Source organism: Ignavibacteriota bacterium (genome assembly GCA_016212665.1).
In the GTDB taxonomy this organism is placed as follows: Bacteria; Bacteroidota; Ignavibacteria; order UBA10030; family SZUA-254; genus FW602-bin19.
This window is the reverse complement of sequence record JACREZ010000026.1, coordinates 1-57,671: the sequence shown is the minus strand read 5'-3', so window position 1 is coordinate 57,671 and position 57,671 is coordinate 1. Positions and strand designations below refer to the sequence as shown.

General features: G+C 41.6%; 48 protein-coding genes (1 of these 48 running past the window's edge). 18 read left to right on the top strand and 30 right to left on the bottom strand.

The features are described from left to right. Window positions 1-1,198: the 5' end (the start) of an efflux RND transporter permease subunit gene (locus HY960_09310; GenBank protein MBI5215940.1), read on the bottom strand. It extends 1,922 nt beyond the left edge of the window; the window shows 1,198 of its 3,120 coding nt (coding positions 1-1,198); the start codon lies at window positions 1,196-1,198; the stop codon falls past the left edge of the window. Window positions 1,199-1,223: 25 nt separating this feature from the next. Continuing rightward, window positions 1,224-2,291, bottom strand: a complete 1,068-nt coding sequence (locus HY960_09305; GenBank protein ID MBI5215939.1) for an efflux RND transporter periplasmic adaptor subunit — start codon at window positions 2,289-2,291, stop codon at window positions 1,224-1,226. 307 nt (window positions 2,292-2,598) lie between these two features. On the opposite strand from HY960_09305, the gene HY960_09300 reads away from it, so the two are divergent. After that, window positions 2,599-5,997: a T9SS type A sorting domain-containing protein gene (locus HY960_09300; protein MBI5215938.1), complete on the top strand. Its 3,399-nt coding sequence runs from the start codon at window positions 2,599-2,601 to the stop codon at window positions 5,995-5,997. 336 nt (window positions 5,998-6,333) lie between these two features. Here HY960_09300 and HY960_09295 read toward each other — a convergent pair whose 3' ends face one another. From HY960_09295 to secD, 9 genes are all read right to left on the bottom strand, one after another. Beyond that, window positions 6,334-8,400 (bottom strand): peptidase M49, encoded by a 2,067-nt coding sequence (locus HY960_09295; protein MBI5215937.1) that lies wholly within the window; start codon window positions 8,398-8,400, stop codon window positions 6,334-6,336. Window positions 8,401-8,537: 137 nt separating this feature from the next. Next, window positions 8,538-11,105 carry a von Willebrand factor type A domain-containing protein gene (locus tag HY960_09290; GenBank protein ID MBI5215936.1) on the bottom strand — a complete coding sequence of 856 codons (2,568 nt, stop codon included), beginning with the start codon at window positions 11,103-11,105 and terminating at the stop codon, window positions 8,538-8,540. After that, window positions 11,102-11,635 carry an RNA polymerase sigma factor gene (locus tag HY960_09285; protein MBI5215935.1) on the bottom strand — a complete coding sequence of 178 codons (534 nt, stop codon included), beginning with the start codon at window positions 11,633-11,635 and terminating at the stop codon, window positions 11,102-11,104. The genes HY960_09290 and HY960_09285 overlap by 4 nt, the downstream gene beginning before the upstream one ends. 235 nt (window positions 11,636-11,870) lie before the next feature. Then, window positions 11,871-12,077, bottom strand: coding sequence for a CPXCG motif-containing cysteine-rich protein (locus HY960_09280; GenBank protein ID MBI5215934.1), 207 nt, complete (start codon window positions 12,075-12,077; stop codon window positions 11,871-11,873). Between the two features lie 90 nt (window positions 12,078-12,167). Next, window positions 12,168-13,379: a HAMP domain-containing histidine kinase gene (locus tag HY960_09275; GenBank protein MBI5215933.1), complete on the bottom strand. Its 1,212-nt coding sequence runs from the start codon at window positions 13,377-13,379 to the stop codon at window positions 12,168-12,170. A gap of 85 nt (window positions 13,380-13,464) precedes the next feature. After that, complete coding sequence (locus HY960_09270; protein ID MBI5215932.1) at window positions 13,465-14,739, bottom strand: adenylosuccinate synthase; 1,275 nt, start codon at window positions 14,737-14,739, stop codon at window positions 13,465-13,467. A gap of 204 nt (window positions 14,740-14,943) precedes the next feature. Next, window positions 14,944-15,285, bottom strand: coding sequence for an STAS domain-containing protein (locus HY960_09265; GenBank protein MBI5215931.1), 342 nt, complete (start codon window positions 15,283-15,285; stop codon window positions 14,944-14,946). Beyond that, on the bottom strand, window positions 15,266-16,228 hold the full coding sequence (gene secF, locus HY960_09260; protein ID MBI5215930.1) for a protein translocase subunit SecF: 963 nt from the start codon (window positions 16,226-16,228) through the stop codon (window positions 15,266-15,268). Before secF ends, HY960_09265 begins: the two co-directional genes overlap by 20 nt. Window positions 16,229-16,249: 21 nt before the next feature. Next, window positions 16,250-18,190, bottom strand: coding sequence for a protein translocase subunit SecD (secD, locus tag HY960_09255; GenBank protein ID MBI5215929.1), 1,941 nt, complete (start codon window positions 18,188-18,190; stop codon window positions 16,250-16,252). A 265-nt stretch (window positions 18,191-18,455) separates the two neighbouring features. On the opposite strand from secD, the gene HY960_09250 reads away from it, so the two are divergent. Together HY960_09250 and HY960_09245 are read left to right on the top strand one after the other, a co-directional pair. Next, window positions 18,456-20,231, top strand: a complete 1,776-nt coding sequence (locus HY960_09250) for a family 10 glycosylhydrolase (protein ID MBI5215928.1) — start codon at window positions 18,456-18,458, stop codon at window positions 20,229-20,231. 113 nt (window positions 20,232-20,344) lie between these two features. Next, on the top strand, window positions 20,345-20,965 hold the full coding sequence (locus HY960_09245; GenBank protein ID MBI5215927.1) for a hypothetical protein: 621 nt from the start codon (window positions 20,345-20,347) through the stop codon (window positions 20,963-20,965). Between the two features lie 107 nt (window positions 20,966-21,072). Here HY960_09245 and HY960_09240 read toward each other — a convergent pair whose 3' ends face one another. The 4 genes from HY960_09240 to HY960_09225 all read right to left on the bottom strand — a co-directional run bounded on the left by HY960_09240 (window position 21,073) and on the right by HY960_09225 (window position 24,948). Next, the gene (locus tag HY960_09240) at window positions 21,073-22,353 is read right to left on the bottom strand and encodes a TRAP transporter large permease subunit (GenBank protein ID MBI5215926.1); all 1,281 of its coding nucleotides are present in this window, start codon (window positions 22,351-22,353) and stop codon (window positions 21,073-21,075) included. Then, entirely contained in the window at window positions 22,353-22,880 is a 528-nt protein-coding gene (locus tag HY960_09235) for a TRAP transporter small permease (protein MBI5215925.1), read from the bottom strand. The genes HY960_09240 and HY960_09235 overlap by 1 nt, the downstream gene beginning before the upstream one ends. After that, window positions 22,877-23,881: a TRAP transporter substrate-binding protein DctP gene (gene dctP, locus HY960_09230; GenBank protein MBI5215924.1), complete on the bottom strand. Its 1,005-nt coding sequence runs from the start codon at window positions 23,879-23,881 to the stop codon at window positions 22,877-22,879. The genes HY960_09235 and dctP overlap by 4 nt, the downstream gene beginning before the upstream one ends. Window positions 23,882-24,048: 167 nt before the next feature. Next, window positions 24,049-24,948, bottom strand: a complete 900-nt coding sequence (locus tag HY960_09225; protein ID MBI5215923.1) for a hypothetical protein — start codon at window positions 24,946-24,948, stop codon at window positions 24,049-24,051. Window positions 24,949-25,306: 358 nt separating this feature from the next. On the opposite strand from HY960_09225, the gene HY960_09220 reads away from it, so the two are divergent. Next, on the top strand, window positions 25,307-27,214 hold the full coding sequence (locus HY960_09220; GenBank protein MBI5215922.1) for a hypothetical protein: 1,908 nt from the start codon (window positions 25,307-25,309) through the stop codon (window positions 27,212-27,214). 11 nt (window positions 27,215-27,225) lie between these two features. Here the strand turns inward: HY960_09220 and HY960_09215 are convergent, their stop codons facing one another. The 15 genes from HY960_09215 to HY960_09145 all read right to left on the bottom strand — a co-directional run bounded on the left by HY960_09215 (window position 27,226) and on the right by HY960_09145 (window position 41,208). Beyond that, window positions 27,226-27,996, bottom strand: a complete 771-nt coding sequence (locus tag HY960_09215) for a hypothetical protein (GenBank protein ID MBI5215921.1) — start codon at window positions 27,994-27,996, stop codon at window positions 27,226-27,228. Between the two features lie 71 nt (window positions 27,997-28,067). Then, on the bottom strand, window positions 28,068-28,649 hold the full coding sequence (locus HY960_09210; GenBank protein MBI5215920.1) for a hypothetical protein: 582 nt from the start codon (window positions 28,647-28,649) through the stop codon (window positions 28,068-28,070). A 111-nt stretch (window positions 28,650-28,760) separates the two neighbouring features. Continuing rightward, window positions 28,761-29,351 (bottom strand): Ig-like domain-containing protein, encoded by a 591-nt coding sequence (locus HY960_09205; GenBank protein MBI5215919.1) that lies wholly within the window; start codon window positions 29,349-29,351, stop codon window positions 28,761-28,763. A gap of 109 nt (window positions 29,352-29,460) precedes the next feature. Further along, window positions 29,461-29,904: a cupredoxin domain-containing protein gene (locus tag HY960_09200; protein ID MBI5215918.1), complete on the bottom strand. Its 444-nt coding sequence runs from the start codon at window positions 29,902-29,904 to the stop codon at window positions 29,461-29,463. A gap of 71 nt (window positions 29,905-29,975) precedes the next feature. Continuing rightward, on the bottom strand, window positions 29,976-30,713 hold the full coding sequence (locus HY960_09195) for a hypothetical protein (GenBank protein ID MBI5215917.1): 738 nt from the start codon (window positions 30,711-30,713) through the stop codon (window positions 29,976-29,978). A gap of 43 nt (window positions 30,714-30,756) precedes the next feature. Beyond that, the gene (locus HY960_09190) at window positions 30,757-31,248 is read right to left on the bottom strand and encodes a hypothetical protein (protein MBI5215916.1); all 492 of its coding nucleotides are present in this window, start codon (window positions 31,246-31,248) and stop codon (window positions 30,757-30,759) included. Window positions 31,249-31,340: 92 nt separating this feature from the next. Continuing rightward, window positions 31,341-31,703, bottom strand: a complete 363-nt coding sequence (locus HY960_09185; GenBank protein ID MBI5215915.1) for a hypothetical protein — start codon at window positions 31,701-31,703, stop codon at window positions 31,341-31,343. Next, window positions 31,700-32,494, bottom strand: coding sequence for a methyltransferase domain-containing protein (locus HY960_09180; GenBank protein MBI5215914.1), 795 nt, complete (start codon window positions 32,492-32,494; stop codon window positions 31,700-31,702). Before HY960_09180 ends, HY960_09185 begins: the two co-directional genes overlap by 4 nt. Before the next feature lie 260 nt (window positions 32,495-32,754). Next, window positions 32,755-33,201, bottom strand: coding sequence for a cupredoxin domain-containing protein (locus tag HY960_09175; GenBank protein MBI5215913.1), 447 nt, complete (start codon window positions 33,199-33,201; stop codon window positions 32,755-32,757). Window positions 33,202-33,259: 58 nt separating this feature from the next. Further along, complete coding sequence (locus tag HY960_09170) at window positions 33,260-33,913, bottom strand: class I SAM-dependent methyltransferase (protein ID MBI5215912.1); 654 nt, start codon at window positions 33,911-33,913, stop codon at window positions 33,260-33,262. A gap of 1 nt (window position 33,914) precedes the next feature. Continuing rightward, complete coding sequence (locus HY960_09165) at window positions 33,915-34,403, bottom strand: hypothetical protein (GenBank protein MBI5215911.1); 489 nt, start codon at window positions 34,401-34,403, stop codon at window positions 33,915-33,917. Window positions 34,404-34,468: 65 nt separating this feature from the next. Further along, complete coding sequence (locus HY960_09160) at window positions 34,469-37,810, bottom strand: efflux RND transporter permease subunit (protein MBI5215910.1); 3,342 nt, start codon at window positions 37,808-37,810, stop codon at window positions 34,469-34,471. Between the two features lie 11 nt (window positions 37,811-37,821). Next, window positions 37,822-39,408 carry an efflux RND transporter periplasmic adaptor subunit gene (locus HY960_09155; GenBank protein MBI5215909.1) on the bottom strand — a complete coding sequence of 529 codons (1,587 nt, stop codon included), beginning with the start codon at window positions 39,406-39,408 and terminating at the stop codon, window positions 37,822-37,824. Further along, a complete protein-coding gene (locus HY960_09150) occupies window positions 39,405-40,700 on the bottom strand; it encodes a TolC family protein (protein MBI5215908.1) in 1,296 nt (431 codons plus the stop codon). Before HY960_09150 ends, HY960_09155 begins: the two co-directional genes overlap by 4 nt. A 118-nt stretch (window positions 40,701-40,818) precedes the next feature. Then, window positions 40,819-41,208, bottom strand: coding sequence for a hypothetical protein (locus tag HY960_09145; protein ID MBI5215907.1), 390 nt, complete (start codon window positions 41,206-41,208; stop codon window positions 40,819-40,821). 309 nt (window positions 41,209-41,517) lie between these two features. Between HY960_09145 and HY960_09140 the strand changes: the two genes are divergently transcribed. The 14 genes from HY960_09140 (at window position 41,518) to HY960_09075 (ending at window position 57,561) form a co-directional block, all read left to right on the top strand. Beyond that, window positions 41,518-42,162: an outer membrane beta-barrel protein gene (locus HY960_09140; protein ID MBI5215906.1), complete on the top strand. Its 645-nt coding sequence runs from the start codon at window positions 41,518-41,520 to the stop codon at window positions 42,160-42,162. An 81-nt stretch (window positions 42,163-42,243) separates the two neighbouring features. Then, window positions 42,244-46,881: a PAS domain S-box protein gene (locus tag HY960_09135; protein ID MBI5215905.1), complete on the top strand. Its 4,638-nt coding sequence runs from the start codon at window positions 42,244-42,246 to the stop codon at window positions 46,879-46,881. A gap of 27 nt (window positions 46,882-46,908) precedes the next feature. Beyond that, window positions 46,909-47,580, top strand: coding sequence for a response regulator (locus HY960_09130; protein ID MBI5215904.1), 672 nt, complete (start codon window positions 46,909-46,911; stop codon window positions 47,578-47,580). Window positions 47,581-47,652: 72 nt separating this feature from the next. Beyond that, on the top strand, window positions 47,653-48,948 hold the full coding sequence (gene asnS / locus HY960_09125) for an asparagine--tRNA ligase (protein MBI5215903.1): 1,296 nt from the start codon (window positions 47,653-47,655) through the stop codon (window positions 48,946-48,948). A 100-nt stretch (window positions 48,949-49,048) separates the two neighbouring features. Next, the gene (locus HY960_09120) at window positions 49,049-49,294 is read left to right on the top strand and encodes a UPF0175 family protein (protein MBI5215902.1); all 246 of its coding nucleotides are present in this window, start codon (window positions 49,049-49,051) and stop codon (window positions 49,292-49,294) included. Further along, a complete protein-coding gene (locus HY960_09115; protein MBI5215901.1) occupies window positions 49,291-50,112 on the top strand; it encodes a hypothetical protein in 822 nt (273 codons plus the stop codon). The genes HY960_09120 and HY960_09115 overlap by 4 nt, the downstream gene beginning before the upstream one ends. Window positions 50,113-50,122: 10 nt before the next feature. Then, window positions 50,123-51,034 carry an ATP-binding cassette domain-containing protein gene (locus HY960_09110; protein MBI5215900.1) on the top strand — a complete coding sequence of 304 codons (912 nt, stop codon included), beginning with the start codon at window positions 50,123-50,125 and terminating at the stop codon, window positions 51,032-51,034. Next, a complete protein-coding gene (locus tag HY960_09105; GenBank protein ID MBI5215899.1) occupies window positions 51,031-52,275 on the top strand; it encodes an ABC transporter permease in 1,245 nt (414 codons plus the stop codon). Before HY960_09110 ends, HY960_09105 begins: the two co-directional genes overlap by 4 nt. Window positions 52,276-52,428: 153 nt before the next feature. Continuing rightward, window positions 52,429-52,884, top strand: coding sequence for a PIN domain-containing protein (locus HY960_09100; protein ID MBI5215898.1), 456 nt, complete (start codon window positions 52,429-52,431; stop codon window positions 52,882-52,884). Further along, window positions 52,877-53,041: a hypothetical protein gene (locus HY960_09095; GenBank protein MBI5215897.1), complete on the top strand. Its 165-nt coding sequence runs from the start codon at window positions 52,877-52,879 to the stop codon at window positions 53,039-53,041. Before HY960_09100 ends, HY960_09095 begins: the two co-directional genes overlap by 8 nt. Before the next feature lie 97 nt (window positions 53,042-53,138). Then, on the top strand, window positions 53,139-53,651 hold the full coding sequence (locus tag HY960_09090; GenBank protein ID MBI5215896.1) for an NADH-quinone oxidoreductase subunit J: 513 nt from the start codon (window positions 53,139-53,141) through the stop codon (window positions 53,649-53,651). A gap of 5 nt (window positions 53,652-53,656) precedes the next feature. Next, complete coding sequence (nuoK, locus tag HY960_09085) at window positions 53,657-53,965, top strand: NADH-quinone oxidoreductase subunit NuoK (GenBank protein MBI5215895.1); 309 nt, start codon at window positions 53,657-53,659, stop codon at window positions 53,963-53,965. Window positions 53,966-54,047: 82 nt separating this feature from the next. Continuing rightward, complete coding sequence (gene nuoL, locus HY960_09080) at window positions 54,048-56,003, top strand: NADH-quinone oxidoreductase subunit L (GenBank protein MBI5215894.1); 1,956 nt, start codon at window positions 54,048-54,050, stop codon at window positions 56,001-56,003. 1 nt (window position 56,004) lies between these two features. Beyond that, window positions 56,005-57,561, top strand: coding sequence for an NADH-quinone oxidoreductase subunit M (locus tag HY960_09075; protein ID MBI5215893.1), 1,557 nt, complete (start codon window positions 56,005-56,007; stop codon window positions 57,559-57,561). The last annotated feature ends 110 nt before the right edge of the window (window positions 57,562-57,671 follow it).

Sequence of the window (57,671 nt, the reverse complement as noted above, 5' to 3'; positions counted from 1 at the left end):
CCACGACCATCCCGATAGCAAGTACAATTCCAAGCAACGTCAATACGTTGATGGAGAAATCAACCAAGTACATAATGAAGAATGTTCCGATGAGAGAAATCGGAATGGCAAAGACAGGGATGAGCGTCGTTCTCCAATCACGAAGAAAGAGGAAGATAATAAGGACGACGAGTGAGAACGCAGTAATGATTGTTTCTTTCACTTCTTCGATGGATGCACGGATGTAACGGGTTGTATCGAACGCTGTGTTGAGTTCAATATCTTCCGGCAATTCTTTTTTGATTTGTTCGATGCGGCGATAAAATTCATCGGCGATGGCGATATGATTTGAGCCGGGTTGCGGAACAACAGCGATGGCAACACGAGGACCGTTCAATCCTTTTGAGACAGTTCGCTCGTTTTCAGGACCGAGTTCAGCAAATCCAATATCTCGCAAACGAATGATTTGTCCGTCCTGTTCACGAATAATGAGATTGTTAAACTCATCAACTGTTTGAAGTCGGCTTAACGTTCGTACGCTCAGTTCGACATCGTTTCCTTCGATGCGTCCGGCAGGCAATTCAAGATTTTCTGCATTCAACGCGCTTCGGACATCGAGTGCGGTAATTTGGTACGCCGCAAGTTTTGCAGGGTTCATCCAAAGACGCATTGCGTAGCGCTTTTCTCCGAAGATACGAACCTCACTGACGCCATTAATAGTCTGTAATCGTTCTTTGAAAATCCTGTCAGCGATGTTGCTCAGTTCTAACAAGTTTCGCGTTCCACTGCTGATGTTCATGATAACTATCGGAGAAGCATCGGCATCAGCTTTTGCAACGACGGGCGGGTCGGCATCCGGCGGAAGGTTCCCGACTGCGCCTGCGACTTTATCTCGCACATCGTTTGCGGCAGTTTCTAAATTTACTTCTAACTCGAATTCAATCGTGATGGAACTTCTTCCATCGCGGCTTGTGGAATTGATGGAACGAATTCCCGGCACACTACTGATGGCATCTTCAAGCCGTTCAGTAATCTGCGATTCAATCACGTCCGCGTTCGCACCGGGATAACTCGTGTTGACATTGATGATGGCAGGGTCAACATTCGGATACTCACGCACTCCGAGATAGGTGAAGCCGATGATTCCAAACAAAAGAATGACAACCGACAAAACGATTGTCATTACTGGTCGTTTAATGCAAATGGAGGAGAGACTCACGTTCAGTTTCCTTTTTCAATACGAGTTACTTTTGGAGAGGACGGACATCCATCCCTGAACGTAGTTGTAAGAGCGCGGAGGTGATGATGGTATCCCCCGCTTGTAATCCTTGTACTACTTCCACGCGTTCATCGCCCCGGTTTCCGAGTTCGATTACTCTCTCGATTGCTTTGCCATTTTCACACACAAACACTTTGTGGCGTTTGAGCTCAGGAATCACAGCATACGACGGAATAGTTAAACTCTCCTTCGCTTGTAATTGAACCTCCACGTTTGCAAATCCGCCGGGGACTAAATCTCCATCGCTGTTCGGGCTGGCGGCACGAATGCGAAGTGTACGCGTTGCCGGGTCAATCTTTGGTGCGATTGCATAGACGGAGCCGGAAAACTTTTTCGTTGTTCCTTGAACGGTAAAAAATATTTTATCTCCATTCTTGATTTCCGAAGAATATTTTTCCGGGAACGTGAAATCAATTTTTACCGTACTGTAATCCTGCAACGTCGTTATGATTGTTGTCGGAGAGAGATAACTTCCTTCACTCACATATCTCAATCCGATATTGCCATCGAACGGAGCAAAGATTTCGGTTTTATCAAGTTGCGCTTTGACTAATTGAACTTCTGCCTTGACTACGTTTAACTCGTTAATGGTCCCATCAAACTCTTGTTGACTCAGTAAGTTCTTTTCAAAGAGTTGATGTTGACGCTCTTGCTGTTGTTCGGCTAATTTCAACCGGGATTGTGCAGAAAGAAGTCGTGCCTGCAATTCATCGTCATTGATTTTAATGAGGACATCTCCTTTGTTGACTTTGGTTCCTTCTGTAAACAATATCTTTTCAATTTTGCCCGATATTTCACTCCGTATTTCTACTTCTTCGTTTGAAAGAATTGTTCCGACCGTTTGCACCCGCTCACTGAATGATTCCGGCTGAACAACGACAAATTCAACTGAGATTTGCTGTGCAGGTTTATTGTTGCGGGAATCAGAAGCATTCGCGATTTCATTCGATGAATCGGATATGAAATATTTCCAAGCGACGAGAGCGATGAATATTCCTGCGATGATAATGAGGTTTCGGGTTGTTGAAGTCATAACTGAAATGAATAAATGAGAACTAATTTCTCTTACGGAAAAACAAAACGAGAATTGACCGTGAATGATTGTCTGAAAAGCACGGGATGAAATTAGCCAAAGAAGGAGTGAAATACAAATGTATTGACAGTCTAATTTTATTCTGAAAATTGTAAACTATCCGCTTAAAAATAAAAATACATTGATGCTTTTCATTACAAAGATTTGTCTTTCGTAGAAGATATTCTTACAATTGCACACTATTCATGTTTGTTCCTCACAGAACAAACCGTTCAAACAAGATTAATGTTAACTTATTGAGGTAATAATGAAGCGAGTGCATAGTAATGTTGTCATTATCATGATTTTTGTTCTTAGTGTTTGGGGAAGTGGAGAAATAAAAAGTAAGTCCACATCTTCTCGCAAAAAGGATGTTTCACAGGTAGCCGGAACTCCTCGTGCGACATTAGTCAACATCAACAACATTTCTATGTGGGTTGGCGATGACGGGCGAATGGAACGAAGACCACAGGATGATAATTCCGGTGTTACGTTTCCAAGAGGAACTGCCACGGCGGTGTATGCCGGTGGATTAGTATGGGCAGGAAAGGTCAGCGATAGTAGTAGTGTGATTCTACGAGTAGGAGGTCAGACTTATAATTATGGAACGGTTCCGGGGAGAATAGTTTCCAAAGGTGTTGCTGAATCTCCAAGTGACTCGACTGTGCGAATATATCGAGTCCGACGAGATTGGAATACTGCTGATTTATCAAAAGACGCTGCAGAGCTATATGATGTTAAGTATGATTCTGTAACTCAAGCAATGATTGATGGAGTTCGTGAACAGTACAAAAAAGATTGGCTTGAATGGCCCTGGCAAAAAGGAGCGCCATATTACGACAGGAATTATAACGGAGTATATGACCCTGAAACATCAGCTGTTTACAACTCATCGAAGGATGAACCCGGATGTGCAAATGCTGATCAGGTAGTTTGGTTTGTTGCCAATGATTTGAGGGCATCGGCAACTTCAGGGCTCTACGGCTCACCTCCGATAGGTATTGAAATGCAAGTTACCTGCTGGGCTTATAACCGGACTGACCAATTGGCAAATGTCATCTTTCAACGATACAGATTGATATATAAAGGAACGGCGACAACACCCTCCAATGCAAAAATAGATTCAATGTATCTTGCAAAGTGGTCCGACCCCGATTTGGGAAATTATGGTGATGATTACGCCGGATGTAATGTGCCATTATCATTAGGATACGTTTATAATGCGCAAGCATCTGATAATGAATATCAGAAATTTGGTCTTCCCCCTCCAGCTATAGGGTATGATTTGTTACAGGGTCCTATTGTTCCATATAGCGGGCTAACTGCTCGGTTTGATTTCGGCTACCGTCAGGGATTTACAAATTTACCTATGACTTCATTTGCATATTTTGCTGCTGGTGGATATGATTCCGACCCAACACTCGGTCAATATGCCGGTACACTTCAGTGGTGGAATTTAATTAGAGGATTCAGACCGCGCCCGATTACACCGGAAGAACCTCACATTGATCCGACAACCAATCAGCCGACAAAATATACACTTTCCGGTGACCCAATTACGTTACGCGGATGGATAGATGGTAGAAGAGATTCTCCGAGTGACCGTCGAATTGTTCTCGCATCAGGACCATTTACGATGGCTCTCGGTGATACACAGGAAGTAGTTGTTGCTCTCATTGGCGGTAAAGGATTCGACCACCTCAACAGCGTTTCTGTTTTGAAGTCGAATGATGAAGCAGTTCAATACTTTTATGATTTCATGTTTTCAACTCCCTTTTCTACTATCCCGACTGCATCAGCACGAACGGTTTTCAGTCTCGGTCAACCAACGATAGTAAAAGTTCAAGCGAATGTTGATACGACTTCAGTACAATCGGTTGGAGTAATTATAAAACAATACAATGGTTTTTATGTTGCATCAGGCCAGTTGTATGATGATGGTTTACACGATGATGAAAATGCTGGCGACCATATCTATGGAAATTCGATTCTCGTGAATCAACAAGAAGAAGGATTGTATATGAATTTAAACGTTTCATATAATGATAATTCAAGCTACACATGGCAACATGTTGCTGATGATATTACTACAGCCGGACCATTGACAGTTGCAGCAGGTAATATTGTCTCTGATAATATCAATGGCGATGGTGTAGCAAATCCGGGTGAAAATATCCGGTATCTATTAACATTTCAAAATGCATCCTCAGTAAATTTAAGTAACCTTCGAGTTAGTCCATCGTGGGAACCAAGGTATAGAATACTGACAGTTCCTGAAGTCGAAAATAATTCAAGTTATTCGATGGTTTACAATTTGAACGATGATTCATCATATTTCATTTTAAATGTTCCGCCGGATTATGATAGTTCGATGTTGAGCATGGATGTTATTATTCGGGATGATAAGCGAAATGTATGGAGACAAACTTTTAGCTTTCCTGTGCAGGATATACCGTTCAGAATTTTTTCATCTCCGCAAGTCCACACACAAGGGACGGGTGCATGGGCATTCGATGTAAGAGTTGTAAATCCTTCTGATGTTAAAGACCATGAATATCTAATTTCCATTGTTGACTCAATTGATACACTCTCCAATCAAGGATTTAATCTGACTGATATTTCTGAGGGGAGGGACTTACTCCTGAATCAACCGTTTCCTGATGATATTGGGCATGGTACTCCTGCTATTGATGGATTTAAATTGTTCAGGGGAAAAAATTGGGGAAGGAAAGGAGGACTGAGTCACGATTCAACCAGATGGATTTCGGACTTCCCACAGTGGATTCAGGGCTCAGGGCATTTCCTTGGACCTTATGCAGTTTTTAATTTTGGTGTTGCACCTGGATTTAGTGTTAGTTCTTATATTGCAAGAATTAATTCTGTTTTCGATACAACTAATAATTACATAGTTGAAGTGAAATTCGATTCTACTCAAAAACAGAAAGCATACCGCCTACGACAGGCAGGAACTGGAAGAGGATTTATTATTCAACCAGAAACCTCATTTACGGAGGTTCCATTTTCAGTTTGGGACCATCGTGTCCATTTCGGCAAACGTCAATTGACTATGGCATGGTTTGATTTTAGAAATGATGGTTTATGGCAACATTTCGAACCTATTTTCATTTATGACGAAGAATATGATTCAACCGGAACGAATCAATTTTCGATGCCACCCAACGCGATCGAAGAAGAATTGACTGTCGGCTCGAAAGCAACAATTATGTACATACTTTCGTTGCGTACGATAACAGGTCATGTTCAGAATGAAAGCCCCGGCACATTAGTCATCTATCCATATCAGGCTCTGACCTCTGATGACAGATTTGTATTTAACCCGACCGTTGTTGGCATACAAGAAAACGCTCAACCATCGGAATTCAAACTCCACCAGAATTATCCCAATCCGTTTAATCCTGTTACAACGATTGCATTTGAACTCCCCAATCGTTCAGTTGTATCGTTGAAAATTTATAACATTCTCGGTCAGTTGGTGGCAAACATAGTTGACCAAAAAGAATTTGAAGTAGGTCAACATCAAATTCCATTTGACGCAACTAATTTTGCTTCAGGAGTTTACTTCTACAAACTTGAAGTAAGTCATGGGAATAACGTTAGTAAACCTGAATCGTTTGTTTCTATTAAAAAGATGCTGATAATCAAATAATATCGGGATTGAAGTCGTGAAACCAGTATAACAAAATGCTGAATACCTGTGCGAGGACAGATATTCAGCATTTTTTTATTCAAATAAATCAAATATGAAAACAGTTCAAACTCTCTGCTTTTATTGTTGTCGTAATTATCGTAGCGTTGCAATCAGTTTCCGATATCCTTCTGGAAGTAAAAATAAATCGTAGGAATGAAACATAATATCAATAAGTTGGAAAATCACACCACCGACAACGAGGCTACCATCATGGTTTGAGGAGTTGGTGCTATCAATGTTGCTAAAAATTACTGTAGAGATAATTCGAAGTTTTCACGCTGAGGCAATAGTTGTTTATCTTCTTTTTATCATTTTTGTAAATGCAGAATACTCCAACATCTGTGTTGCAAGGTCGAGTGGGTAGGTGACGTTAATATCAACAATGGTTGCCTCGGGGTTCATCACCGGTTCAAGTTTCGGCATGACAAATCCGGTGTATGCGGGCGCATCAAGTTTCTTCGCACGTTCCTGAACTTCGTCCCGAAGTTTTGTATCAACCTTCAATCCATATTTGTCAATCAATTCTTTCGCCGCTTTCAAATCTCCTTCTGCTTTGATGCGCATGAGTTCTGCAAGAAGTTCTCCGGCTGATGCGCGGGCTTTGTCGTAGTCAACGATATGATAAAATGTTTTTCCATCTTTCGTTTCGACGTTGACCGCATCGGAATTTTGTATGATGTAATGAGCAATGAGTTGCCTGTCCTTCATGTGGTCTTCTTCGAGTTGCTCACTGTTGCCGATACGACGAAGTTGTGTAAGTCCGACACGAATTGCTTGTTGAAACATCGTCTCACCGATATTTCTCGCTTCAGTCGCATCCTTCGCAATTCCTATCTCCACGAGTTTTTCATCCCAGCCATTCCACAATGCAACCAAATCGGCACGGGCTTCTTCAAGCGTGTTGTAATATCCCGGAAGAAATTCCGATGGGTCTTTCCCCTGTAATTTCGGGCTGACCGCGCCCGAACCATGACCAATCACTTCGTGCATTGCTGTGTGAAGATTATCGGCAATCGAGCCATATTTTTCCTGGTTCTCAATTTCTTGCTGGTCGAATGCAAACTCTTTCAACAAATCTTTCCCGCTTGATTTATCATACGCATCAACAATGTTATGAAGCAATACGCTTTTGCTTCCATACAGTTCGCGAATTGCCTGCTCATTCGGAAGATTGATGCCGATAGGAGAGACGGGTCCGGTTCCGCCTGTTTCAATCGTTACGTTGATGACGTTTGCAATGGGAGATTTATCAATCTTCTTTTTGTATTCAGATTTCCACGGCGCTTTGTCTTCAAAGTATTGAGCGTACGTTGCAAGATTCTGCATCATTTTTGTCTGCTCAGGGTCGGTGTAAAATACGGACGCTTCAAACTCTGCCTTTTGTCCGCGCGGGTCAAGATATACTTCGATGAATCCAAAAATAAAATCAACCGTCGAACTATCCTTCACCCAATGGATATTAAACTCGCGGAAGTCATCCAAATTCCCGGTCTTCAAATATGTAATCAACTTGCTCACGGTTCCCGCCTGATGTTCCGATGCCGCGTATGGAATTGCTTTCTCCAAATATGAAATTGCCGCGTTCAAATCTGCCGCGTACATTCCCGGCTCAATCCCATCGCCGCCAGCGCGCCAGACTTTCTCGACAATCTTTCCATGTTCTTTAACAACTTTCGAGTTGAGCGCTTGTTTCTCGTTCTTCTTCGCCCATTGTTCGACTTCTTTGTAGGATAAGTTATCTCCATAGAAATTAACGGCGCTTCCTTTTATCCAATCATCGCCGGGAGTTTTGTTCGTGAGCATTGGTTGATACGCTGCATCGAAAATGATTGGTTTCAATCGCTCCAATTTTTGTTCAAGTGTTTCATTTCCAAGTTCGAATTGTGCGCCGTTCTTTTCTGCAATTGACACAGCAGATTTGAATTCATCGAACGAACATTCGGGTACAAATTTCTTCGAAGTGAGGTTATCATAGGAACCGTTGTTAATCCAAAACATTTTTAGGTATGTAGTGATTTTTCCAAGTAGTGCCGCATCAATTCCGGTAGAGTGTGTATAAACCTGTTCAAACAATTCCCGGACTTCCAATCCATTCGGGTGGTGCTGGTCAATTGCAATATCCCGCGCGGCGATGCTTGCCATGCTGAGGTAGTACGCGAAGATTTTTTCTTTTGAGGTCAGTTGTTCAAATCCGTCCGCATACACTTGTACAACCTGGGCAGGTCCTACACGTTCAAGGGCGTATTTGCGTGTATCCTCTTGTTGTTGTTGGTTTGAGTTGGTGGTAGTGGTTTGTTTTTTTGAACATCCGAGAAGAGCCATAGTCAAAATGATAAAAAGGGTGAAAAGTTTCGTATTCATGGTTGAGTTGAATTTTGTGTGAGTAAAAATGCGGTGCAAAAATACGGAAAAGGAAGGGAAGGACAAAAACGAGGTTACAGGTTACAGGTTACGGGTTACTTTTGTTGCGTAACCTGTAACCTGTAACCAGACGAAGTTTACTTCAGTTCGCTCGCCTTCTCGACCAACTTGATAAATTCAGAACGGTAGCCCTCAAGGTCTTCACCCTTCGCTCCGTTTGCAAGACGGACGACGTGTCGGAACGAAGCATCACCTTTGAATTTGGAATTTCTCAGCAACATTCCGAACTCTGCAACTGCCGCCGCCCACCGGAAGTTGTCAGAGGTCTCATCAAAATCGAGCGTTACATCGCGCAATGGAAATTGCATCAGTTGACTTGCTGACGCATCAGGTTCTTTGTATCTCAGTTTGATGGTCAACAGTTCATTGGTCTCTTCAGCAAACTTTTTGACTTTATTCTTCTGATAGCGCAATGTGTCCACATCGAGCAACTGAACATCCTCATCATCTTCGGGAACGATTTCGTACAGTGCCGTCACGGTATGCCCTGAACCAAGTTCGCCTGCATCTTTCGTGTCGTCATGGAAATCTTCTTTCCTCAACAACCGGTTTTCGTAACCGATGAGCCGGTACGATTTCACTTTTGCAGGATTGAATTCAATTTGAATCTTCACATCCTTCGCAATGGTATATAATGTTCCGGTCAACTGCTGGACAAACACTTTTCTTGCTTCATCAATATTATCAATGTACGAGTAGTTGCCGTTTCCTTTGTCGGCAAGTTTTTCCATTTTTGAATCTTTCAAGTTGCCCGTACCAAAGCCAAGCACGGAAAGAAACACGCCCTTGTTTCGCTTCTCTTCAATCATGCGAACAAGTTCTGCATCGTCCGAAACTCCGACATTGAAATCACCATCGGTTGCAAGAATGACACGATTGTTTCCATCCTCAATATAATTTTCCAATGCAGTGTTGTATGCAAGCGCGATTCCCGCTCCGCCTGCAGTTGAACCACCTGCATGCAAGCGGTCAATCGCTTCAAGAATATCATCTTTTCTGTTTCCCTTGGTTGAAGGAAGAACCAATCCCGCACTTCCTGCATAGACGACAATGGAGACTCTATCGTTCTTTCTCAGTTGTTTGACAAGTAACCGAAACGCAGATTGAACTAACGGCAACTTATCGGGACTACTCATCGAACCGGAAACATCAATTAAGAAGACGAGATTGCTTGGTGGCAATTCTTCCGTCTCGATAATTTTTCCCTGCAAGCCAATCAGGAGTAACTTGTTGTCGTTGTTCCAAGGACACTCCGACACTTCCGCATTGATGGAGAAGGGACGAGAACCTTTTGGCTGTGGATAATCGTACTTGAAATAATTAATCATCTCTTCAATGCGCACAGCATCCTTCGGTGGAAGTTGTCCATCGTTCAGGAAGCGACGGATGTTGCTGTACGATGCGTTGTCAACATCAATGGAGAAAGTAGAAAGAGGTGACGATAAAGCGTTGTGGAAAATATTTTCTGTTATCAAATCATATTGTTCAGCACTTCGAACTGAATTCGTTAATACTTCAACAGGAACACCATCAACCACATACTGACCTTCGTTGGAACGACCACTTCGGAGGAAGAGGTTGTTACCTTGCTTCACGACTCCTGATTGAAGTTGTCCTGCATCTCCCACAGTTGGGATATTATCCATTTTCCGAGTGACTGATTTATATGAAGATGAGGATTGGGATTTAATGATTGGTCGATTTGCTGTTACAGTAACTTCCTTCATTTCAAGTGCACTTGATTGCAGTGTAGAAGTCATAAGTGAAATTGATTGATTAGATTCAACTTTTACATCCGTTATTTCAAGAGAAGCGTAGCCGATGTTCGAAATCCTTAAAGAATAAGTCCCGCTGGGAATTCCAATAATAGTATAGTTTCCATGACTATCTGTTACAGCACCGCGCGTAGTTCCAACGAGAACCACAGTAGTGCCTACCAGAGGATTGCCTTGTTCATCAACAACTTTACCTGTAATTCTTCCCGTTATACTTTTTTGGGTTTGCGTCACTGTTGTTTCCGCTTGGTGGACCACAATAGTTTTTACTGTGTCATTAGGTTCAGCAGTTATCATCTTTGTAAGAGAAGAATCTGCAGAAACATTGGCAGTCAGTTTCTTCTTTTGTTGTGACTGACTATCACCCGCAGTCGTTGAAGATGAAGCACTCTGCTCATTGGCTTGATTTTCAGTCTGAACTCTTTTCGATTCAGTAATATTCTGTTCAGATTGTTGAACGCGCTCATTCTCAGTTTGCTGTGGCTGTTCAGGTTTTGAATCCTGCAACAAATACCAAACAACTCCTGCCGCTAAGAGAACAATAAATCCCGCCGCGATGCGATAAATAAGTGAGAATGAAAATCGCTTCTGTTCATTTTGAATATGAACTCCGTTATTTCTGTGGCGGAGTTCAAGCAGGTTGTTCTCTGTTGTGTGGAGACGTGATTCAATTCCCTCAAGCAAATTTTCGGGCGGATGAATCGCGCTCGGCAAGGTTTGTACTCGTTTGATAACAAGTTGAAGTTGACGTAGTTCTTCCGCGCAATGCGGGCAGAGTTGGATGTGTGTCTCGACGAGTTCTTTCTGTTTGTCAGAAAGTGTTCCGTCAATGTAATCGTTCAGGTAATCGAGGATATGGCTGTCGTTCATGATAACACCTTTTTTAAAATTGTTCTTGCTCGGTGAAGTTGTGCTTTGGATGTTCCAGAGGCAATGCCAAGCATGGTTCCGATTTCTTCATGAGAATATCCTTCATGGTCGTGAAGCAGGAGAACAGCGCGTGCCTGTTGTGGAAGAGTGGCGATAGCATCTTCCAGATCTAAGGCAACATCAACAGGCAACGCGGAGTCCTGCATATCGAACGGTTCGAATTCGTCGGTGAATACAACTCGTGCGGCGAGCCGTTTTTCGACACGAAGAAAATCAAGCGTTGTGTTGATTGCAATCCGGTGAATCCATGCGCCGAACGGACTTTCGCCCCGAAAGCTTTTCAACTGTTGCCACGCTTTCACGATTGTTTCCTGAGTTACTGCTTTTGCAAGTTCTGCGTTTGCCAACATGCGTAAACAAACAGCGTACACATGACCGGTATGTTCTTCGCAGAGGTGGATGAACGCCCGACTGTTTCCCGCTTGCGCTTGCCGGAGTAGTTCAGGAAGATGTTGTATCTCCTGTTTCATAAGTAGTTCCATGCTTGTTGCCCTTTCTATCTACATGACGACAGCCACGACGAAAGGGTTTACATCAACAGCAATTTATTTGTAAGATAAGAAAAAAAATAGAGCGGTGAGCGCTGAGCATTGAGAGGTGAGTATGGTAAAACAGAAATCTGTAACCCGTAACCTTTTGACAAGAAATGTATCTTTCAATCGAAAACCGGAAACAGTAAACCGGAAACACGAAACAGATTCAGTGTCAACCTTCGTATTCTGTTTCTACAAGAAGTTCAGCAGTTACTTCATTAACAGTCACACGAACCGAATTCGGTCGGCAACAGACAGCGCAATCTTCTGTGAACGTTTGATGTGCTCCTGCTGTCGGGTCAAACTCGACAACGTTTTCTTCGCCGCAGAACTCGCATGAAAATTTCAATGTGTCGGGAAAGTGTGGAGTGCGTTTCATAGTAATCAATTAAAAATTTAAAAGTAAAAATTAACAATGCTGATATAAAGTTACCAAACTAATTCGCAATTGACAATTCGCAATCCGAAATCAAGAGTGGAGTTTGATTCGGAAAGTCGTCCCTTTTCCTACCTTGCTTTCCTTGACGAATAGTTTTCCTTTGTGATATGTTTCGATAATGCGTTTAGAGAGTGAGAGTCCGAGTCCCCAGCCACGTTTTTTGGTACTGTAACCGGGGCGAAAAATATCTTTCTTCAACGACATTTCGATTCCCTTGCCGGTATCTTTCGCATCAATGATGATGGAGTTACCTTTCTTTGCCAATGAGAAGGTGACTTTTCCCTTGCTTTCCTCAATTGCATCAACAGCATTTTTGATAAGATTTTCAATCACCCACTCGAACAATTCTCGGTTGATGTTGCAGGAAATATGTTCGGTTGTTTCGATGGAAATATCAATATGCTTTCCTTCGCCGTAGCGGGAGGGAAGTCGCTTTTGAAAATATTTGATGACGGACTCAATCACTTCATGCAAATCTTCTTCTTTGAAACTCGGCTTCGAACCGATTTTGGAAAACCGGTCGGTGACTTTTTGAAGCCGCTGTAAATCGTTTTCCATGTCGGCAACAACTTCGGCTTGCTTTGTATCGTTCGCCGCATGAATCTTCATCATCTCAATCCAACCGAGGAGAGAAGAGAGTGGCGTTCCGAGTTGGTGCGCCGTTTCTTTCGCCATCCCCACCCAGATATTTCCCTGTTCGCTCCGTTTGATATAACTGAAACCAAGATAGCCGATGATGATAAACACGCCGCCGACAATCATTTCGATTATCGGAAGTAAACGGAGTTTGGTGACAATTTCCGACTCGCCGTAATGAAGATATTGAACGATGTCGCCAAACGGTAAACGAATCGTAACCGTGATGGGTTTATTTTGCTCATCCAACGTTTTGATGATACTTGTGAGATGATTAAGTTTTTCTTCTTCCGTTGCACTTTCGGGAAAAACAATGTTGCGTGAGTTGAGATGATACGGTTGGAGCGGAATGTTGAGCGAATCGGTAAGCAACATCGGGAAATCAATCGAACCGATGACTTCTGTAAAAATAAATCCGTAGTCGGATTGGTCTGCCGGGCTGTTGGCAATAAACTCAAGCGAGCGGGCGTACAATCCAGCAATCTCCCGTTCCTTCTTCAGCAATTGCTGAACGATGTTCTGTGTGTAGTACAACGTTCCAAGGACAATCACTACAGCGGTAACGAGCAGACCGATTTTAATATTTGCCGAACGAGGAATAGCCACGTATCAATTCAAAATTAAAAATGAAAAATTAAAAAATGTTATTTGTCATTCGTGGTATCAATAAACACTTATAACCGATAACGAATCAGTTCGTGAGAATAATTGTTTGGTCTCGTCTTGCACCAACAGAAATCATGCTGATTTGAGTTCCCGTAAGTTTCGCAAGAGTGTTCACATACGTTTGTGCGTTTGCCGGCAGTTCATCGAAAGAACGGATGTTGGAAGTGGAAGATTTCCAACCTGCGAACGATTCATACACAGGTTTTACTTTTTCTAATGTTTGAACATCGGTCGGGAATGATTTCAATGTCTTGCCGTTGAGTTCATATCCTGTGCAGATGTTCAGCGTGTCGAATGAATCAAGTACATCTAATTTTGTAATTGCAATTTCGGTAATGCCGTTGACCATAACCGAGTATTTCAGACTGAAGGCATCAAACCAACCGCAACGGCGCGGGCGACCGGTTGTTGCGCCATACTCGCCGCCAATCTTGCGTAACGTATTTCCTGTTTCATCGAGAAGTTCTGTTGGAAAAGGTCCGTTGCCGACGCGTGTTGAATATGCTTTCACAATTCCAAGAACAGAAGAAATTGAAGTTGGTGGAATACCAAGTCCCGTACACGCGCCTCCGCTTGTTGGATTCGATGAAGTGACGAACGGATACGTTCCGTGGTCAACATCAAGCAGAGCGCCTTGTGCGCCTTCGGCAAGTACCCGTTTTCCTTCGCCGATTGCTTTGTTTAGAAGCAGGGAAGTATCAGTGACAAATTCATCTATTTTTTTATCAAAGTCTTGGTACTCGTTGGTGATTTGTTCGATGTTGAATTCTGCTTTGCCATACACTTTGTTAATAATTTGATTTTTTTCTTCGATGGCGTGCTTGAGTTTTTGAGCAAGCACATCGCGATTCAACAAATCAACGATGCGGATACCGACGCGCATCGCCTTATCAATGTAGCAGGGACCGATGCCGCGACCTGTCGTTCCGATTGCATTTCCAGACTGCTCACGAATCGAATCAAGCATTTTATGATACGGCATGATGACGTGTGCATTATGGCTGATAAATAATCTTCCGCTCACTTGAATTCCGGCTGATTGGAGTTGTTCAATTTCGCTTATCAATGCGACGGGGTCAATCACAACTCCGTTTCCAATCACACAGGAAACATGGGGATGAAAAATTCCGGATGGAATGAGATGAAGAACTGAAGTTTTATCGCCGATGACAACTGTATGTCCTGCGTTCGCTCCGCCTTGATAGCGTGCTACAACATCAATATTTTCGCTGAGCAAGTCAACGATTTTTCCTTTTCCTTCATCGCCCCATTGGGCGCCGACGATAACTTTGACAGACATATTCTTTCGGTTTGGATTTATTCGTTATAGATGAGTTTAGTTCTTGGTGCTTGATTAAAGATTTAAGATGTATGATTGTTGTTAGAAAATGAACATCGAGTCAAATACAATATCCTGTATTGAGGCTCCAGAATCAAGCATCAAGCAAAAAAAACTCCGATGCAGTTGGTACCACATCGGAGTGAAAGATAGACATTTGTTTGCTTACTTGGAAAAACTTTCGACGGCTTTTTTTACTGTCGGGAATAACTCAAACACATTGGTAAGGCGTGTTATGACCAACAAGTTTTCAATTTTCTTCGATGCACCGGCGATTTTCAAGTGCCCGCCTGCATTTCGAATCGTTGCATGAGAAGCCATCAACATTCCAAGCCCCGAACTGTTCATGTTTTTCACTGCTTTCAGGTCGAGAACGAAGTTTTTTAATTTCTTCTCGATGAGTTCATGAACTTTATCTTTGAGAGCGGCGGCATCGGGTCCGCCGAGGATACTGCCTTCAAGTTTGATGATAGTTACTGTTTCGGTTTCACTGAGCGATAGGTTCATACACTGTTTTTCCCTTCATAACGGGTTTTGCTTTTTTCGCGAGTCTCCAGTTTGAGTAATCAAGAACAACTGCGCTTGCGATGTAAATCGAAGAGTATGTACCGGTAATAATACCGAACGTCAGGGCAAATCCAAATCCTCTGTTTACTTCTCCGCCAAAGAGGAAGAGAATCACCGTGACGATAAAAATTGTACCTGAAGTGATAAGCGTTCGGCTTAACGTTTGGTTCAAACTCTTGTTCATCACTTCCGTCAAACTGAGAGTCTTGTATATTTTCTGGTTCTCTCTGATTCTATCAAAGATAACGACGGTATCGTTGACGGAAAGACCGACGAGTGTGAGCAAGGCGGCAATCATGTTTTGGTCAATTTCAAAATTGGTGAATGGTGTGATTCCGTCAATAATTGAAATAACGCCTAATGTTACCAACACGTCGTGGAACAATGCCGCGACTGCGCCAATACCATAAATAAACTTGAACCGGAAACCGACGTAAATCATAATCGCTAATAACGAAAAAATGATTGCATAGAATGCGTCTTTTCTTAATTCAGCTCCTATTTTCGGACCGATTTTCGTTTCTTCGAGAACAGTCGGGTTCATGTTTGGAAAAGTTTGTTGCAGTGTTGCTTTGATTTGGTCTGCAACGGTTGTTCCTTCGCCTTGCGATTCTGTTCTAAGAAGAATCCTCAGCGGGTCACCGTACGTCTTAATTTCAACGTTCCGGTATCCGGCGTTATCCATCATGGAACGAATCTGACTAACATCAGGCTCGGCGCTAAACTGAACAATCAATTCGGTTCCTCCGAGGAAGTCAATACCGAAACCGATTCCTTTGATGGCAAGTGAAATCATTCCAACCATAATCACAGCGAGAGAAATCATGTACCATGTACGTCTCTTCCCCATGAAATCAATATGTGTTTCTTTAAAAAATCTCATTGATGTTTTCTACCTGTTCGATTAACCAAAATTAATAACTTTGCCACGTTCGAGCATTATGCTAAAGATAATGCGAGTTCCGACGATAGCGGTGAACATACTGATGACGATACCAATCATCAACGTGAGAGCGAAGCCCTGAACAGGTCCGCTTCCGAATTGATAGAGAATCACACCGGTAATAAATGTAGTAAGGTTCGAGTCGAAAATTGCTGTAAATGCTTTCTCGTATCCTGTATCAACTGCGGCGGAGAGTGTTTTCCCGGTTGCTGATTCTTCACGGATACGTTCATAGATAAGGACGTTCGCATCAACAGCAACTGCCATTGTGAGGATGATACCTGCAATACCAGGCAACGTTAATGTTCCTTGAAATCCTGCAAGGATTGCAAGCATAAAGAGCATGTTGAGAAAAAGAACAACATCTGCAACAGTCCCGCCCATTCTGTAATAGAAAATCATGAAGACGATTGTAAGGAGTAACGCCATCAAAGAAGAATAAATTCCTTGTTTGATAGAGTCTTCACCGAGCGAAGGTCCGACTGAGGTTTGTTGAATAATGTCAACCGGAGCGGGAAGTGCGCCTGCCTTGAGAACGATTTCAAGCAACTTCGCTTCTTCAACGCTTTCCATTCCTTCGATTTGAGAATTACCACCGGTAATTTTTCCACGAACTACAGGAGCGGAGAAAATGGCGTTATCTAAGATAATTGCAATTTGCTTATTGATATTTGAACCGGTAATTCTCGCCCACTCTCGTGCGCCTTCTGTGTTCATCTCCATCGTAACAATTGGAGTGTTGAAGTTCGGGTCAATAGTAGCGCGTGCTTCTGTGATAACTCCGCCGGTGAGTTCCGCTTCTTTTTTTACTGCATATAACGCGAAGAAATTTTTTCCTTCAGCAGTGAAGGACTTTTTTGCGGACCATGCAAAACTGACTCCTGAAGGAATGAGTTGTTTTATTTCCGGCTTCTCAAGAATGCGGTTCACTTTTCCTTTGTCTTCTTCGATTGTAAACAACTGACCGCTCCAACCTTGATTCGGTTGTTGCATAGGATTGGCAATCGCGAAGAATGGATGTTCTTTCTTCAGTTCTTCCGGTGTTTTTTCTGCTTGGTCATCAAGTGTGGCAAGTGAAGTATCAGCCGGTTTGTTCGTATCGGTTTGAGCAACTGTTGAAGTTGTATCAACCGGTTTTGCTGTTGTATCGTTTGCCGCGGCCGTTGTTGATGTATCGGTCTTGTTGACATTCAAAGAATCGTCAATCGGTTTGCCTGCAAGTGACGCATCAATCGCCTGATACACTTTTGACATAATTTCCGGGTCGTAAAGAATCTTGAACTCAAGAAGTGCCGTGCCCTGCAATAACTGCCGCACTTCGCCTTCTTTGCTGACGCCGGGAAGTTCGACAATAATTCTTCGCCCGCCTTGTTTCTGAATAGATGGTTCAGACACGCCATATTGGTCAATACGATTACGGACGATTTCGATTGCACGGTCAACAGCGCTTACTGTTTCGTCTCTTAATTTTTGGATTATAACATCGTCTTCATCGCGGATGCTACCATAATACCGGGCGGCGCGAAGTTGCTTTTGCTGTAACTTCCGACCAAGCAAATCTACCACTTCCTCTTCTGAAGTTTGTGACTCTGCACGAACTTCATTGATGACGTTCATAAATTGCTCGTCTTTATTCTTGGCAATGTCCTCCAAATATTTGAGGACGTTTACTTCAAGAACGACTCGCATTCCGCCTTGAAGGTCTAATCCTAATTTGACGCGCTTTAAGCGCGCTACTCTCATCGCCTCTTCGTTTTGTTCAACATATTTCAAACTATCATCACCGACAAGACTGCGCAGTTCTTTTGTGAACGAATAGTCTTTGTACGTTGGATAGAGAAAATACAGGGACAAACCTGTAAAGAGGAGAAATATTAATATTTTACCGCGATTCTTCTTCACGTGAGATTCTTGATACTCCTACAACAGTGTTATGAGTTGTGAGCCGAACACAAAAAGCAGAACAAGGTCATTTTGTTTATGTAATAAATTATTATTCACTTGTTCGAGGTAGTAAAAGCGCTTTTTTGATGTGGCTCAGTTGTTATTTAATTTCAAGGGTCAAAATATACGGAATTTTTCCAGAAAATCAATTAGCCAGCAATGGTAAAATTGAGAACGGCTTGTTTCTTTCTTCACAACGCTCTATATTGACCGAAATTATACTATGACGACATCAAATAATTTTTCCAAAAGCAGTTTCTTTTTCCTATTTGTTCTTTTTTCTTGTTTGATTCTGATACGAAACACCGTTTCAAGTCAGGCACAAACTCAGGCAATTCCCAAAACAGAAGTGAGAGCAATTTGGTTAACCACAGTTTTAGGGCTTGATTGGCCCCCATCAAAAATTAAGAAAGCGGATGAACAGAAGCGTCTTTTATCAGAAATGATTGAAAAAGCCGCCAAGGCAAAATTCAACACAATGTATTTTCAGGTTCGTGGGAGAGCAGACGCGATGTACAAGTCAGACTTAGAACCATGGTCTCATTTACTGACAGGTGAATTAGGAAAAGACCCGGGTTGGGACCCGCTTCAATTTGTGGTTGAAGAATCACACAAGCGCGGAGTTGAAGTTCATGCATGGTTCAATACATTTCTCACAAAAAGCGGAAAAGAAAAGCCGACCGAATCAAAACCGAGGCATTTAATTTTAGCGCATCCGGAATGGCTTCAGTTGGTAAAAGGGGAGTGGTGGCTCGACCCCGGAATTCCTGAAGCAAGAAAATATATTTCTCATGTTGCTATGGATATTGTTCGTCGCTACAACATTGATGGCTTTCAATTTGATTTTATGAGATACCCGCAAAACGGAATCCCCGATGATGCTACTTGGAAAAAGTATGGAGGGAATCAACCCAAAGCAGAATGGCGACGGGAGAACATCAACAAATTTGTGAGAGACTTTTATGATTCAGCAATGTTAATCAAGCCGATGTTGAAAGTCGGGGCGACACCGATTGGCATTTACAATGCTGATGTTTATAAAAATGGAATGAAAGGATTTGACGATGTTTTTCAGGACGCCAAAGGATGGTTGCGTGAAGGAAAACTTGATTACATCGCTCCTCAGGTTTATTGGTCGTTGAAGGATACATCGAAGGGACCTGACTTTGCAATGATTACAGAAGATTGGGTTGATGGTTCAAACGACCGTCAGATTATCGTTGGCATCGCCGCGTACAAAGATGATGTCTTCTCACAACTTCCAACTATTATTGATACATCGAGAGATATTGAAACGGATGGTCATGCATTCTTCCGGTATGAACACATTCGACGTGTGATTGATTCGACAGATGTATATACAACACTTGCAAACATTCCGCCGATGAAATGGAAAGATTCCGTTCCACCCTCGCCGCCACTTGCATTGAATGTAGAGAGAAAACAGAATATTGCTACGGTGAGTTGGACTTCGCCTCTTGCCAAAGAAAGCGAAGACACAGTGAAGTTCTACAACATCTATCGGTCGAAAGTTTTTCCCGTGGACATTTCTGATGCCAATCTTTTGTATCGCATTGTTCAATCAAATATTACATCATTTACTGATACATTACCGAATTCCAGCGCACATTTTCACTATGCAGTTTCTTCGCTCGATTACGGAAATAATGAAAGCCATCCGGTACAGGAAGGCATCATGCAAGTGCCGGAGGTGTTGGCAATACTCAACCGTTTTCAGTATCAACCTAAACTCCATAGGTTGATATATAATGAAGATTTTGAAACAGTAACGTTACCGTTGCAATTGACCGAAAAAGCGACATTGAAAATTTCCATTGTTGAAATATCCTCAAACAGTCAGATAGCAACGATTGAAAAGGAAGTGACGGGTGGTAGAAATCTGTTGACTATTGATGTTGCCGGTTTTGGAAAGCGGGAGTATCTTTTCAAAGTAGAATCATTGAATTTCACAGCGCAACAACAGATTTTGTTGCAGTAAAAAAAATATTTGACTTACCCATTGCATTTAGTTGCAATTGTATTATATTTGTCACGTGGAGAATTCAACTAGGGTATCGAACAAATGTTTTTAATTATGTTTTATTTGATGCCATGAAAGAAAAAAATCATCTCAAACGACACCATCGCCCATGGAGTAATGAAGAAGAACGGATACTGAAAGAAATGTATCCGGCGAATTCGCGCGATACAATTGCTCGTAAATTAGGACGCACAATAGTGGGTGTGAGTACACGCGCACGTCAACTCGGATTGACGAAGGAACTTCGTCCGTGGACGAGCATGGAAGACAATTATCTCAGCGCTCAGTACGGAAAGAAAAGTTACGCTGAAATTGCAAAAGAAATAAACCGGACCGAAGCCGCAGTTGCCGGGCGCGCTTCGAAGTTAGGTATTCTGACAAATCGGTTTTGGTCATCTGACCAAATTCAATTTTTGAAAAAATGGTATCACAAGAAAAGTTCAAACGAACTTTCCGATTTGCTACGACGAGACACATTTGCAATTCGCTCGAAAGCAAAACGACTCGGCTTGACCAAACCGGTTCCCAAACGCCCGTGGACAGAAGAAGAACTAACGTTCTTGAACACGAACTATCTTACTCTTTCTCATAAGGAGTTAGCGCAAAAACTTGAGCGAACTGTTTGGGCAATCGGGCAGGCGGTTTCGCGAAAGGGATTGTTGAAAAAGACGAACGAATTACTGAAGAAATAATTTTTTTTTGAAGGGCACGAATTATTTGAAATAAATTCACCGGGACATTTTTAACTTCGTGTTCGTTGTGAATATCCTTTGTGAACTTTGTGGTTACATACTGAACATTATTGGATATTCAACGCTTCGACGAGCCACAAACTCAACTCAGGGACATAGGTAATTATCACCAACGCGGCGAGAAGAATTCCGATAAAGGGAAGGACAGATTTTACAACTGTCGTTATCGGTTTTTCAAACCGAAAACTTGAAATAAATAAATTCAATCCGACAGGCGGTGTTAAATACCCGATTTCCAAATTGGCGAGAAAGATTATTCCGAGGTGAACGGGGTCCACTTCGTACGCAGTGGCAATCGGGATGATGAGCGGGACGACGACAATGATGGCAGAAAAAATATCCATCATCATACCAACAATGATCAGGAAGATATTCAACAAAATTAAGAATACTGCTTTACTGCTGATGAAGGAACGAATCCACTCGAACAATTTCATCGGCACCTCCTGGTCAATCAAATAATTTGTCAATCCCATCGCACAGCCGAGAATGATAAGAATCGCTCCCACCAACACCATGCTTTCCTGCATCACCCGTGGAACATCGCGGAAAAGATTCAAATCTTTATAGATAAACACTTCAACCACGAGAACATAAAAAGCAGTAATTGTTGCCGCCTCAGTTGCAGTGAACCATCCCGCGTAAATGCCGCCGATGATGAAAAATGGAAGTGGAATTTCCCAAATTGCTTCTCGTACGGAACTTCTGACATTTTTCCACTCAAACGGAATTTTTATAACATGCGCTTTAGAACTTTGCCGGATACTATATAATGAAAGGATTGCAACGAGCAACAATCCGGGAAGAAGTCCCGCGACGAAAAGTTTATCAATGCTTATCTCGGAAATCAATCCATACAAAATGATAGGGAGACTTGGAGGGAAAAGTAACCCCAAACTTCCTGAAGTTGTGAGAATGCCAAGAGAAAAATTTTCCGAGTAATGTTCTTTCAATAAAATCGGGTACAACAAACCGCCCAGCGCAACAATCGTTACGCCCGATGCGCCGGTGAATGCGGTGAAGATTGCGCATGAGACAAGGGCGACAATTGCGAGTCCTCCGGGAATCCAACCGAAGAACGCCTGTGAAAGAGCCACGAGTCGTTGCGGCGCTTTGCTTTCAGCAAGAATATATCCCGCAAACGTGAAGAGAGGAATAGCCATCAGCGTTGGCGCGCTTGCGATTCGATACAACTCGACGATAACAGCAGAGAGGTCAATCCCTTCTCCTTGAAAGGCAAGCAACGCAATCGAGCCGATGAGCGAAAACAGCGGCGCGCCGAGTAACGCTATCGCAATCAAAATCAGAACGAGGAGAAATGTATTCATCAGGCGTGAGACTTTGTTGGTTCTGTTTGTTGCGGTTTGAACGCAGTGATTGCATGTTCAATAGTTTTCAAAAGAAAACGAAATGAAATCAATCCAAACCCAAATGGAATGACAGTTTGAAACCACCACGCGGGGTACTCTGTTTCACCAATCGAAAAGAGAGGTGAATTTGATTCTTGTTCGCTGATCAGAAATGTCCAACCGGCATCTGCTAAAATTGCACAAACGATAACGGGGAAAAAGCTTGTTAGAATTTTGATGTAGCTTGCAACACGAGCCGAAGTGAAACGAGTGACAAGGTCAATGCTGATGTGTTTTTCTTGTTCTGCAGCAATGGAAGCGCCAATAAATCCAATCCACAAAACTGCATGGCGCAACAACGGGTCAGCCCACAAAAAGCCGGTCGAAAAAATATTTCGGAGAACAACTTGCGTGAATGAAAGCAAAACCATCGTACTCAAGAGTACGATGATAAGAACTTTCTCAACAAGACCAAGAGTCTTGCTTAGTGATTGGAGAAACTTCATTGAGAAGTTTTGTTATTCGCTTTTCTGAATTCGGAAACAGTCTGTTCGACTCTATTCATAAAACCCTCGTCATACAATTTGCCAACCAACATTCGGCGTGCTTTTTTTCCGATTTCGTCATACATGGAAATAACATCTTTCGATGGCGGCTCGATGATTTTAATTCCTTGCTTTTTCATGGTCTCGATTGATTTAGCGTTTTCTTTCCGACTCGCTTCAGTCAGTTTTGTCATGTACTTCTTGCCGTTCCGAAGAAGAATCTCTTGCATGTCAGCAGGAAGTCCATCGAATTTTTTCTTTGAAATAACAACTGCGCCGGAAGCATCGGCAAGCGGAAGATTGAACATGTATTTCACCCGTGTGAACCATTGAAGAGCAACCAAACCGAGCGGCGAAGAATAAACGCCGTCAATCATTTTTGTTTGCAGTGAAGTCATCACATCGGTGAGTGAAAGCGGAATCGGGTTGATGTTCAACGCCTTGAATGTCGCTTCGGCAACCGGGTCGCCTTCCCACATCCACATTTTTACGCCTTTCATTTCTTCCGGTTTGGAAACGGGTGTGTTCGTGTAGATGTTGACAAATCCAACTTCTGCCCAACCGAGCAACACGTAACCGCCATCGTTAAATGCTTTATTGAAATCCGTATCGAATGTTTTCAACACGTGGTCAACTTCTGCCGTTGATTTGAACAGGAACGGCGTATCAAGAATGCGTGCCTTTTGTGCAATCGTTGTAATCCCGTTTCCGGTAATTCCGGTTGAGTGGAGTTGTCCCAATTTTACTTTTCTCAGAACATCCCGCTCATCTCCTTGCACGCCGCCTGCAAAAATTTTAAAGCCCATTTTCCCGCCGCTTTCTTTCCGAACTGCCGCGTCATATTCTTTCATGATGTTTATCCATGTGCTTCCTTCCGGCGCTACCGTGGCAAACTTAATGGTGTATTGTTGGCTGAAAAGGGTGGAGGTTATTAATAGAATTGTGAGAATGAGTTTTGTCATGTAATGATCTATGTTTTAAACTTGGAAATCGTTAAAACGATTTCAATTATTATTATTTTATTGAACCCACAACTTCAGTTGTGGGTAATAAATCAGTTTAGTAACCGAAACCGCTTCAGCGGTTTTGAGAACGTTAGCGTCACCATTCATGGTGATGCTAACAGTAATTATTCGTTCGGAGTTTCTTCTTCCTCTTCAATTGTTTCATCAAGAAAGAATTCATCCATCCGTTCTCTCAGCAGTTGCGCTTTCTTCTTGGCAACTGAATTCGGAAGACGGAGCGCAGGCAAAACATCGAGCGAGGTTGTATCAACTGTATTCAAACATTGTTCAAACAATTCTTTGTTCTGCGATTGCACAGCATACGTTTTTGCCATATAGACATACGTCATCAGGAACTTGCCGTTGTTGATTTTCAATGCTTCGTCAAACTGTGCTTTTGAACGTTCGGGTTTTCCGCCAAGTGCCGCCGGTGTTGAGCCGTACAATGTGCCGAGAAAGAAATACGCTCCGCCTTGATAAAAATCGGGTTGTTTCTCTGCAACAAACTTCATCATCGCTTCTACTTTCGGAACGTCGACAATTGCTTCCGGGTCAGTGAGACTGAGGTAAATATATCCGCCCCAACCGATTGCCGTCCAAAACAGAGCAGGAACATCATCCTTCGAGAACGTATTCAATGCGGATGTAAATTCCGTGATGTCTTTATCCAAAGCGTTTGCAAATGTTTTATTTTGATTTAAAATCTTTAAGCCGTAATCTCTGCCACGCAGGTAGAACATCTTTGCCCTCTCAGGAGTTGCATCTTCTGCAAATGCAAGTGCATAACTCGAATATCCCATCGAAGCAAGGAGTTGAAAATGCTCGTTCTCTTTGTCGCTTTCCATCACCGCTTCGAGAAGTTTGAGATTGGAGGCGACGCTCTTCTCTGCAATATCTAAATCTTCTTCACGGTTCAGCACTTCAAAACCGTTATCCATGATACCACCAATAGAACTGATGGCAATTTGTTGAATACATCCAACAAAGAGAAGGGAGAGAAGTAATATATAGTAAGTGTATTTCATTCCGTCTGATTAAAAAGCGGAACGAATATAAGAAAAAAATTGGAGTATTGGGGATGATGAGTAGTTGAGCGACTGCTCCTTGAGAAAATAATTGGGTGAGTTTCACCTAAAAAGGGTATTTACTGAGAAAGCGATTTGAAAGCAGATGTTTTCTGGCTCATTGAATATTTTTTGATTCGACTCAATAGATTGTTTGATGACAATTTTCTTTTCAATACTTCTACGTTATGGCTTCATCAAATAAAAAAGAATGGTTGTGGACAGTTCGCGCTTTTGTATTTGGTTTGAAAGTCTGCTACATTTCATTCAGTTAAACAACGATTGTGAGAAAAACTAAACAAGAGCTATAGGTATTTCCATGTGTAAGACAATTTCATATCTGCTTATCATTTCATCGTTGTTCTTTTTTTCTTCTTGCGATGAAGAGTCTGATGACCCGAGAGTTGGCAGACCCGAAGTGACAATTATTTATCCGCTTGATAGTTCGGCTGTTATAGATTCTGTCATCATCGAAGCTGCTGCAACCGATGATAAGCAAGTCGCGAAGGTTGAGTTTTACATCAATGGACTTACCGATTCCGCGAAAACAATTCTTACACCTCCTTATCGGTACAAATGGGATGTCAGCGCATTTGCCGATAGCAGTTTCCACACAATTTCGGCTAAGGTATATGATTACGACCGGAAGTACGGCACATCAAAAACCGTTACTGTCCGAATCCTCAAATTCACACCGACCAATTTACGCGTGACTGCGATGGATAATTTTTCATTGACGATAAAGTGGAATGATAATAGTTCTATCGAAACCGGATTTGAAGTGCAGATGAGTGAGAACGGTTTTTCGTTTTCTCCGATTGATACTGTGGAATCCAACATAACATCGTTAACTGTCCGGCAATCGTATGTTCCGTTCAAACCATATTATTTCCGCGTTCGGGCAATTACAGATTCTCTTGTGAGTAAATTTTCGAATGTCCTGATTGCAACATTAGAACTTCTCCCCCCTGGAAATTTATTAGTTACTCAACTTTCCGATTCTACAGTTCGGTTACAATGGATTGATAAAAATAATTATGAAACCGGGTATCAAGTGGAGATGAGTCAGAATGGCACCAATTTTTCACTTCTTCGTACGTTGAGCGCGAACGTAACGACGACGACAATCTCGACTCCATTCGAACGAACGGAGAATTATTTCTTCCGTGTTCGAACGTTTACAAACACCGATACAAGTGGGTATTCTAATCAAGTAAGAATATTCTTCCGTAGTTCACTTTATGCCGGAGGTGATTTTACAGTCATTGGAAGTTCCGAGTTCAGTAAGATAGCGGAGTGGGATGACGTGAACTGGCTTCCATTATCAAGCGGGATGAACGGCGCGGTTTATTCGATGGCGGAATTTCAAGGAAAGTTATTTGTCGGTGGGATGTTCACAAGTGCGGGGGATGTTGCTGTAAACAGGATTGCATCTTGGGATGGTATGAAATGGAGTGCGGTCGGGAACGGTTTGAATGGCGTGGTGAAATCACTGGCAAATTTTTCAAATGAGTTGTACGCTGGTGGAAGTTTTACAAGCGCAGGCGGAGTATCTGTCTCCAACATTGCGCGATGGAATGGAAGTAGTTGGAGTACGGTTGGAAATGGAATGAATGGTACAGTCAACATTTTGAAGGTTCACCAAGGCGATTTATATGCAGGCGGAAGTTTTTCGCTCTCCGGAAGTGACACTGTGTTAAATATCGCTCGATGGGATGGAACGCAGTGGAGTTCAGTAGGTAACGGAGTAAACGGGCAGGTATTTGCACTTTCCACTTCATTCAGTTCTCTCATTGTCGGTGGTGATTTTACACAGAGCGGAACAACGAACGTGAACCGGATTGCACTCTGGAATAATTCTCTCTACGAATGGCTCTCATCAGGATTTAACAATACAGTGTACTCGCTTGAACGGGATGCTGATGGTCTGATTTTTGCCGGTGGTTCATTCACAAAATCCGGTGATTCACTTATGAGTAAGATTGCCTTCTGGACGAATAATTCCTGGAATACATTCGGCAACGGTCTTTCGGGAGATGTACTGAGCATGAAAGCAATTGGACGTAATTTATTCATCACCGAAAATTATTCACTCAACAAAAGTATGAGCACAAACCGGATACTTAGATTGAATAACGGAAATTTTACCGTTATTGGAGATGGATTAAACGGCTCAGCGCGAGTTCTCACAAATTTCTCAAGTTGGCATTGGGAAAGGATGTATTAATGGTTTACAAGTCAATGATTTTTCAATCTGATGATAGACAAATTTGTCCAGACGGATTGGAGTTTATTGTCACTTAGTTTCTTCAATTGGATGTATCCGAATAAAGCAGGCGCTTCGCCATCAATCGTTGCCTGAATTGTTCCTGAAGTGTCCGACTTTGCTATTGTGGTTTTTCCATTCGATAAGATTCGGACCGCTGTGTGAGGAACAGACTTTCCGTTTTCAAGAAGTTGTACTTGAACGCTTGCCTGATTTTTTGTCTTCTTCCACGAAAGAAGAACTAACTCAATCGGTAATCCGACAACTGTATCTTTTGGTTCGTTATCTCCGGTCGTGATGATTGATTTCAAATGCCGGCTGTATGCTTCTGAAAATTCTTTAACTCCGGGTGTAATAAATTTCGTCGCTTCTTCTTTTGACAGCCCGATTTCTTCTGTGATATATTCAAAAGCAATCTTTTCGTCATAGGTAACCTCCCGCTGTTTTATACTTGCACTTGCAATGCATGACGAAACAACCGGAACGATACCGAGAATTGTTGAGTCGGAACGGTCGCTAACGAGAGGAAGTGTTTTCATTTCAAAAAGATACGCGCTTGGTTGTAAAAACCGTGTATGGTCTTTAATTGCGTCACCTTTCGGAAAATGTTCTCCGACAAGCGGGAGAACAAGGATTTTCGTTTTCGTCGAATCTAACTTTGCTGAAAGCCATGCATCGTGAGCGACCGCGAATTCAAGGCACAGAAAGATTGTCAGGAGAAAAAATAAGAACGTGTGTTTCATAAAAGAACCTTTGATAAAATTGTGCATAAACATAGGTGAACGGAAGTTCATTTGCAAGTTCTGAACAGAACTCAAAACATTCCGCGCAATGCAAACATTCCGACCATCATTGTTACCATAACAACGCCGCCGATGATATACATTGGTGAAGAACTTCCTGAACCGTGCATTCCGCCAGAATGATTATCATGCGCGCCGCCTGTGACTTCGCGTGTAGTTTCGATAGTAATTGGTTGCTGCGGCGTCCGACCTTGAATACTTCGCACTTGAATGTGGATTGAATATTCATCTGCATGAGAAGGGGTGAACGAAATGGCGTACATCCCGCGTTCTTTTTCTGTTGCGATGTATTCATTCCCTTCGTGTTGATGACTTTCGGAATCCTCTTTTCCTTTCGGCGTGAAATGACAGACAACTTCAGCATTCGACAATGGTGAAGAAGTTTCTGTATCAAATAATTTTACCGAAACTACAACTTCCTTTTCCATTTCAAAAGGAGGGATGGTTGCAATTGCCTTGATGGTTCCAACAGTAACTTCTTTCTCCAAGACAATCATTGTCTTTGATTGAGATTCTCCGTGACTGCCCATCATCATCGTGTGCATACAGCCGGAAAATAAAACTGCTGTTATTAATAATAAAATGGTTTTCATAATGTTTCCTTGTAATAGTTTTCAGTTGTGAGAATTAGTTGATAGGCGCCGCTGATTCGAGCCGCAACGTGCCGCGAAAACAACCCTGAACCAGAGCGCCTATCAAATTATTTATTTTCCATGATGGCTATCGTGGCCACCATCGGCTTGTGTTGTATCCATCGTGCGGAAGTGATACATCATGTCGTTACTCGTCATTCCCGTGCCGTGGTTGTTCATCATTCCCATGTTTCCCATTCGACTTTGCATCATCTGCATCATCTCCTGTCCCATGTGAATCATGTATTGCATATTCGGCATCATCATCGAGTCGGGAGTGAATGTGCATTGCGTGCTATCTCCATTCCATGTAAATCTTCCCAGAGAATTATGTTGATTCATAAGATGATTCATTTTCATCGAGTCCATCATTGCCATGTTCATATCACCATGTGCCATCATGTTATTGACAGGACAAAGCGAATCTGCCATAGCAAATTGACTGACGAGATGAATATTTCGTTCGGTCGTTTTTTTATCAACCGGTTTGATAAATGTGAACGTAATTGATTCATCAAGCCGGACATTTGTTGCACCGTCGGTCGGTGCAATCGTCAAAGAACTAATTGGTTGATTATTCATAGTTGTCATCGAATCATCGTTGGAACAACCAACGAGAATCATTACAACTATCAAAGCGAGGATTAAAAAATTGAGTTTCATTATGTTTCTTTCCTTAATTTTGATATTTGTGAATTAGAGATATTTCAAAAAGAACAAACAGTGAATGAATCATATCGTTTTCCTTTCTATATGCTAGTTGAAGCGTGGATTATTCTTTCACGACCAACACACCTTCAATCATGTTCATCGGACAGGCGAAGGTAAATGAACCTGATGCCGCCGGAGTGAACTCGACTGAAGTGAGTTCGTACGGTTCCAATACCTGTTTGATGTGGAAATCCTTAAAGACAACTGTTCCCGTACAACTTTCTTCTTGTAAGTCAAAGTTCAATCTCAAGGGAATGTTTTTCTTGACGACAAGCGTACTTGGCTGATAACCATCCTTAATGACGATCGTCGCTTCTTGAATTCCATCATCATTGATGAACGCAAATCCTTTCGAAGACAGTGACTGTTGTTGATTCGAATGTTGCTCGTGTGAAGAAGTCTTTTTCTGTTGATGACTTCCGGAGCTATGCATACCGCATTGAGCGACTGCAAAGGTGTTACCCATAAAAAGAACAATGAGAATGATGATTGGGAAATATTTCATGGTTGTATCTTCCGATAGTTTTTATGGTTAGTTATTTATTAGTGTTCACAAATGGATATTTTGATTTCTTTTCAATGACTACCAACCTCGAATTGTATGAACAATTGGTTGTTAAACGTCGAGTATGTCGTTATTGGAGTATTGTACCCAACGCCAACGAATCCTCCGGAAAATATTCTGACTTTTACCGATGGCATGAAAAGAACTTCGGGCTGTACAGTATTCCCGATTGTTATTTTTGTATCAAGGAGACCGAAGATGTTGGGAGATAGCCGAACCACAGTCCCGCTTTCAGCGATATAATGTTTGGCTGTTAAATCATAGTGGAGGATAATATCATTGTTGATGAAATCGCTCACGGTGACACGACCTGACAATCCCGCTAAGTAAGAAAGCCCATGATGTTCATCTCCATTTTTCTTACCCGTGGGAATGCCCAAAATGCCGATGAACGAAATTCCTTGAAGTTTTGATTCATCTTGCCAAAGACTCAACATGCCAATGAGTTCCGTGAGTGGCGTCGTGCGAATTCCAAGGCTTCGGAGATGGAGTCCGCCGACATCCGACAATCCATAACTAAAATGACCACTGATATCAATTTCAGAATTGCCGTCTCTATTTTGCTGACGGAACATATTGGCGCGTGCGTTGAAACTACCTACAGGGTCAAGTATCCCCATCGTTGCGTTCATAGGGTGGGGCAATTCAGGACGATGGGAATCATCCTGCGCTGACACACCATTAACGAAAAGCAAGAGTGCCACGGCTTGCAGAGAAATAGAAAAAAATATTTGCTTGTAGAATTTCATAGTAAACTCATAATTGTTGTAAGAAACTTAAATTGATGAGACTTCAATGTTTATGCTTTTTGTACGACGTTTTCACATCGGCGGGTTTGATGTTTTTATCTACGCCATCGCCACGCTGCCAACCGCCATAGCATTCGTTACAGACGGCTTTGCCTTCTTTAAGATTTTTATAGCAACTGCAACTTTCATGTTCAATCAAACAAGAGTTGCATGGTTCATCAATGCAGCAAGAGTATTTTCCTTGTTGCATCAATTCGTCTTTTGCTTCTTTTAAGAGTGAAGTCGCCTTGTCCACTTTATCTTTGGCTGAGTTTTGCTTCGATGCTTTAACTTTCTCAAGGTTCATCCCGCACTTTGGACATTTCCCCGGTTTATCCGATTTCACTTCAGGATGCATCGGACACGTGTATGTTTCTTTTGTCATTGATTGTGATTGCTTTTCTTTCTGATGGTTGTCATATCCTTGTGCAACAAGAACACTTACAGAAAGAAAAAGCGTAATAAGAATTGAGAGAATTAAAATAGAGCGTTTCATGGAAATCTCCAATGATAGTGATTGAATATTTGAATTAATGAATTGTAAAATATGTTTTATTACTTTTTGTATAACCAGGCTGCACCAAATTATTAGACAAAATTTAAAGGAACTTCAATAATTACTCCTTGCTTTAAGTAAGCATCCATCTCTGGAGAAATAAGATTCTCTTGAACAGCACGGATAATATTCCAGGGCAGCACAATTTCCAGGGGCATCGCTTTCATCATGAGGAGATTTTCTAATTCCCATTTATCGTGTTCTCTTCGTCTCCAATAATGAATACCTTCCTTTGATTTTGAGAGGTAACGATAAACAGGGTTAACGATGAGTTTCCCATTTGTACCAGAAGCAAGAAGGTCACATGGAAGTTGATGTTTCATTTGAATTTCCTCTGGCTGTGAAAATTTTGTACCCATTATAGTGTACTCAGAATATTTATTTGAAGAAATCATAATTGTTCCTCTGTATTTTTGGTGATATAGACACCTGAAAATAAATTATCATACATAACATGCTCATCTATAAGTTCTGCCCGCATATCACATTTTTTTAATATGTTTTCGATCTCCTTGGGATGGAAAAAATCACCACGAAAATTCTGAGAGGCATAATCCCGATAAAGTGGATTATGATTATGGGCAAGAATTGCAATACCGTTCTTGTTCAACATTCTTGCAATTTCTGAACATAAAATCTCTTTGTTCGAGACATACTGAATTGCATCGCAACTGAAAACAACGTCAAGCATTTCATTTGAAAATGGAAACTCAGTACCGGCATCTGAACAGATGAAGTTTGCATTAGGGACGAAATATTTTTTTGCAAGATACAATCCGGCGAACTCCAGATTTTGACAGATAATCGAATTTTCCGAGATGCGCTTACTTATTACATACGAAAATATTCCCATCCCACAACCAATATCAAGGACAATCCCCGTGTTAGGTTTAATAATATTTAGCAATGGGAGTGTTGTCCAGTAACTTGTCGCACTGAAACGGTGCTTTAGATACGTTGTCCAAAATACTTGTATTCTCAATTTAGAAGCAATATCGAGTAACTTATAGAGTGGGAAATTTATCCGCGACTTCGAGAAAGTAACTAAGCATAATAAGTAACCAATGAATCTATAACCGGTACTTGTTTTTGCGGCTGTTGCAAGAAGTAACTTATTCAAGTCTGGTTTGTAGTCGAAACTATATTGCAGCGCTTTCCAAAGTTTTTTCTCTTCAATTTTATTCATTATGGTCTGTGTGTGTGTATCCCTTTTGAACAGAAGAATTCCATCAACTATTGGATAGTTTGAACAATGACATTGAATAATTCCGTACAATATTTCCTTCGAGTTAACCTCAACAACCTTTTTTATTGAAAACTGTTGGTTACAAGAAGGACAAAACAGAAATTCAAGGAAATCTTTTGTCATAAGCCGGTCTTTCTTGATAGTTCCATGATTTTATAAGAGCAAAATACGTTGATAGTATGGTGATGAGTTGTGTTACTTTATTCTTTTACTACAAGCAATCCTTCGATCATATTCATTGGACAACTGAACGTAAACGAACCTGACACCGATGGTGTGAATTCTATAGAAGTAAGTTCGTACGGCTCAAGTCCCTGCTTGATGTGAACGTTCTTGAGCACAACCGTGTCTGTGCAGGTTTCTTCCTGCATATCGAAGTTCAGTTTCAAGGGAATGTTTTTCTTCACAACAAGCGTGCTTGGTTGGTACCCATTTTTGATGACGATGGTTGCTTCTTGGATGCCATCATCATTGATGAAGGTGTACCCTTTTGATGAAACTGTTGCTTTGTGTTCTTCGTGCGAAGAAGATTGGCTTTGTCCATGTTTATGTGAACTTCCGCCGCCCATCATACCGCATTGAGAATTTGCAACCGTAACAATGAAGAACAGAGTAACGGTGATGAGGAATATGGAGTATGTTTTCATTGTGTTATTCCTTGCATATGTTATTAGTTTATTGGTTATTTGTCTTAAATTTGCCATATCATGATTTAATAGCTTTATACAATGAAAGTGTTCCGAATACTGTCATATAACTGTTGACTTCCTGAACATCAGTAAACCCGGCTTGAACAAAGAATTGTGGTAATAAACCTTTCACATTGTCCTGCGTATTTTGATAGCCATCAAGGACTTGAACAGGAAAGAAGGCGATTCGGAAAAGAGCATTTGATGCTTTTCCCCAGTCAGCAACATGTAATTCTCCACCAGGTTTTAGAACACGAAATATCTCTGCCAATGCTCGAATTTTTTCTTCTCGAATCAGATGGTGAAAGAAAAGACTAGAAAGCACACGGTCAAAGTAATGTACTGGATAAGGGATAGCATCGCTTGTTCCTTCCACGAGATCGACGTTCAATCCAGCATTGGCAATTTTGCTCTTAGCAATGCTGAGAACATTTCTATCCGCATCTAATCCAACAACCTCTATATCTGGATGAACTTTCTTAAGAAGGATCGATAAGGTGGCAGTTCCGCATCCAAGGTCAAGGACGCGATGAGTTGGCTGCATCGCAGCTTGTTCTATAAGCTGGCGCTTGAACGTTATCTCACGCATAGCAATATTCATCAAAGGATCAAACAACGGCGTGAGCCAATGGAATTTCAATGCTGGAATGTAATGACTCTGTTGCTTCATCTTAGTAGCCGTGCTTCTTGTAGCTTGTTTTGATATTTGAGGGCTTTATCTCTTTATCTGTACCATTACCTCGTTGCCAGCCAGCATAACACTCATTGCAAACAGATTTTCCTTCTTTCAGATTTTTATAACAACTGCAACTTTGATGTTCAATCAAACAAGAGTTGCACGGTTCATCAATGCAGCAAGAGTATTTTCCTTGTTGCATCAATTCATCTTTTGCTTCTTTTAGGAGTGATGTAGCTTTGTTTACTTTATCTTTGACTGCACTTTGTTTTTGCGTTGCAACTTTCTCAAGGTTCATCCCGCACTTTGGACATTTTCCCGGTTTATCCGATTTCACTTCAGGATGCATCGGACACGAGTATGTCTCCTTAGTTTGTGACTGAGACTGTGTTGTTTTTTGATGTTCATGTCCCTGAGCAACAAGAACACTCAAAGAAAAAAGGAGTGTGATAAGAATTGCGAGGAATAATTTTAAGGTTGTCATAGGGTTTCCTTGATAAATAGGTTGTGAGAAATTTTTTTAATTTTGAATTTTTCATTTTGCATTGATTACTTCATCCATCCTGCCATTTTAGAAAGTTCAAGATTACCTTTCTTCAGATTATGTTCTTTCATGAAACTGAACAGAATGGGTGTTACAACGAGAACGTGAATTGTTGATGTAATAAGACCGCCGATCATCGGAGCGGCGAGCGGTTGCATGACATCTGCGCCGACCCCGGTACTCCACATGATCGGGATGAGTCCGATGAGACTCGTTCCGACAGTCATAATTTTAGGACGCAAGCGCATGACCGAACCTTCAATCGTCGCGTCAGTGATGTCTTGCATCGTAATAGCGCCACGCTTTCCTTGCTGATGTGCAATGAGTTTTCTGTCTAACGCTTCATGCAGATAGACCACCATGACGACACCTGTTTCTACCGCAAGGCCGTAGAGAGCGATGAAACCCACCCACACGGCAACGGAGAAGTTGTATCCTAAGAAATATATCAGATACACACCGCCAATGAGTGCGAACGGAACAGAAAGCATCACGACAAACGCTTCCAGATAATCTTTCGTTGTGAAATAGAGCATGACAAAAATAAGGAGGAACACAATTGGCATCATGATTTGAAGCCGCGCTTTTGCCCTGATTTGGTTTTCCCATTGACCGCTCCATTGAAGTGTGTATCCTTGTGGAAGTTTGAGTTCTTTTTCCAAAACTTCCTTTGCTTCACCGACGAAACTTCCCATGTCTCGGCCTCGGACATTGAGAAACACGATAGAACGAAGTTGTGCATTCTCACTTGAAATCATCGGAGGACCGGGGACGATTTCTATGGTTGCTAATTGAGCGAGAGGAATGTACCCTCGATTTGAGATTTCGGATTTCGGATTGCCAATTGCGGATTGATTATTGGATACTCCATTACTCCGTTTCTCCATTTCTCCATTTTTTCCGCCATTCATTCCTCCATTTTGTTCACCGTTCATTCCTGAAGAGGCGGATTGCATCGGTGATGAATTCATTTGTCCTGATGAAGATGTGTTGACAGGAACGAGGAGATTCTTGAGCGCTTCAATATTGTCCCGGTATTCACGTTCGTAGCGAACACGAATGGGAAAACGTTGGCGTCCTTCGATGACGACACCGAGATTTTGTCCGCCGATTGCAGTTTCGATTATATCTTGTACATCACCGACATTGATTCCATAGCGGGCAACTGCTTTCCGGTCAATTTTTATGTCGAGGAAGTAACCGCCTTGGGTTCGTTCTGCGTACAAATCAGCCGCGCCGGGGACTTTTCTCACAATTTGTTCTGCCTGAATTGCTAATCGTTCGAGTGTGTCCAAATCTTTCCCGAAGATTTTAATTCCAAGGTCAGTTCGTACACCGGTCGAAAGCATGTTGATGCGATTGATGATTGGCTGTGTCCAACCGTTTCGAACGCCGGGGAATTGTAGTTTGGAATCAAGTTCAGCAATAATGTCGTCCTTGGTAATTCCTTCCCGCCACTCAGATTTTGGTTTGAGAAGGATGATGGATTCAATCATGCTGACAGGCGCGGGGTCGGTTGAAGTTTCCGCTTTTCCGACTTTCCCTAACACCTGTTCTACTTCAGGAACAGATTTGATAATTGCATCCTGCACTTGCAGAATGCGATTCACTTCTGTGATTGATGCAGAGGGAAGTGTGACAGGCATGAACAGTAAACTTCCTTCATCAAGCGGCGGCATAAATTCAGAGCCGATGCTGATTATCATTGGAATGGTAATCAGAAGCGCAATGACATTAATCGCAATGGTTATCGCGCGATGTTTAAGTACCCAATGAATGACCGGTGCATAAATCCAGTTGAGAAAACGTGTGATTGGATTTTTATTCTCACTGCGAAATTTCCCGCGCGTCAGCATGGTCATCAACATCGGAACAAGTGTGATGGCAATAATCGCGGAACCGGCAAGCACAAATGTTTTTGTAAACGCCAAAGGTCGGAACAATTTTCCTTCTTGTCCCTCTAACAAAAAAACAGGGAGGAAGGAGACAACCATAATTGCAACGGAGAAGAAAATCGCCGGACCAACTTGCTTTGCTGAAACTATAGAGATTTCAATGTACTCTTGTTTCGTCAGTTCACCTTTTTCTTCTTGCGCACGGGCTACGTTCCGGTACGCATTTTCTACCAGCACGATGGAGGCATCAACAATGACGCCGATGGCAATAGCTATTCCTCCCAGCGACATGATGTTGGAAGTGATACCGAAAATTTTCATGCAAATAAATGCAATCAAAACGGCAATGGGGATTTCGATGATGACACGTATGACACTTCGTACATGAAGGAGAAAAATGAGAACGACAAGACCAACAACAATTGCTTCTTCAATGAGAGCGCTTTTTAAGGTTTCGATTGAAGCAAGGATGAGGTCACTCCGGTCGTATGCCGGTTTGATTTCTACTCCTTCAGGAAGTCCGGGTGAAATTTCTTTGATGCGTTCTTTGATTCTGTCTATCACGGCTTTTGCATTTTCTTCGTACCGCATGACAACAATTCCACCGACTGCTTGTCCTTTTCCATCTTTCTCGATGGAACCACGACGAATATCCGGTCCGATTTGTACGGTACCAATGTTGCTGATATAAATCGGCACTCCGTTCGAGCCGGTTCCAACCACAATGTTTTCTATATCCCAAACAGATTGAATGTACCCTTGTCCGCGCACGAAATATTCCGCGTCGGAAATTTCAAGAAGTTTTCCACCAACATCATTATTCGAACGCATCACTGCGGTTTGAATATCGTTGAGCGAGACGCTATATGCTTTCATCTTATTCGGGTCAACATCAACCTGATACTGACGGACGTAGCCGCCAATGCTTGCAACTTCTGCAACGCCCTGAACTCCTTGCAGATTCAATTTCACGTACCAATCCTGAATTGCGCGGAGTGTTCCCAAATCTTGTTTGCCTTCAAGCGTGTACCAGAAGACATGGCCAACTCCTGTTCCATCGGGACCGAGTTGCATCTTCGCTCCGGGTGGCAAAGCGGATTGTACTGTGGAAAGTTTTTCTAACACGCGACTTCTTGCCCAATACAAATCTGTTCGTTCATCAAATATGATATAGATGAAGGACATGCCGAACATGGATTGCGCGCGAATCGCATGCACTTCCGGAACGCCTTGAAGTGCGGTGACGAGTGGAAATGTGACTTGGTCTTCAATAAGTTTGGGCGACCGTCCCATCCATTCTGTAAAAACGATTACTTGATTCTCAGATAAATCAGGAATCGCGTCAAGAGGCGTGTTAGCAACAGCCCAAATTCCCCAGCCAATTATTATCAAATAAAATAAGATGACGATGAACTTATTGCGTGCGCAGTAGTCTATTATTCTTTCAATCATAACAACATCCTTTAATTTTCTTGGTGAACAATAAGTTTGCCTTCGACCATATCCATGCCGCAGGTAAAGCGAAATTCCCCGGCTTCTTGAGGAGTAATCTCTATAAGGGTGGTTTGATGCGAAGGAAGTTTTTTCCGAATGTTAAAATCTTCAAACACGACTTCGTCGGTGCATTTCGATTCATCGTGTCGTTCAAATGCGATTGTCAACTTCTTTCCTCGCTTTGCATGGATAATATTTGGAGTATAGTTTCCATCAACTATAATTCTTGCATCACTTTGCATTTGATGTCCTTCGTGTTCGTCACCGGACTTTTGCTGTTCTTCTTCAGTCTCTTTTTTCGTTCCATCGTGTTGATGTCCGCCTGAAGAGCCACCAGGTTGCTGAAGTTGACTTTCCGATTCAAGCAAATATCCTCCTGAAGTAACCACGATATCTTCTTCTTTGAGCCCAGAAAGAACTTCAATGTACGAACCGCTGCTGATTCCAAGTTCAACTTCACGCGGCTCGAAGAAATTTTCCTGAACTTCAACCCAAACAACATTCCGTTTTCCTGTGTACAACACTGCCGTTGCAGGAACAACAAGCGCTGACGACGAAGGAACATGAATCTGTGCCTTTACATACATCTGAGGTTTCAATTTTCCGTTTGGATTGTCAAACTCTGTTCGCACACGCACGGTTCGTGTTTCATTGTTGATGACCGGGTCAATGAAAGTAACTTTGCCTTTGAACGTTTCGTTGGGATATGTTTCTGTTGTGATTTGGACAGGATGATTTATCAAAATAAAGCGAATATCCTTTTCATACACATCAAGGTAAATCCACACGTTCGAGAGGTCGGCGAGTTTATACAGTGACATTCCCTCATCAACATACTGTCCTTCCTGAATTTCTTTCGAAAGAACTGTGCCGGAAATAGGGGAGAAATATGTCATCGTTGATTGTGTTTGTCGTGTTTGTTCGATGGCAGCGATTTGTTGTTCCGTCATCCCGAAGTGGATACGCAATCTGTCCCGTGAAGCATTCAGCATCAAAGATTGATTTGTGCCGGAGAAAAGCGAATCGCCCAGAGAATTCAAAGCGATAATAAATTCTCGCTGGGCAGAAACTAAATCCGGGCTGTACAAATCAAACAGCGGCTGACCTTGTTTAACTTTTTCGCCTGTGAAATTGGCGTAGAGTTTTTCGATGCGTCCTCTGAAACGGGCAGTGACAGTCGTTTGTAATGGCTCGGCAAAATCAACAACTCCGACTGCAGATATTTCTTTGTTGATGTCTTGCCGTGTTACGGATGTTGTTGAAACATTAGCAATTACTCGCTGTGATGCCGAAAGACTTACATGCTGTAAATTCTTCATTTCTTCTTCGGATGCATCTTGCATTTTTGATTTTTTCACCAATGCCATTCCACAAACGGGGCAAGCGCCCGGTCGGTCAGAAATTACGGACGGGTGCATCGGGCAGGTGTAGTATTCTTTCTCCTGTGATTGAGTTTCTGAGTCGGATTTTTTCTCTGAGGAGAAATAATTTGAATAGACTAACAGAACGAGTGTTCCAAGTATAATAATTGAGCTAATGACAAAAATCTTTTTCATTGTCCATTTCCTTGAGTGAGTTGAGAATCAGTGTAATATGACTTGCCGATGACTCGTTCGAGTTCGGCAACGTTTTGCTCGAATTGCATTCGAAGCATGAAGTACTCCATGCGTAAATCAGTTAATGTTCTGAACGCATCGATGAGCATGAGAAAATCTGTTTGTGAACTTTGGTACGATGTGAGACTCGCTTGCAACGATTGTTCCGCTTGAGGGATAATCGTCGTTGCATAATTGTTGATTTGTCTTCTTCCGCTTGAGATTCGATAGTACAAATCTCTCACCGATGAGATGACCATATTTTTCGATGATAAATATCCTGCCTCCGCTTTTTTGATTCCAAGATTCGCCTCTTCGATTTTGGAGTCCGTCCTTGTGATTGTCCAAGGAACGAACGGCAAAGTAATTCCTGCCGAGATACTCCATCCATCAAACTGTGTCATTGGTGAATAGACTTTTTCGAGACTCACATTGAAGTCGGGGTAATATTCAAGTTTTGCCATTTTTAACATTTTTTGATTTTCACTTATCATGAGCGAATCGTGAATCAACATTGGACGATTTGAAAGGGCATACTGTTCGAGGGAATCAAGCGTTGTATCGAATGCAACAATTTCGGATATGAAAGCATAGCCAAGCGTATCTTCCTGTTGACGATTCAGGAACGCCATCAACATTGCCTTCATGCTCAGTTCTTTAGCGCGCAAATCAATAAGTTGGTTTTGCATTTTTGTTATCTCTACCTGCGATTTCAAAACCTCTTGAAGAGTAGCGTTTCCAACACTATACTTTGTTTGCGCAATTGAAAGGAATTGATTCATCAGACGGATATTTTCGTTCATCAAAAATATTGCCTGTTGAACGTACCACAATTCAAAGTAAACCGACTTCACATTTGCAATGATGCTATTTATTTTTTCTAAATGTCCATGGTGCGAATGTTCTGCCTGGATTTCGGCAATCGTTCGCTCGGTTGAAAGTTTAGTTGGATAATCAAACATCTGAGAGAGTTTGATTCGGGAAAACATTTGCTCGCCAAAACGAATGCCGGGAAATTCATCGTGCATATATTCAAGCATCGGATTTGGCAAGGTTCCTGACTGAGGAACTTTGGCAATAATCATATCCCAATCATATTGCATTGATTGAATTTCCTGATTGGAAACCAATGCTTCTATGATTATTGATTCCAGGTCAAGAAAATTTGATTCGGGTATAACAATGGTATCCGTTTGACTCGATGCAAATACTGAACAAAAAAACAAAAGAGAAATTACAAAAAAGTATTTCATACTTTTCCTTTTTAAATGAAAATGTTAAAAAATAAAATGATTGCTTTTTCAAATTGATTGAAAAAGCCGGACGGTTGTAGTTATACAAACTCAACCGGGTTGAAGGAGTGTTTCTTTGTTAAATAAGAAGCGAAGATGTGAAGACGGGAATGTCTGTCACAGGTGGAGAGGAGGAGGAAGTAAAAGATGAAACAAAATACAAGGAATTGGAATTACTGAAATCAATCAGAACCTGAAAAAAACTAAAAGAAAAATAGTTCGATAATTCAAAATCAAATTTTACCTTCAGATATTCTGTTTTATTCGGTTTAGCGACGATTGCAAATTTACAGCACGATGTATCTTTCGAACTTTTTATTTTCAGTCCACCGGATGAAACATCAGCACAACACGCGAGTTTGGCTTTATTATTTGCTATCATCGGACATGCAGAAATGACGACGGGAATTCCGACATTATAAATGCAGAAAACCAAAGCAAGAATAAATGCAGTCCTTTTATATTTCAAACTGAAATTCATTCTCTAATAACCGAATGTGTTTGTAAAAAATTCCATGTTCATTTTTCGTAGGAAAAAAGTAAGTTATTTTTTCTGAAAATCAAAACTTCAGAAATGCCTGAAAAATAGAAATTTTGTAGGTTTTTCGATTAGTACAGAGTTTTTTTTCCTTCAAAACGTTGTCATTTAGAGGGATATAGTAACTTGCTTAAAGAAAAACTTGACAAATATTTTTTTTTTTATTATACTTTGCCCAGAATTTTTAAAGATAACATAATTCATAATTAACTAAATTACTCATAATCGGAGTTATTCAAAATGAAAAAAGTTACACTAGTTTTATTAACAGTCGTTTTTGCCGCAAGTTTAGGCTTCGCTGGCGAACCAAAAACAAAGATGGGAGACGAAGCTCTTCTGTTTTCGTTTAGTGGTTTAGCCAATCTCGCAGTCGGAAACTATGGCAATCAGTATGGAATTGGTGCAAAGTACTATTTCCAAGACGATATGGCTTTTCGTGGTTCGCTCGGATTTAATTTGAGCACAACTACAAAGAAAGATCCTACGACACAAAACCGTCCAGATGACAAAACCACAGAAATGAGTTTTTCAATCATGCCTGGAATTCAATATAATATGGCAACCAATGGTTCGGTTGTTGCTTATGTTGGTGCGCAAGCGTCATTTTCAGCTTGGAACAAAACTCAAGATAACGCAGGTTTTGCAAATGGTCAAAAAGATGTTTCATCAACAACAAGTTTTGGTGTTGGTGGTTTTGCAGGATTTGAATGGTTTGCTTGGGACAATATCAGTTTAGGTGGTGAATATAACCTAATGCTGAATATTGGTTCAGGTAGCGATGAAAATACACCTGCTGGTGGTACGGCAGTTAAAACTGATAGACCCTCAACAATGGGCTTCGGTTTCGGTTCATCCGGCGCTTTAACGGCAGCTGTTTATTTCTAATTTCTTAGATATGTAACTTAAGGCGTCTTGCAAAACAGGACGCCTTTTTTATTTCTTCCATTTTCTAAAAAGAAGTATCTCTTGGCAAGGCAATCACATTTCATTGACTCATTAAAAACTGCATATCATTGTTTCCCCGGCGGGGTTTTCATTTTTCAAAACGGAAAACCGGTTTATGCAAATATTGGTGCAGTAAAAATATTTGAATTTGATTCAGTGGAGGAGATACTTGGGACGAACTTCAAACTTCTTCTTTCAACTGATTCACATAAGCAATTTCAAAAGGAATTGAGGGAGTTGTTTGATGAGAAAGCAATTTCCTTCGACTTGAACGGAAAGAAGAAATCGGGTGAACTCTTCGATCTCAAATGTACAATTTCTCCGATTGAAGTTGAACGGACTAAACTCCAGGTAATACTTGTTGAAGATATTACGGAAGAAAAAAGGTCGCTTGAAAAAATTCGTTCCTCTGCTGAATTATTTGAATCGTTTTTTCAACAAAGCCCGGAGGCGTTGGTTGTTGTTCAGGCGGGAAAAATTTCTATTTCAAATCAGGCATTTCAAAAGTTTTTCCTTATTGCAGATGGAACAGACCTACACTCAACAGAAATTTCAGGTTTGATTGACCCTGAAAATCAACAAACTTTTCAAACGATTTGTAAAAAAATCCTTTCAGGGAAAAGTCAACAATCCGAATTGATTCATAAAGCATATCGGGGAGATGGCAGTTTCGTTGATGTAAAGACGACTGTCAACCTCATTCATATAGATAGGGAAAAGAGTTTATTGCTAAGTTTTCGGGATATCACTTCTGAAATCCAAGAGAAACAAGCATTAGATGCAAAAGCAAGCGAATGGTCTGTCATTGATGAACTTGTAACTTCGCTCGGAGAAATTTATGATTTGAAGCATCTCTTGAAATCGTTATCCGAAAAAGTTACTGAGGCAATTGGATTTTCTGTCTACGCGATTTATCTCACCGATTCAAAAAACGAGAACCTTGAATTGCAACAGAGCAGAGGTTTTGCATCGGGACTAACCGAAAAACTTACTTCACTTACGCTGGAAGAAGGCATCGGTGGTTTTCTACATAAAACACTTGAGCCCCATGTGGTAGAAATTGTGAAATATCCATCGTACTTGCCATTCCGTGCGACGTTTACTCATGCCGGTTTTTCAAAAATGTGTCTCGTTCCATTTGTGAATAAAGGAAAACTTCTCGGTGCATTATTACTTGCAACGAAGAATGAAAACGCAATCTCACCATCAATGCAACTCCTGAATTTACTGACGAAACATGGTGGCGAAGCGTTTGCCCGCGTATTAACGTTTGAGAAACTGAGAAAAACAGAAAAAGATTTTCGGCAGTCTATCGAAAGTACGACGAGCGTTCTCTACAAATTAGCCATGAATGGAACATTCATATCCTTTAACTCCGCTCTTGAACGGTTGACAGGACACGAACGAAAAGAATTTTTCAGAACTACTTCTCTCTGGCTCAGTCTTATTCATCCTGACGATAAAAAATTATTGCTTGAACGTCAAACCAAATTACCGGAATTGACGGAAGCGTACACAATAGAATACCGTGTTCGCCCTCGAGGGAAAGCACAGTATCGTTGGGTGAGAGATACCTTGTCGCCAGTAAAATCTGCCGATGGACAAATTGATTCGTTCGAAGGAACAATGGAAGATGTCTCGGACTATAAACAACTTCAAGTTGAAACAAAGAAAGTTGTAGAACAGAAACAAATCGAACAACAGAGTACTGAATCAACACAGATATTTCACAACATCATCAACACGATGGAAGACGTGTTGATACTCAGTAGCCTGGATGGAACTGTTCTACAAGTGAATCACGCATTTGAGAAAAAATTCGGTTATCGGTTGAATGAAGCAACAACATTAGAATTTCCTCAACCATGGTTAAGTGTTGACCAAACAGCGAAATATGTTTTGTGGATGTCTGAATTGAAAAAGGAAGGAACGCTTCACGATTTCGACATGCGTTGGAAAACCAAATCAGGTCTTTTATTTGACATGAGTATCAGTACGGCGTTTATAACGACTACAAAAAATGAACCGACTGCAATACTGACTGTCGCGCGCGATATCAGCGAACGAAAACTCCTTTCAAAAGAATTAGAAGAACGGAACGCCCAACTTGATTTGCTCAATCGCATTATAACGGCGGCAGAGGAATCAATGGACTTCGATGAAATTTTCGAGAAGATTGCCCGGGAATTGAAGAAAGTCATTTCGTTTGAAGATGTCGAAATTAGTCTTATCGCTGATGAAGAATATGTAGAAATGTTAGCATGTGAAGGCGTCACAGAATCGGCGAAAGGAGCTCTCATCCCGATTGAACAAACAATTACCCAGTTAACAATTCGGGGACATGAACCGGTCATCATTGCAGATATGACCGAAGATGAAGACTACGCCCGTTTGAATTCCTATTACTATGGAATTCGTTCGCAGATGTCTTTTCCAATCGTGTTGAAGGGGAGAATTCTTGGAACGCTCAACATTGGTAGCACCACACCGAATATGTATCGAGATGTTGAAACAAAAAGTTTACAATCGGTAGCGCAACAACTCGGTGTTATCATTGATAGAGTTCAACTTTTTAATAAAGTCAGTGAGGATTCGTGGTATATCAGCAACTTGCTTGATTCGATTGATAGTGTAGTCTATACTGTTGACAGAGAATTGAATATTCTTCAAGTCAATCGTGCGTGGAATGATTTCATTCGCGCGTATGAGAAAGATGTAGAAAATGAATATGAAGGAACAAACCTATTTGATGTTCTGCCCGATGAATCACTGAAGGCAATGTTACAAAAAGTTACCGAAGATTTGCTCGCCGGTTCGATTGAATTTTCTTCAGGGGAAATTGTACTGCGAAGTTTACATGGTGAACGGATGTATCAGGTGACTATCAATCCGCTCGTCATAGAAAAAGATATTTTCGGATTAGTCATTAGCCATACCGATATCACGGAATTACGTCAATCTGCTTCTGAACTCAAAAAACATTCGGAAAAATTATTAGCCTTAAATTCTATTGCGACAAAAATTCAGACGTCGCGAAGCATCGAAGAAATTCTGCACACAGCGGTACCGATGCTTCAGAAAACTACCGAGGCGGATGCAATTGCAGTCTATCTGAAAAGTGAAGAGACCGACGATTTGTTTCTTGCCGCTCATTCAGAAATAAGTGAATCGCTTCTCAATCAGATTCCGAATTTATCATTGAGAACATCTGCAACAGGGAATGTTGTTAAGACGCACCAATCATTATTCATTCAACAGAAAGCGTACGATGATTCACGAATCCTGAAGGAATTCAGAGCATTTTTCAGGTTAGCAGGGATTGAAGCGTTAGGAATTATTCCGTTAGTTTCCAGGGAGCGAGTATATGGTGCGATAGATATTGTCTATCGAACACGCGATGCCTTTACTGACCAACTCTGCCAGATTCTTGCTCTCGTGAGCAATCAGTTAGGAACGGCAATTGAAAATGTTCAACTCTACAATCAATTACAAAAGCAAGTCGAACAACTTTCCGTTCTGTACCGGATAAGTCAGCAATTGACTTCTACCCTGGAAATGGAACACATTTACGATATTATTGCACTCCATCTGCAACAATCATTTTCGTTTGAAACGTTGTCAATCGGATTGTTTGATGAAAAAACTCATGAACTTGTTTCATCGTTTGATGTTTCACAGAACGAAGGGAGAATGCAAATATTTTCTAAAGCGTCAGTAAGAAATACTCTTCTCGAAGGAACACCGGAACACGAAGTAATAGTAACAAAGCAATCGGTGTTGAATAGCGTTGGCAACCTGATACACATTCCGATGCTTTCAAAGGAAAAGATTTTCGGAATCATGTCGCTTTCGGTTTCTGAACAGGCGCATTTTTCTCAAACTCAAATTCGATTATTAGAGAATATTGCCAACCTTGTAGCAATAGCCTTAGAAAAAGCAAAACTGCATCAGGAGACAATTCAAAAATCGGCAGAAATTGAGAGGCGCAATAAAGAACTTGATGATTTTGCCTATGTTGTTTCGCATGATTTGAAAGAGCCTTTGATTAGCGTAGAAGGATTTTGTAATATTTTGCAGAGTGATTTCAGCAACAGCATTTCGGAAGAGGGGAAAGAATATCTTGACTCAATTGTTTCTGCTTCAGGAAGAATGAAGGGACTCATAGATGATTTGTTGATGCTTTCGCGAATCAGCAGACCCTCTGATGTTTTCAAGCCGGTTAATCTCGAAGAGGTAATAAATGAAGTAAAAGCGGATTTCGTTTATACACTCACTCAGAAAAATGCAATGCTCATTCTCGAAGACCCTATGCCGACTGTATTCGGAAATCGGTCTCATTTGAAAATCTTGTTTCAAAATTTGATTAGCAATGCACTGAAATTTAATGATAAAGAGCGTCCGACGGTCGAAATCGGATTTCTTAATGCAGAAAATAATTCTTATCTTTTTTTCGTCCGAGACAACGGTATTGGTATAGACAAGGATTACTATGAAAAAATCTTTGTCATTTTTCAACGATTGCATCCACGAGAACAATACGAGGGCTCAGGTGCGGGACTTGCGATTGTGAAAAAAATAATTGAAATGCACAAAGGTACAATTTGGGTAGAATCAATACCGGGGCAGGGCACGACCTTTTATTTTACGTTGACGAAATAATGTTTTTTACACAGACAGAATGATTTCATGAAAGATAATAAAACCATAATACTCCTTGTTGAAGATAACAAAGATTTTGCAAAACTTTTAGATGTTTATCTCCAACGGTACGAAAAAGATTTGTTTACAATTATCTGGAAAGAAAATTATACTTCGGCACTTCATGAAATTGAAACCAATCCCAATCTTGATGTAATTCTTATGGATTATTTTTTACCCGGGAAAAACGGATTGGAAATTACTCAAGAGTTACGTGAACGAAAAGTCAACCTTCCAATTGTGTTTCTCACGGTGAACAAAGACCTTGATGTCGCACTCAATGTGATGAAACTCGGTGTGGCGGAATATTTAATCAAAGATGATATTTCTTCTCCTGTGTTACCAAAGACGCTAATGAATGTAATCGAAAAACATAAATTAGAAGAACAACTTGCGCAGCAGGAAATAAGTCGCGAAAGACTGAACGCAATGAAGGAACTTCTTGCCAACGTAATAGATGATTTGGAACGTCCGTTGATTGAAATGCAGGGAATTATTACTGAATTAGGAATGAACATGCCCGAATCGCAACAGAATTACATTAAGATTATCAATGATACTGTCTTCCGTATTTCCGGGAAACTCGAAAAATTAAAGCAACTTAAGCAGGATAAAACTGTTAAGTACATCAAAGACATCAAGATGATTGATTTGTCCTGATGTACAAAACAAAAAATTAAAATCTTTAATCCGCAATCCACACTTCGCACTTCGCAATTCGAAATTTAAAATATGTCAAGAATCTATATAGAAGACCTTTCAAAACATGTCGGTGAAGAAATCACCATTCACGGTTGGTTATACAATAAGCGTTCGAGCGGGAAGATTCGCTTTCTCGTTGTGCGCGATGGAACAGGTATTCTCCAATGCGTGATGGTGAAACAAAATCTGTCGGAAGAAATATTCAACACGTTCGATGCTCTCACGCAAGAATCATCCTTCAGTGTTACGGGGAAAGTGAAGGCAGAGCCACGTTCTCCCGGCGGATTCGAGATGGAAGTATCGAACGTCAAAATCATTAGCGTAGCGAAAGAATATCCAATCACACCAAAAGAACATGGCGTAGAATTTCTCATGGATATTCGTCACCTATGGCTACGCTCATCGCGGCAACATGCAATCATGCGTGTGCGACATGAAATCATCAGAGCGATTCGTGAGTTCTTTGATAACCGCGGCTTTGTCCTGATGGATGCGCCTATCTTCACCCCTGCGGCGTGCGAAGGCACTTCGACATTATTTGCAACAGAGTATTTCGATTTGGGAAAAGCATTTCTCACGCAATCGGGACAGTTGTACGGCGAAGCGGGAGCGATGGCGTTCGGAAAAGTGTATGTGTTCGGTCCGACGTTCCGCGCGGAGAAATCGAAAACACGTCGCCACTTGACTGAGTTTTGGATGGTCGAGCCGGAAGTTGCTTTCAACGATTTGAACGACAATATGGAACTTGCAGAAGATTTCCTTGAACACATTGTTCAATCGGTGTTGAAGAATCGTCAAGCCGAATTAAAAGTATTGGAGCGAAACACAAAGTTTCTGGAGAACGTGAAAAAGCCGCTTCCAAAAATTTCGTATGATGAAGCGGTTGAAATTCTGAAAAAGAAAGGAAACGCGTTTGAGTATGGAAACGATTTCGGCGGCGGTGACGAGACAATTATCTCGGAAGAGTTCGACCGTCCGTTGATTGTCCATCGCTATCCATCGGAAGTAAAAGCATTTTACATGAAGCGCGACCCGCAAAATCCGAAACTCGCGCTTGCGATGGATGTTCTTGCACCGGAAGGGTATGGTGAAATCATCGGCGGGAGTCAGCGTGAAGATGATTACGATGCACTGCTTTCACGAATCAAGGAACACAACTTGCCGCAAGAAGCATTCGAGTGGTATTTAGATTTGCGCCGTTACGGTTCTGTTCCTCACGCTGGTTTCGGACTTGGAGTCGAGCGAACTGTTTCCTGGATTTGCGGTCTTGAACATGTGCGGGAGACAATTCCATTTCCGAGAATGATTTACAGGCTTACACCATAGTTGGTGAGTTGTTAGTGGTGAGTAGTGTTTGAGAATGATTTGGAATTACATTACTTTGTTCTTGAAAGGATGATTACTCGAATATTAGGAATAACAAACTATGAGCATTCAAATATCTGACGATCTAATGAGAAACCTTGGATTGAGTGAACAGGAACTGAGAATAGAATTAGCTATTTCATTGTTCCAACGAGACAAACTCACACTCGCTCAGGCAAGTACAATGGCAGAGATGCCTCAGTTGTTTTTTCAACGAGAACTTTCTAAGAGAAAAATACCACTGCATTACACTATAGAAGATTTGCAAACCGACTTAAATAATATCGGATTTGAGAAAGCACATTGATTGTTGTCAGAAATGCTTCATCTCTCAAACAGCAAAATGTATTTTTAATGAACACCTATGATTATTACAACAGAGAAGAAAGATCTGTTTGTGCTCACCTGTTTCGGTTACTCCATGAAAAACTTCAAGACAAATCTGCAAGCCCATTAGGTCAACTTCTTGAAAGACTATCTAATCGCAAATTGATTTTCAAAAACGGTAGTAGTTCATTGACTAATTTGCCGTTTGATAACATAGGAATTTATTTCGAGGCGGCAATTATTCGAGATGCTTACAGTAATGCAAAGCCGACCATTAATCTATTCATGGATGAGTTGACTAAACTATTAGTCAAACAGGAAGCAGCGACTGACTGTCGGTTGTTTTCACAACTCCCGAAACCATTAAACAACAGCAAGCTGACACATCCGAGACAAATAAGGCAAAAAGCTTCAGAGGAAGGTGTTTTCTTAAAGGAAGATGAAAGTAAAGTTTATGGAGCAATGCAAGGAATGTTCAATGCAAAACCTGATTTGGTTATTACTATTGACAATATTTTACTGGTATTTGAGGCAAAACTCACTGAGGAGTTTGATACAAAACAATTAGCTCGAACTTGGAATATTGCAGAAGTATGGTCGAAGTTGCTTTTTAATGATCTTGGATTTTCTCAACCACCAATATTTTCTGTGGTCAAATTAGGTGCTTCTAAATTCAACTCCGACATCAACTGGAAAGATATTTTTGAAATTGTTACTCTCACATATGACGAAAATGATAGAACAAGAATAGCAATCAACGCAGCAGTTGAATTGTTAAAACGAAAAGGGCTTGAATAGTAATTCTATAATGCTACAAGCCTCTCATCTCCGAAAAGAATACACCACCGTCTTAGCAGTTGATGACGTTTCGCTCAACGTCAACAGTGGAGAGATGTTCGGTTTGATTGGTCCCAACGGCGCGGGGAAAACTACAACCATCCGGATGATACTCAACATCATCACACCCGATTACGGTACAGTGTTGATTGACGGAAGAGCGTACGATGAATCAACGAGAAACATCGTCGGCTATCTTCCTGAAGAGCGGGGATTGTACAAGAAAAATAAAGTTCTCAACACCATCATCTACTTTGCAACGCTTCGAGGAATTTCTGTTCCTGAAGCAAAACGCCGAGCGCTTGATTGGTTGAAGCGATTCGACCTGCTCGATAAAGTGAACGCGAAGATTGAGGAACTTTCAAAAGGAAATCAGCAGAAAGTTCAGTTCATTAACTCTATTCTGCACGACCCGAAACTTGTCATTCTCGATGAGCCGTTTTCCGGTCTTGACCCGGTGAATCAAATTCTCCTCAAAGACATTCTCATGGAATTGAAAGATGCAGGAAAGGCAATCATTTTCTCGACGCACATGATGGAACAGGCGGAAAAGTTGTGCGAGAAAATTTGCCTCATCAACAAAGGAAGAATTGTGTTGGAAGGCGGCTTACAGGAAGTAAAACAACGCTTTGGGAAAAACTCAATTCATCTTGAATACGGCGGGGACGGTGCGTTCCTTTCTTCACTGCCGTACATCAAACAGGCAAATGTCTATGAGAATTACGCTGAGTTGGAGTTGGATGGACAAGAGTCAGTTCGTGAGTTGTTGATAGAGGTTTCCACAAAACTCACCGTCCGGAAATTTGAGTTTGTTGAACCATCATTAAATTCAATCTTCCTGAAAATGGTTGGTAACGGAATGAAGTCGGAGGTGAGAGCATGAACAAATCTTGGATGGTTGCGCGGTGGGAATACATCGAGAAAATAAAATCGAAAGCGTTTATTATTTCGCTTATTCTCACTCCGTTGTTGATGGTGGGGATGGGAGTTGTGCCGAGTTTACTTGCATTGAAAGAAGATTCTGACAGTCGAGTCATCGGCATCATTGACCAAAGCGGGCAACTTATCAACGAACTGAATGAATTGCTTGCTGAAAAATATACATTGAAGAATGGCAAACCGAACTATGTTCTTTTGCCAATTACGTTTTCAGGCGATATTGAATCATCCAAAAAGGAAGCCGACAGGATGATTATCAAAGAAGAAATTGAAGGATGCCTCATCATCGGAAGAAATATACTGACTGATACGTTGATTGAATATCGTTCACAAAACGTTGGCAATATTAAATTGACTGAGCGCATGAATCGCGCTGTTCGTGATATTGTAACAGAGAAAAAACTGAAAGCGGAAGGACTCGACCCGAATCTCATCAAGAAATTCTTCACACCGATTGAACTGAAAGGTATCAAACTTTCAAAAGACGGAAAAGAAGAAGAAGCCGGTTTTGAAAGTATTTTCTTCACGGCGTATGGCTTTATGATGATGATGTTTATTCTTGTGCTGACCTCCGGGCAGATGCTTGTGCGAAGTATGCTTGAAGAAAAATCAAACCGCGTTGTTGAAGTATTGATGTCCTCCTGTTCTCCGTCGGAACTGATGGCAGGAAAAATTATCGGACTGAGCGGACTTGGGCTGACACAAATCGTCTTGTGGGCAATATTCGGTGCGGTTCTCAGTCTCAAATTCGGTTCACTACCGATAACTCTTTCACATTCACTTCTGACCTTTGTGTATTTCATCCTCGGATATGTTTTTTATTCGGCGGTATTTGTTACACTTGGAGCGCCGATTTCCACTGAGCAGGAAGCACAACAGGTAACAAGTTATATTACCATGATTTTGATAATGCCCATCATGTTCGCATTTGCGGTCTTACAAAACCCGAACTCAATGTTGGCAAAAATTCTGTCATTCTTCCCGCTTACAACTCCGACGATGATGGCGCTTCGTATCCCGATTCAAACGCCGGATACGTGGGAACTCATAGTTACGATGATTATCATGGTATTGTCTTCAGTCGGTATGATGTGGATTGCAGGAAAGATTTTCCGGACAACAATTTTGCTGACGGGGAAACGACCGAGTCTTATGGAGTTGATTCAAATTGTACGCGCGAAGTAATATCTTTTTGATTTGAGAAAAATTTGGTATTTCATCTCGTTTCTATGTTCCCATTACCCACCTAATGTGGAATGTAGTAGCAAAGGCTTCCTCGTCCAACATCATCCTGTTCTCTTTTGTTTTTTCCATCGGAGGGGAGTACATTCAGGGTAGATGAAAGAACGAATTTATATTGATACGTCAGTCATTGGGGGATGTTTTGATAAAGAGTTCAAAGAAGATTCTCTCAGTTTTTTTGAGAGAATGAAGAAAAGGAAAACCTTAATTCTTATTTCTACCATATTGCAATTTGAATTGGAAGATGCCCCAAAAAGAGTGAAAGAATTTCTTGTTAGTCTCTCGAAAGATATCGTTGAATATGTCTCGCTTGATGATGAATCAAGCGCGCTTGCACAAGCATATCTGGACGAAGGCGCTGTTGCTTCAAAAAGTTTGTCTGATGCAAGGCATGTTGCAATTGCTACTGTAAACAGGGCTGATGTTGTTGTAAGTTGGAACTTTAAACATATTGTCAATGTCAATCGCATACATCTTTACAATGCGGTAAACTTAAAATTAGGTTATCCCATTATAGATATTCGAAGTCCGAAAGAAATCCTCTATGAATAATAAATCAATCAAAGCAGTCGAACTTAAGAGAGAATTACAAAAACGCGCTGAAAAAAAACTCGCAAAATATTCTGTTGAAGAACAGATTAATTTCTTGAATGAGAAATACAAGTTTGTATCAAAACAAAAAAAGCAATACGTGGTACCTGCCGCATAGTTTGCTTCATGGAGCGGTTATAGCTCCCTTGTTGATTTCTTTTTGAATGTGGAAAAATTTTGGTATTTTTGTGCCGCTTAAACTGATGCACTAATAAATGAGTTTTGAGACGGTATTCTTTTTTATAATTTCTGCCCTCGCTGTTGGCTCTGCCATCATGATGATTAGTCAGCGCAATCCAATCATGAGTGTCATGTATTTGATTGTCAACTTCTTTTGTCTTGCAATTCTCTATCTCTTCCTTCAAGCCCAATTCATTGCCATTATCCAGATACTTGTCTACGCAGGCGCCATCATGGTGCTGGTGTTGTTTGTTATCATGCTTTTGAATCTCGGAGATGAAGAACAACTGACAGAGAAAGTGAACTACAAACAAATTATTGCGCTGGTAGTTGCCGGAGTTGTGTTTTTTGAAATCATGCTCGCTATTGGGTACAGCACGGGACCTGATTGGTTTTTCAAATCGAACCAAGCCGCGCAAATCGGAACAGTGGAATCAATCGGGAAAGTATTGTTCTCGGAATTTTTATTGCCGTTTGAAATCACCTCGATGATTTTACTCGCGGCGATTGTCGGTGTCATCGTTCTTGCAAAAAGGAGACTCGACTAATGCCAATGCCTGAAATCGGGTTGAACTCGTATCTTGCGCTCAGCGCGATGCTGTTCACTATCGGAGTTATTGGCGTGTTGACTCGTCGCAATGTCATCATAGTATTTATGTGCATTGAATTGATGCTCAACTCCGTGAACCTGACGCTCGTTGCATTTTCCTCTTTTCTTGGAAATCCAACCGGACAAATTCTCGTCTTCTTCGTGATGGCAGTTGCCGCCGCAGAAGCCGCAGTCGGACTTGCAATCGTCATCGCATTGTTCCGAAACAAGCAAACGGTGAATATTGATGAAATCAATTTAATGAAATGGTGAACATGATTTCGGATTTCGGATTTCAGATTGCGGATTTAAATAATCACCACTCACCACTCACCACTCACGAATTACGAGACTGATGTACAATTTTGTTGGATACATAGTACTACTCCCGTTCATCGGCTTCCTCATCAATGGATTGTTCGGTAAGAAGTTGAACTCGGAGAAACTGAGCGGATGGATTGGAAGTCTTTCTGTCGGCGCGTCGTTCGCGATTGCCGTCGCGATATTTTTTGAGATGCTCGGTTTTCCTTCAGAAGAACGCTCTCACATTGTCACAATATTTTCTTGGCTTACTGCCGGTTCTTTCTCGGTTGATGTTGCGTATCAGGTTGACCAACTTTCAATTCTGATGACACTTGTTGTCACCGGTGTCGGTTTCCTGATTCATGTTTATTCAATTGGTTACATGCACGGCGACAAAGGGTTGTGGAGATTCTTTGCTTACCTGAATCTCTTCATCTTCATGATGCTCAATCTCATTCTGGCGGATAATTTCCTTCTGATGTTTCTCGGATGGGAGGGAGTCGGTTTATGCTCGTTCCTGTTGATTGGCTTTTGGCATGATAGAAAATTCGATACAGGCGGCTATAAACCCGGAACCGCATTTACAACCGATGCGGCAAAGAAAGCGTTCGTGGTCAATCGAATAGGTGACTTCGGATTTCTTATCGCGATGTTTTTGCTCTTTACAACATTTAAGACGTTGAACTTTGAAGGTATCTTCACACAGGCAAACGCATTGAAAAGCGTTGGTGATGATACAATCTTTCTCATTGCGTTGATGTTGTTTGTCGGTGCGACAGGGAAGTCGGCACAAATTCCGTTGTTTGTTTGGTTGCCGGATGCAATGGCAGGTCCGACTCCGGTTAGCGCGCTCATTCACGCCGCAACGATGGTAACAGCTGGTGTCTATATGGTTGCACGATGTTCGGTGTTGTATGCTCTCGCTCCCGCCGCAATGACAATCGTTGCTGTCATAGGACTTGCGACCGCCGTGTTTGCCGCAACGATGGGACTTGTTCAGAACGACATCAAAAAAGTTCTTGCCTATTCAACGGTGAGTCAACTCGGCTACATGTTTCTCGGTCTTGGTGTCGGAGCGTTCACTGCAGGAATTTTTCATGTAATGACTCACGCGTTCTTCAAGGCATTGTTATTTCTCGGTGCCGGTTCCGTCATTCATGCAATGCATGAAGAGCAGGATATTCAAAACATGGGCGGACTCAAATCCAAAATGCCGACCGCGTACAAAACATTTTTCATCGCCGCGTTAGCAATATCCGGAATTCCTCCACTTTCAGGATTTTTCAGTAAAGATGAAATTCTCTGGAAAGCATTTTCCGATGGTTCAACGATTTATTGGTTGCTTGGCTGGCTCGGCGCAGGATTGACAGCGTTTTATATGTTCCGTCTTGTTTCGCTTACGTTTGAAGGTGAACCGCGCTGGGGACACGACAAGCACCCGCATGAATCTCCAAGGTTGATGACTGTTCCGTTGATGATTCTCGCGATTCTTTCGGTCGTTGGTGGTTTGGTCGGAATCCCTGCGGCTCTCGGTGGCAACAATGCAATCGAACATTTTCTCGAACCGATTTTTGAGAGAGCAAATTCAAAACTCCACACGGCACACGTTACAAATCATTCATTAGAATATTTGATGATGGCGCTTTCTGTTGTCATTGCTCTCTGTGGAATCTTCTTTGCCCGGTATGTGTACTTAAAGAAAATCAGCATCGCAGAAAAATTATCAAAGAGTTTCCGACCGCTCTACAATCTTCTCTGGAACAAATACTACGTTGATGAAGCATACGAATATACCGTCGTGAAGCCGATTCAACTCAGTTCCGAATTTTTCTTGTGGAAGATATTCGATGTGAAGTTGGTAGATGGTGCGGTGAACGGAACTGCTTGGCTTGTAAACTTTGTCAGTAGTTGGTTCCGTCGTGTTCAATTTGGTGTAACACAAAGTTACGCGATGGTGTTTGTCGGTGGCATCGTCTTGATTCTCTGGATTTTAGTGTTCAAGGGATGATATGTTCAACTACCTTCTGACAACGATTATTTTCTTCCCGCTTCTTGGCAGTATTCTTTTATTATTTGTCAAGAAAGAAAATGAAGTTCTTGCAAAAGGACTTGGACTATTCATCAGCGGTGCGACGTTCATTCTTTCACTCTTTCTCTATTTTGGATTCAGAGAACATATTCCTGACATGCAATATGCTCACTACTTCAAATGGATTCCTTCGCTCAACATTTATTACAGCGTCGGTGTTGATGGTTTATCCCTGATGATGGTCATGCTCACTACGTTCCTCACTCCGATTGCATTGCTTTCATCGTGGGAATCAATCACCAAGAAAGTAAAAGAATACACCATCATGATGCTTCTTCTTGAGGTTGGAATGTTGGGTGTATTTTCTGCACTTGATACGTTTCTCTTCTACATTTTCTGGGAAGCAATGCTCATTCCGATGTATTTTATTATCGGTATTTGGGGCGGAAGCGACCGCGTGTATGCGGCGGTGAAGTTTTTCCTCTACACGATGGCGGGAAGTCTGCTGATGCTTGTTGCCATCATCTGGCTCGGATATTATGCATCAACACAACCTGGCGGAGAGTTCACCACAGACTTAACAATTTTATATCGAATCGCGCCATCCATTCCTGCCGCAATTCAGTTGTGGATGTTTGCCGCGTTCACATTAAGTTTTGCAATCAAAGTTCCGTTGTTCCCGTTCCACACATGGTTGCCCGATGCTCACGTTCAGGCGCCGACTGCCGGAAGCGTAATTCTTGCCGGCGTGTTATTGAAGATGGGAACGTACGGTTTGCTTCGTTTTAGTTTCCCGCTGTTCCCGCATGCGGCAGAAGTATTTGTTCCATATCTGGCAACGCTTGCCGTTGTTGGAATTATTTACGGAGCGCTCGTTTCGATGGTGCAGACCGACATGAAGAAACTTGTCGCATATTCTTCAGTCAGTCATCTTGGATTTGTTGTGCTTGGCATTTGTGCGCTGACTGAAGAAGGAGTGCAGGGTGCAATCATTCAAATGGTGAATCATGGACTTTCAACAGGCGCACTCTTTTTACTTGTCGGAATGATTTACGACCGACGGCATACCCGTGAGATTGCAGAGTTTGGTGGAATAGCGAAAGTAATGCCTGTTTTTGCAACTGTGCTGTTTATTGTTTCTCTTTCTTCTGCAGGATTGCCGGGACTGAACGGCTTCATCGGTGAGTTTTTGATTTTACTCGGCTCGTTCTCATCGGAATACATGAGCAAATGGTTCGCAATTCTCGGAGCGTCAGGAGTAATCTTCGCCGCAGTCTATTTGTTGTGGATGTATCAACGAGTCGCATTCGGCAACATCACAAATGACCACAATAAGAAACTTCTCGACCTGAATTGGAGAGAAGTGGGTTTGCTTGTTCCTGTGCTTCTCTTCATTGTTTGGATTGGAGTGTACCCTAATACGTTTCTCACGAAATCAGCGCAGGCAACGAAGAGCGTCGTATCGTTAGTGCGTGGATACACGTTACCGGCAGTTGCATCGCAGCAGCAGAACCCGCCTCAAGTATCTTCTAAATGACAATAAGGAGGAATCAACTGACCTCCAGTCGAACTATTATACTATTTTCTTCGCGTCACTTTGCGTCTTCTTTGTGCCCTTTGTCTATGACCCGTAGGGCGGTTAAATAT

Excerpts from the sequence above, each read along its gene's own strand:
- secF (MBI5215930.1), bottom strand. The coding sequence starts at position 16,228 with ATGAGATTTTTTAAAGAAACACATATTGATTTCATGGGGAAGAGACGT.
- dctP (MBI5215924.1), bottom strand. The coding sequence starts at position 23,881 with ATGACAAAACTCATTCTCACAATTCTATTAATAACCTCCACCCTTTTC.
- HY960_09265 (MBI5215931.1), bottom strand. The coding sequence starts at position 15,285 with ATGAACCTATCGCTCAGTGAAACCGAAACAGTAACTATCATCAAACTT.
- HY960_09205 (MBI5215919.1), bottom strand. The coding sequence starts at position 29,351 with ATGAAACTCAATTTTTTAATCCTCGCTTTGATAGTTGTAATGATTCTC.
- HY960_09285 (MBI5215935.1), bottom strand. The coding sequence starts at position 11,635 with ATGAAACAGGAGATACAACATCTTCCTGAACTACTCCGGCAAGCGCAA.
- HY960_09110 (MBI5215900.1), top strand. The coding sequence starts at position 50,123 with ATGCTACAAGCCTCTCATCTCCGAAAAGAATACACCACCGTCTTAGCA.
- HY960_09295 (MBI5215937.1), bottom strand. The coding sequence starts at position 8,400 with ATGAATACGAAACTTTTCACCCTTTTTATCATTTTGACTATGGCTCTT.
- HY960_09245 (MBI5215927.1), top strand. The coding sequence starts at position 20,345 with ATGAAAGAAAAAAATCATCTCAAACGACACCATCGCCCATGGAGTAAT.
- HY960_09270 (MBI5215932.1), bottom strand. The coding sequence starts at position 14,739 with ATGTCTGTCAAAGTTATCGTCGGCGCCCAATGGGGCGATGAAGGAAAA.
- HY960_09170 (MBI5215912.1), bottom strand. The coding sequence starts at position 33,913 with ATGAAGCAACAGAGTCATTACATTCCAGCATTGAAATTCCATTGGCTC.
- HY960_09215 (MBI5215921.1), bottom strand. The coding sequence starts at position 27,996 with ATGAAACACACGTTCTTATTTTTTCTCCTGACAATCTTTCTGTGCCTT.
- HY960_09155 (MBI5215909.1), bottom strand. The coding sequence starts at position 39,408 with ATGAAAAAGATTTTTGTCATTAGCTCAATTATTATACTTGGAACACTC.
- HY960_09175 (MBI5215913.1), bottom strand. The coding sequence starts at position 33,201 with ATGAAAACATACTCCATATTCCTCATCACCGTTACTCTGTTCTTCATT.
- HY960_09180 (MBI5215914.1), bottom strand. The coding sequence starts at position 32,494 with ATGAATAAAATTGAAGAGAAAAAACTTTGGAAAGCGCTGCAATATAGT.
- nuoL (MBI5215894.1), top strand. The coding sequence starts at position 54,048 with ATGTACAATTTTGTTGGATACATAGTACTACTCCCGTTCATCGGCTTC.
- HY960_09300 (MBI5215938.1), top strand. The coding sequence starts at position 2,599 with ATGAAGCGAGTGCATAGTAATGTTGTCATTATCATGATTTTTGTTCTT.
- HY960_09290 (MBI5215936.1), bottom strand. The coding sequence starts at position 11,105 with ATGAACGACAGCCATATCCTCGATTACCTGAACGATTACATTGACGGA.
- HY960_09100 (MBI5215898.1), top strand. The coding sequence starts at position 52,429 with ATGAAAGAACGAATTTATATTGATACGTCAGTCATTGGGGGATGTTTT.
- HY960_09220 (MBI5215922.1), top strand. The coding sequence starts at position 25,307 with ATGTGTAAGACAATTTCATATCTGCTTATCATTTCATCGTTGTTCTTT.
- HY960_09305 (MBI5215939.1), bottom strand. The coding sequence starts at position 2,291 with ATGACTTCAACAACCCGAAACCTCATTATCATCGCAGGAATATTCATC.
- HY960_09185 (MBI5215915.1), bottom strand. The coding sequence starts at position 31,703 with ATGATTTCTTCAAATAAATATTCTGAGTACACTATAATGGGTACAAAA.
- HY960_09120 (MBI5215902.1), top strand. The coding sequence starts at position 49,049 with ATGAGCATTCAAATATCTGACGATCTAATGAGAAACCTTGGATTGAGT.
- HY960_09190 (MBI5215916.1), bottom strand. The coding sequence starts at position 31,248 with ATGAAACGCTCTATTTTAATTCTCTCAATTCTTATTACGCTTTTTCTT.
- HY960_09200 (MBI5215918.1), bottom strand. The coding sequence starts at position 29,904 with ATGAAATATTTCCCAATCATCATTCTCATTGTTCTTTTTATGGGTAAC.
- HY960_09090 (MBI5215896.1), top strand. The coding sequence starts at position 53,139 with ATGAGTTTTGAGACGGTATTCTTTTTTATAATTTCTGCCCTCGCTGTT.
- HY960_09235 (MBI5215925.1), bottom strand. The coding sequence starts at position 22,880 with ATGAAGTTTCTCCAATCACTAAGCAAGACTCTTGGTCTTGTTGAGAAA.
- HY960_09240 (MBI5215926.1), bottom strand. The coding sequence starts at position 22,353 with ATGAATACATTTCTCCTCGTTCTGATTTTGATTGCGATAGCGTTACTC.
- HY960_09225 (MBI5215923.1), bottom strand. The coding sequence starts at position 24,948 with ATGAAATACACTTACTATATATTACTTCTCTCCCTTCTCTTTGTTGGA.
- HY960_09210 (MBI5215920.1), bottom strand. The coding sequence starts at position 28,649 with ATGAAAACCATTTTATTATTAATAACAGCAGTTTTATTTTCCGGCTGT.
- HY960_09150 (MBI5215908.1), bottom strand. The coding sequence starts at position 40,700 with ATGAAATACTTTTTTGTAATTTCTCTTTTGTTTTTTTGTTCAGTATTT.
- HY960_09165 (MBI5215911.1), bottom strand. The coding sequence starts at position 34,403 with ATGACAACCTTAAAATTATTCCTCGCAATTCTTATCACACTCCTTTTT.
- nuoK (MBI5215895.1), top strand. The coding sequence starts at position 53,657 with ATGCCTGAAATCGGGTTGAACTCGTATCTTGCGCTCAGCGCGATGCTG.
- HY960_09160 (MBI5215910.1), bottom strand. The coding sequence starts at position 37,810 with ATGATTGAAAGAATAATAGACTACTGCGCACGCAATAAGTTCATCGTC.
- HY960_09105 (MBI5215899.1), top strand. The coding sequence starts at position 51,031 with ATGAACAAATCTTGGATGGTTGCGCGGTGGGAATACATCGAGAAAATA.
- HY960_09250 (MBI5215928.1), top strand. The coding sequence starts at position 18,456 with ATGACGACATCAAATAATTTTTCCAAAAGCAGTTTCTTTTTCCTATTT.
- HY960_09130 (MBI5215904.1), top strand. The coding sequence starts at position 46,909 with ATGAAAGATAATAAAACCATAATACTCCTTGTTGAAGATAACAAAGAT.
- asnS (MBI5215903.1), top strand. The coding sequence starts at position 47,653 with ATGTCAAGAATCTATATAGAAGACCTTTCAAAACATGTCGGTGAAGAA.
- HY960_09075 (MBI5215893.1), top strand. The coding sequence starts at position 56,005 with ATGTTCAACTACCTTCTGACAACGATTATTTTCTTCCCGCTTCTTGGC.
- HY960_09195 (MBI5215917.1), bottom strand. The coding sequence starts at position 30,713 with ATGAAATTCTACAAGCAAATATTTTTTTCTATTTCTCTGCAAGCCGTG.
- HY960_09095 (MBI5215897.1), top strand. The coding sequence starts at position 52,877 with ATGAATAATAAATCAATCAAAGCAGTCGAACTTAAGAGAGAATTACAA.
- HY960_09140 (MBI5215906.1), top strand. The coding sequence starts at position 41,518 with ATGAAAAAAGTTACACTAGTTTTATTAACAGTCGTTTTTGCCGCAAGT.
- HY960_09280 (MBI5215934.1), bottom strand. The coding sequence starts at position 12,077 with ATGAAACGCACTCCACACTTTCCCGACACATTGAAATTTTCATGCGAG.